This window comes from Rhizobium sp. 3T7, from assembly GCF_020166565.1.
Lineage (GTDB): Bacteria > Pseudomonadota > Alphaproteobacteria > Rhizobiales > Rhizobiaceae > Rhizobium.
On the sequence record NZ_JAIQXS010000028.1, the window covers coordinates 1 to 56746 of the forward strand.

Annotated in this window: 54 protein-coding genes and 2 pseudogenes (1 of these 56 cut by a window edge); 38 read left to right on the forward strand and 18 right to left on the reverse strand. The window is 60.6% G+C overall.

Going from position 1 to position 56746, the window contains the following annotated elements:
* Positions 1-35: 35 nt before the first annotated feature.
* Entirely contained in the window at positions 36-419 is a 384-nt protein-coding gene (locus K9B32_RS26015) for a GNAT family N-acetyltransferase (RefSeq protein ID WP_224567693.1), read from the reverse strand.
* 123 nt (positions 420-542) lie between these two features.
* Entirely contained in the window at positions 543-761 is a 219-nt protein-coding gene (locus K9B32_RS26020; RefSeq protein WP_224567695.1) for a hypothetical protein, read from the reverse strand.
* Positions 762-1156: 395 nt separating this feature from the next.
* On the opposite strand from K9B32_RS26020, the gene K9B32_RS26025 reads away from it, so the two are divergent.
* The 3 genes from K9B32_RS26025 (at position 1157) to K9B32_RS26035 (ending at position 2717) form a co-directional block, all read left to right on the forward strand.
* Complete coding sequence (locus K9B32_RS26025) at positions 1157-1627, forward strand: nucleoside deaminase (protein ID WP_224567697.1); 471 nt, start codon at positions 1157-1159, stop codon at positions 1625-1627.
* Between the two features lie 20 nt (positions 1628-1647).
* A complete protein-coding gene (locus K9B32_RS26030; RefSeq protein WP_224567699.1) occupies positions 1648-2190 on the forward strand; it encodes an AAA family ATPase in 543 nt (180 codons plus the stop codon).
* A gap of 179 nt (positions 2191-2369) precedes the next feature.
* A complete protein-coding gene (locus K9B32_RS26035; protein WP_263491143.1) occupies positions 2370-2717 on the forward strand; it encodes an HlyD family efflux transporter periplasmic adaptor subunit in 348 nt (115 codons plus the stop codon).
* A gap of 134 nt (positions 2718-2851) precedes the next feature.
* Here K9B32_RS26035 and K9B32_RS26040 read toward each other — a convergent pair whose 3' ends face one another.
* Complete coding sequence (locus tag K9B32_RS26040) at positions 2852-4009, reverse strand: molybdopterin-dependent oxidoreductase (protein WP_224567703.1); 1158 nt, start codon at positions 4007-4009, stop codon at positions 2852-2854.
* A gap of 805 nt (positions 4010-4814) precedes the next feature.
* Here K9B32_RS26040 and K9B32_RS26045 point away from each other — a divergent pair.
* The 6 genes from K9B32_RS26045 (at position 4815) to K9B32_RS26070 (ending at position 10910) form a co-directional block, all read left to right on the forward strand.
* On the forward strand, positions 4815-5537 hold the full coding sequence (locus K9B32_RS26045) for a FadR/GntR family transcriptional regulator (RefSeq protein WP_224567705.1): 723 nt from the start codon (positions 4815-4817) through the stop codon (positions 5535-5537).
* Positions 5534-6700: a PLP-dependent transferase gene (locus K9B32_RS26050; RefSeq protein WP_224567708.1), complete on the forward strand. Its 1167-nt coding sequence runs from the start codon at positions 5534-5536 to the stop codon at positions 6698-6700. Before K9B32_RS26045 ends, K9B32_RS26050 begins: the two co-directional genes overlap by 4 nt.
* A 37-nt stretch (positions 6701-6737) precedes the next feature.
* Positions 6738-7997, forward strand: coding sequence for an ABC transporter substrate-binding protein (locus K9B32_RS26055; protein WP_224567710.1), 1260 nt, complete (start codon positions 6738-6740; stop codon positions 7995-7997).
* An 81-nt stretch (positions 7998-8078) separates the two neighbouring features.
* Positions 8079-9014: a carbohydrate ABC transporter permease gene (locus tag K9B32_RS26060; RefSeq protein WP_224567712.1), complete on the forward strand. Its 936-nt coding sequence runs from the start codon at positions 8079-8081 to the stop codon at positions 9012-9014.
* A gap of 4 nt (positions 9015-9018) precedes the next feature.
* A complete protein-coding gene (locus tag K9B32_RS26065; RefSeq protein WP_007795427.1) occupies positions 9019-9849 on the forward strand; it encodes a carbohydrate ABC transporter permease in 831 nt (276 codons plus the stop codon).
* A 5-nt stretch (positions 9850-9854) separates the two neighbouring features.
* Complete coding sequence (locus tag K9B32_RS26070; protein ID WP_224567714.1) at positions 9855-10910, forward strand: ABC transporter ATP-binding protein; 1056 nt, start codon at positions 9855-9857, stop codon at positions 10908-10910.
* A gap of 10 nt (positions 10911-10920) precedes the next feature.
* Here the strand turns inward: K9B32_RS26070 and K9B32_RS26075 are convergent, their stop codons facing one another.
* The 5 genes from K9B32_RS26075 to K9B32_RS26095 form a co-directional block, all read right to left on the reverse strand.
* Positions 10921-11748 (reverse strand): cell wall hydrolase, encoded by an 828-nt coding sequence (locus K9B32_RS26075; RefSeq protein ID WP_224567716.1) that lies wholly within the window; start codon positions 11746-11748, stop codon positions 10921-10923.
* 267 nt (positions 11749-12015) lie between these two features.
* Positions 12016-13062, reverse strand: a complete 1047-nt coding sequence (locus K9B32_RS26080) for a sulfate/molybdate ABC transporter ATP-binding protein (RefSeq protein WP_224567718.1) — start codon at positions 13060-13062, stop codon at positions 12016-12018.
* A 10-nt stretch (positions 13063-13072) separates the two neighbouring features.
* Entirely contained in the window at positions 13073-13945 is an 873-nt protein-coding gene (gene cysW, locus K9B32_RS26085) for a sulfate ABC transporter permease subunit CysW (protein ID WP_224567730.1), read from the reverse strand.
* Positions 13935-14792, reverse strand: a complete 858-nt coding sequence (gene cysT / locus K9B32_RS26090; RefSeq protein WP_224567732.1) for a sulfate ABC transporter permease subunit CysT — start codon at positions 14790-14792, stop codon at positions 13935-13937. The genes cysW and cysT overlap by 11 nt, the downstream gene beginning before the upstream one ends.
* 8 nt (positions 14793-14800) lie before the next feature.
* Positions 14801-15826 (reverse strand): sulfate ABC transporter substrate-binding protein, encoded by a 1026-nt coding sequence (locus K9B32_RS26095; RefSeq protein ID WP_224567734.1) that lies wholly within the window; start codon positions 15824-15826, stop codon positions 14801-14803.
* 89 nt (positions 15827-15915) lie between these two features.
* Between K9B32_RS26095 and K9B32_RS26100 the strand changes: the two genes are divergently transcribed.
* Positions 15916-16272: a hypothetical protein gene (locus tag K9B32_RS26100; RefSeq protein ID WP_224567744.1), complete on the forward strand. Its 357-nt coding sequence runs from the start codon at positions 15916-15918 to the stop codon at positions 16270-16272.
* A 3-nt stretch (positions 16273-16275) separates the two neighbouring features.
* Here K9B32_RS26100 and K9B32_RS26105 read toward each other — a convergent pair whose 3' ends face one another.
* Complete coding sequence (locus tag K9B32_RS26105; RefSeq protein WP_224567746.1) at positions 16276-16731, reverse strand: PTS sugar transporter subunit IIA; 456 nt, start codon at positions 16729-16731, stop codon at positions 16276-16278.
* A gap of 369 nt (positions 16732-17100) precedes the next feature.
* Here K9B32_RS26105 and K9B32_RS26110 point away from each other — a divergent pair.
* Together K9B32_RS26110 and K9B32_RS26115 are read left to right on the forward strand one after the other, a co-directional pair.
* Positions 17101-17316 (forward strand): annotated as a pseudogene (locus K9B32_RS26110) (NADP oxidoreductase); the annotation flags it as partial.
* 160 nt (positions 17317-17476) lie between these two features.
* Positions 17477-18520 carry an NAD(P)-dependent alcohol dehydrogenase gene (locus K9B32_RS26115; protein WP_224567748.1) on the forward strand — a complete coding sequence of 348 codons (1044 nt, stop codon included), beginning with the start codon at positions 17477-17479 and terminating at the stop codon, positions 18518-18520.
* 81 nt (positions 18521-18601) lie between these two features.
* On the opposite strand, the gene K9B32_RS26120 is transcribed toward K9B32_RS26115, so the two are convergent.
* Both K9B32_RS26120 and K9B32_RS26125 read right to left on the reverse strand, forming a co-directional pair.
* Entirely contained in the window at positions 18602-19438 is an 837-nt protein-coding gene (locus K9B32_RS26120) for a nickel-binding protein (RefSeq protein ID WP_224567750.1), read from the reverse strand.
* A 58-nt stretch (positions 19439-19496) separates the two neighbouring features.
* On the reverse strand, positions 19497-20408 hold the full coding sequence (locus K9B32_RS26125) for a LysR family transcriptional regulator (RefSeq protein ID WP_224567752.1): 912 nt from the start codon (positions 20406-20408) through the stop codon (positions 19497-19499).
* A 209-nt stretch (positions 20409-20617) separates the two neighbouring features.
* Here K9B32_RS26125 and ampC point away from each other — a divergent pair, with 209 nt between their 5' ends.
* Complete coding sequence (gene ampC / locus K9B32_RS26130; RefSeq protein WP_224567754.1) at positions 20618-21802, forward strand: class C beta-lactamase; 1185 nt, start codon at positions 20618-20620, stop codon at positions 21800-21802.
* Between the two features lie 481 nt (positions 21803-22283).
* Here ampC and K9B32_RS26135 read toward each other — a convergent pair whose 3' ends face one another.
* From K9B32_RS26135 to K9B32_RS26150, 4 genes are all read right to left on the reverse strand, one after another.
* Positions 22284-23651: an FAD-containing oxidoreductase gene (locus K9B32_RS26135; RefSeq protein WP_224567755.1), complete on the reverse strand. Its 1368-nt coding sequence runs from the start codon at positions 23649-23651 to the stop codon at positions 22284-22286.
* A complete protein-coding gene (locus K9B32_RS26140) occupies positions 23651-24109 on the reverse strand; it encodes a DUF4126 domain-containing protein (protein WP_224567757.1) in 459 nt (152 codons plus the stop codon). Before K9B32_RS26140 ends, K9B32_RS26135 begins: the two co-directional genes overlap by 1 nt.
* A 94-nt stretch (positions 24110-24203) precedes the next feature.
* Complete coding sequence (locus tag K9B32_RS26145) at positions 24204-25391, reverse strand: acyl-CoA dehydrogenase (RefSeq protein ID WP_224567842.1); 1188 nt, start codon at positions 25389-25391, stop codon at positions 24204-24206.
* A 95-nt stretch (positions 25392-25486) separates the two neighbouring features.
* Positions 25487-26407: a LysR family transcriptional regulator gene (locus tag K9B32_RS26150; protein WP_224567759.1), complete on the reverse strand. Its 921-nt coding sequence runs from the start codon at positions 26405-26407 to the stop codon at positions 25487-25489.
* Between the two features lie 322 nt (positions 26408-26729).
* Here K9B32_RS26150 and K9B32_RS26155 point away from each other — a divergent pair, with 322 nt between their 5' ends.
* The 8 genes from K9B32_RS26155 (at position 26730) to K9B32_RS26190 (ending at position 34820) form a co-directional block, all read left to right on the forward strand.
* Complete coding sequence (locus K9B32_RS26155; RefSeq protein ID WP_224567761.1) at positions 26730-27935, forward strand: ABC transporter substrate-binding protein; 1206 nt, start codon at positions 26730-26732, stop codon at positions 27933-27935.
* Between the two features lie 4 nt (positions 27936-27939).
* Positions 27940-28722 carry an ABC transporter ATP-binding protein gene (locus K9B32_RS26160; protein WP_224567763.1) on the forward strand — a complete coding sequence of 261 codons (783 nt, stop codon included), beginning with the start codon at positions 27940-27942 and terminating at the stop codon, positions 28720-28722.
* Positions 28722-29423 carry an ABC transporter ATP-binding protein gene (locus tag K9B32_RS26165; RefSeq protein WP_224567765.1) on the forward strand — a complete coding sequence of 234 codons (702 nt, stop codon included), beginning with the start codon at positions 28722-28724 and terminating at the stop codon, positions 29421-29423. Before K9B32_RS26160 ends, K9B32_RS26165 begins: the two co-directional genes overlap by 1 nt.
* 4 nt (positions 29424-29427) lie before the next feature.
* The gene (locus K9B32_RS26170) at positions 29428-30315 is read left to right on the forward strand and encodes a branched-chain amino acid ABC transporter permease (RefSeq protein ID WP_007795501.1); all 888 of its coding nucleotides are present in this window, start codon (positions 29428-29430) and stop codon (positions 30313-30315) included.
* A gap of 2 nt (positions 30316-30317) precedes the next feature.
* Positions 30318-31307 carry a branched-chain amino acid ABC transporter permease gene (locus tag K9B32_RS26175; RefSeq protein ID WP_224567767.1) on the forward strand — a complete coding sequence of 330 codons (990 nt, stop codon included), beginning with the start codon at positions 30318-30320 and terminating at the stop codon, positions 31305-31307.
* A gap of 19 nt (positions 31308-31326) precedes the next feature.
* Positions 31327-32922, forward strand: coding sequence for a GMC family oxidoreductase (locus K9B32_RS26180; RefSeq protein WP_224567779.1), 1596 nt, complete (start codon positions 31327-31329; stop codon positions 32920-32922).
* A 9-nt stretch (positions 32923-32931) separates the two neighbouring features.
* Entirely contained in the window at positions 32932-33816 is an 885-nt protein-coding gene (gene mmsB / locus K9B32_RS26185; RefSeq protein WP_224567781.1) for a 3-hydroxyisobutyrate dehydrogenase, read from the forward strand.
* Between the two features lie 86 nt (positions 33817-33902).
* Positions 33903-34820, forward strand: coding sequence for a DMT family transporter (locus K9B32_RS26190; protein ID WP_224567783.1), 918 nt, complete (start codon positions 33903-33905; stop codon positions 34818-34820).
* A 20-nt stretch (positions 34821-34840) separates the two neighbouring features.
* Here K9B32_RS26190 and hppD read toward each other — a convergent pair whose 3' ends face one another.
* A complete protein-coding gene (gene hppD, locus K9B32_RS26195; protein ID WP_224567785.1) occupies positions 34841-35950 on the reverse strand; it encodes a 4-hydroxyphenylpyruvate dioxygenase in 1110 nt (369 codons plus the stop codon).
* A gap of 126 nt (positions 35951-36076) precedes the next feature.
* Between hppD and K9B32_RS26200 the strand changes: the two genes are divergently transcribed.
* The gene (locus K9B32_RS26200; RefSeq protein ID WP_224567787.1) at positions 36077-36550 is read left to right on the forward strand and encodes an Lrp/AsnC family transcriptional regulator; all 474 of its coding nucleotides are present in this window, start codon (positions 36077-36079) and stop codon (positions 36548-36550) included.
* Position 36551: 1 nt separating this feature from the next.
* Here the strand turns inward: K9B32_RS26200 and K9B32_RS26205 are convergent, their stop codons facing one another.
* On the reverse strand, positions 36552-37004 hold the full coding sequence (locus K9B32_RS26205; RefSeq protein WP_224567789.1) for a MarR family winged helix-turn-helix transcriptional regulator: 453 nt from the start codon (positions 37002-37004) through the stop codon (positions 36552-36554).
* Between the two features lie 68 nt (positions 37005-37072).
* On the opposite strand from K9B32_RS26205, the gene hmgA reads away from it, so the two are divergent.
* The 10 genes from hmgA (at position 37073) to K9B32_RS26255 (ending at position 48189) form a co-directional block, all read left to right on the forward strand.
* Positions 37073-38431: a homogentisate 1,2-dioxygenase gene (hmgA, locus tag K9B32_RS26210; RefSeq protein WP_224567791.1), complete on the forward strand. Its 1359-nt coding sequence runs from the start codon at positions 37073-37075 to the stop codon at positions 38429-38431.
* 20 nt (positions 38432-38451) lie between these two features.
* On the forward strand, positions 38452-39477 hold the full coding sequence (locus K9B32_RS26215; protein WP_224567792.1) for a fumarylacetoacetate hydrolase family protein: 1026 nt from the start codon (positions 38452-38454) through the stop codon (positions 39475-39477).
* Positions 39474-40112, forward strand: a complete 639-nt coding sequence (maiA, locus tag K9B32_RS26220) for a maleylacetoacetate isomerase (RefSeq protein WP_224567794.1) — start codon at positions 39474-39476, stop codon at positions 40110-40112. Before K9B32_RS26215 ends, maiA begins: the two co-directional genes overlap by 4 nt.
* Positions 40113-40323: 211 nt before the next feature.
* Entirely contained in the window at positions 40324-42021 is a 1698-nt protein-coding gene (locus K9B32_RS26225) for an ABC transporter substrate-binding protein (RefSeq protein ID WP_411969753.1), read from the forward strand.
* Positions 42022-42043: 22 nt separating this feature from the next.
* Entirely contained in the window at positions 42044-43027 is a 984-nt protein-coding gene (locus tag K9B32_RS26230; protein WP_224567798.1) for an ABC transporter permease, read from the forward strand.
* A complete protein-coding gene (locus tag K9B32_RS26235; RefSeq protein WP_224567800.1) occupies positions 43024-43926 on the forward strand; it encodes an ABC transporter permease in 903 nt (300 codons plus the stop codon). The genes K9B32_RS26230 and K9B32_RS26235 overlap by 4 nt, the downstream gene beginning before the upstream one ends.
* Entirely contained in the window at positions 43923-44735 is an 813-nt protein-coding gene (locus K9B32_RS26240) for an ABC transporter ATP-binding protein (RefSeq protein WP_224567803.1), read from the forward strand. Before K9B32_RS26235 ends, K9B32_RS26240 begins: the two co-directional genes overlap by 4 nt.
* Entirely contained in the window at positions 44732-45664 is a 933-nt protein-coding gene (locus K9B32_RS26245) for an ABC transporter ATP-binding protein (protein ID WP_224567805.1), read from the forward strand. The genes K9B32_RS26240 and K9B32_RS26245 overlap by 4 nt, the downstream gene beginning before the upstream one ends.
* Before the next feature lie 11 nt (positions 45665-45675).
* A complete protein-coding gene (locus tag K9B32_RS26250; RefSeq protein ID WP_224567807.1) occupies positions 45676-46146 on the forward strand; it encodes a GNAT family N-acetyltransferase in 471 nt (156 codons plus the stop codon).
* Positions 46147-46167: 21 nt separating this feature from the next.
* Positions 46168-48189 (forward strand): beta-N-acetylhexosaminidase, encoded by a 2022-nt coding sequence (locus K9B32_RS26255; protein WP_224567809.1) that lies wholly within the window; start codon positions 46168-46170, stop codon positions 48187-48189.
* Positions 48190-48194: 5 nt separating this feature from the next.
* Here the strand turns inward: K9B32_RS26255 and K9B32_RS26260 are convergent, their stop codons facing one another.
* Positions 48195-49391, reverse strand: coding sequence for an ROK family transcriptional regulator (locus tag K9B32_RS26260; RefSeq protein WP_224567811.1), 1197 nt, complete (start codon positions 49389-49391; stop codon positions 48195-48197).
* A gap of 256 nt (positions 49392-49647) precedes the next feature.
* Between K9B32_RS26260 and K9B32_RS26265 the strand changes: the two genes are divergently transcribed.
* The 6 genes and pseudogenes from K9B32_RS26265 to K9B32_RS26290 all read left to right on the forward strand — a co-directional run.
* Positions 49648-50823, forward strand: coding sequence for a Gfo/Idh/MocA family protein (locus tag K9B32_RS26265; RefSeq protein WP_224567813.1), 1176 nt, complete (start codon positions 49648-49650; stop codon positions 50821-50823).
* A 5-nt stretch (positions 50824-50828) separates the two neighbouring features.
* Positions 50829-52001 (forward strand): dihydrodipicolinate synthase family protein, encoded by a 1173-nt coding sequence (locus K9B32_RS26270; RefSeq protein WP_224567815.1) that lies wholly within the window; start codon positions 50829-50831, stop codon positions 51999-52001.
* A 48-nt stretch (positions 52002-52049) separates the two neighbouring features.
* The gene (locus tag K9B32_RS26275) at positions 52050-52874 is read left to right on the forward strand and encodes a sugar phosphate isomerase/epimerase family protein (RefSeq protein ID WP_224567817.1); all 825 of its coding nucleotides are present in this window, start codon (positions 52050-52052) and stop codon (positions 52872-52874) included.
* 1545 nt (positions 52875-54419) lie between these two features.
* Complete coding sequence (locus K9B32_RS26280) at positions 54420-55085, forward strand: GntR family transcriptional regulator (RefSeq protein ID WP_007800526.1); 666 nt, start codon at positions 54420-54422, stop codon at positions 55083-55085.
* A 419-nt stretch (positions 55086-55504) separates the two neighbouring features.
* Positions 55505-56434, forward strand: a pseudogene (bioB, locus tag K9B32_RS26285) (biotin synthase BioB); the annotation flags it as partial.
* A protein-coding gene (locus K9B32_RS26290; protein ID WP_224567821.1) for an 8-amino-7-oxononanoate synthase crosses the window boundary here: on the forward strand, positions 56431-56746 show its beginning. The gene runs 830 nt beyond the window's last position; the window shows 316 of its 1146 coding nt (coding positions 1-316); it begins with the start codon at positions 56431-56433; its stop codon lies beyond the right edge, outside the window. The pseudogene bioB and the gene K9B32_RS26290, both read left to right, overlap by 4 nt.

Genomic DNA, 56746 nt, shown 5'->3' on the forward strand with positions numbered 1-56746 from the left:
CCTTTGCAGTTTAAACCTGACCGATAATCTTAGCTCTATTTAAGCTTGATCAGGCCCGCCGTTGTCGGCCTGAAGCCGCAGCCTCGATAGAATTCCTCAAGGTGTGGTTCGAAATCGACGTGCAGCCAGTGAGCGCCGCGCTGCCGCGCCAGGCTCTCGGCCTCCCGTATGAGCCGGGTGGCTATCCCTTGTCGATGGAAATCCGGATGAACGCAGGTGTCCAGGATAAAGGCGTGAACGCCTCCGTCCCACGCCACATTAACGAACCCAACAATTCTTCGCCCTTCATAAGCTCCCACATGGCCAAGGCTGCGAGATAGCACGTCTGCGAAGCGACGCGGCAGTTCATTTCCCCAGGCTGCTACCCAGAGGGGACTTAGATCGAGAATGGACGGGAACGGGTCGACCTTTATCTCCAATTACGACTCCTCATGGGCCATAGGCAGACAAGCAAGGCGTCGCGACGGCCCAGCACTTTACCCACCGTTCCTTCGAGCGATGACCTCACCAATTCTCCCAGAGGGATATTCCTGCTCAGTCTACTACGTCCGATGTTCCTGCATGGACGATGCTGAGGCAAGCATGGTCACGGCAGTGGCGGTGACGAATAGGGACGAATGCGAATTGATGATCCGTCCCGACTCGAGCTTCAGGAGAGGTCCGTCGATGTCGATCACTTTCTCGGTGAAGGTCAGCTCGCCCCAGCCCTCGGATGTTCCCTCGATCATTACAAAACGATAATCGGTTCCGATATCAAACATTCAGAGGTCCCCCGGCCTCCTGATAACCTGTCATCTGGAACTGCAGTGTCAAGTATCATCGTATGCGACAGGCTTGAAAGGAGGTATGGGTGCAAGACTATCAGGCTCGACCCGGCGGGTTGTGACGCTGACGTCGGAAGATTTTGCTTGAGCTGCGGCCTCTCCGCCTTTCGGCTGCGGAAGGCAAATGGCTTGAAACTACCAGAAGCGGCTCACCAGGATTAACAACCTTCCAGCAATGTGTTACGTGGAATGCACCCGACGAGGAGGGTGGCTATGTCGACTTTCCGCCGGCCTCCTACCCCAGCCAGCATCTTCAATCTGATTTGCAGCCCCTTGGAAATCCGTTCGATTCAAAACAAAATCTTCCCGCTCTAGTTTTTGGGGAGACTCTGATGGAAAACCACGAGCCGTTTTTACGCGAGGCGATTGCGCTCTCGAAATCCGCGATGGAACACGGCGACGAACCGTTTGGCTCGGTGCTGGTGAAGGACGGCGAAGTAATCCTGCGCGCAGAAAACAGCGTCTTCACTGGCCACGATATGACGAACCACGCCGAGATGAACCTGGTTAAACTGGCGGCGCAGCACTACGACACTGCTTTTCTCGCTGACTGCACGCTCTACACCAGCACGGAGCCGTGCGCGATGTGCTCCGGGGCGATTTACTGGTCGGGCATCGGGCGTATGGTGTTTGCGTGCTCCGAGGCGCGGCTTGGCGAGATCGCTGGGATCGGGTTGAACGTGCCGAGCCGGGCGGTGTTACAAACCGGTGCGCGCATCGTCACTGTGGTTGGCCCGAACCTCGAAGACGAAGCCGCCGAAGTACATCAGGAATTCTGGCCGAAGCATCTGGGCAAGGCTTAGAGCCTCGGGCTCAAGACTCAATGAGCAAATTTGTAATTCTTTCTGGCTGTTCAGGCGACGGCAAATCAACCCTCCTTGCAGAACTTGCTAAACGGGGTTTTGCCGTTGCGGAGGATCCTGGGCGTCGCATCGTCAAGCAGCAACTTGAAAGTGCTGGCGAAGCTTTGCCATGGGTCAACATGGCTGCTTTCGCTCACAGTGCAATCAGAATGGCTCTTCAAGACTTGGTCGATGCTCAAAAGCGCTCTCGCTTGACCTTCTTTGATCGCGGACTCGTCGATGCTGTCGCAGCCTTGCACCACGCGACAGGAGAGGCAATTTCGAGCGATCTGATCGCCGCGAACCGCTATCACGAGGAGGTGTTTATGGCTCCTCCTTGGCATGAAATATACCACGCCGACCCAGAGCGACGTCACGGTTTAGAGAGTGCAATTGCCGAATATGAGCGCCTCATGAACATATATCCAGCACTCGGCTACAAAGTTCGAGTGTTACCAAAATTGGCTGTCGGTCAACGTGCCGATTACATCTTGAGGCACCTGCCTCAGGAGCTTTTACGATGAACCCCGCTATTCTCGATGACCGCAATGGGCTGCCCGCAGGGGGAAGGGGCACATCGGGCCATGACGCCACCGCATCAACGTCTCCACATTGTGGCCACCATGGTGATGGTGTCGCTGCAGCATAGAAAAGGGCAATCGATGTCGGGTACCGTCGGCTGCGTCGTGGGGCCGGCGAAGTCCTGATGAAGATCGGCCCGGAGCACGTTCCGCTGAAGGTGGAGGTGCGCATCAGCCCTCAGGACATCGATTCGATCCATCCGACGGACAAGGCCCTCGTTCGCGTCGTCGGGCTGAACCGTTCGACGACGCCCGACCTGCATGCAGAAGTCACGATGGTCGGGGCAGACCTCGCACAGGATCCGACGACGCACGTCACCTACTATCCGGTGGAGCTGAAGCTAGAGCCGGGAGAAGTCGACATGCTCGAGGACGGCGTCCGGCTCATCACGACCTCGAGCAGGACGTTTGCGCAGTACCTCTGGCAGCCGATCCGGCACCGCTTCTCGCGGGCGATCCGCGAGAAATAAACGACGATCCCGACCAAGGTAAATGGCACCCACGTGACGCGGTCTCTTAAGGCTAATTCTACCAGCAAGATCAGTTAATTAGGCTGGTTTCGCTTTGGGAACGTCCGATGCTTCACTGCGCTCACCAAGGTTTCTCAAACGATGCGAACGCGGCGCGTCACCTGGCCGTTGCTTTCCCAGTATGTGTGCTTTTTGGCGATCAAGGGATCGTTCATCGCCGGTTGAACCTGCCCCTTCGTGCCGATCGCCCGCGAGGTCACCGTGTGCTCTCCGGGGGAGGGATCTCTCCAATCCAGGGACCAGATCTTCCAAGCATGGTCGGCCTCCTCGCTGTGATCAATGATCGCAGACGTCCATGGCCCTCTGTCAATCTTCACGTCGACCTGTTTGATCGGCACCCCCCAGGCCGCCCCGATGATCCGGTAATCCGAGCCCTTCCGGGTGACCTTTGCGGGAGCGGACTTTATCCGGGATCGGCCAACCGAGGTCTCTGTCCACACGGTCTCGCCGTTGCGCTCCTCCTCCCGGATCGTGACATAGTCGCGGGCCATCAGCAGGTTCATGAAGCGCGAGTCGCGCACCTCGATGGTCTTCAGCCATTTGACGTTGGCGATCCCGTACCAGCCCGGCGCAATCAGCCGCAGCGGGAAACCATTGGCCGGTGGCAGTGGCGCGCCGTTCATCTCGTAGCAGAGCAGATTGTCGGGGTTCATCGCGTCGACGAGCGACATGCTCCGAGCGAAGTTCTGCTGCATCTTGATGTCGCGGTTTATGACCTCCCCTTTGTCGGCGCCGAAGAAGACAACCTCGACGCCGTCATCGAGGACGCCGGCTCGCTGCAGAAGGGGAGCGAGCGGCGTGCCCGCCCAGCGGGCATTGCCGATGCCGCCCGTGAAAAAGGGGAAGCCGTGGTTGCCCGAGCATTCGACCGTGAAAACGACCTCCTTGCGAGGCTGTTCCTTGATGTATGCAAGCGACAAATGCTCCAATGGCTTCGTGACCCGGCCCCCGATATCGAGCGACCACGTCCTCTCGTCGATCGTTGGTCGATTGAAATGAGAGATACTGAAGAACTTGTCGTTGGGAGTGATCCAGGAGTCCAAATCCTCCCAGACAAGCTGGGTCTGAATCCCTACCGGATTGCGATTTTCCGCAGGCTGATCAAGCCATGCAACGACTTCCTCGCCGGGTTGCGTCGGAAAAGCATGGGCCATAGACGCATAGAGGCCCGCGAATCCGGCAAGAGCCGCACTTCCTTGAACGATGAATTCCCTGCGCTGAAGATCAGGCATGTCTTTTCCTCCAGATCAAATCCGGAACGGGCTGCGACGCGCCTCCGGCCGCAGCCTGAGCACGGACATTCGCACAATGTCCACCTCGCGTGATGGGTGAAGCTCCCGGCTTCAGTTTCCTCAGTGGCGAAGGTCCAGCACAACTCGTTGCCTGACCTCGGGACAACCCAAAGAGGTCGTCTTATGAACCCGCTTCGATCTTGATTTCCTCGGTTTATCCGGGTGTCTTAATCTTTCGGGAACGGCACCCAGCGCCCCACCACGAGAACCTGTCCTGGCCGTTCCCTATACGCCCCGGAGGAAACGGCCCAATACTACCACGCAACATCGGTTGCAGATAGTTTCAATCGCAATCTACGAGTCGTATCGCGACAAAGCGTAGGCCAGCCGACAACGGGAATCCCTTGGCGGCGCGCTGCTGCCGTTCGTCCGTGCGCTTAAAATGCCGGAATAAACGGTCCGCCTTGACCCATTTGGGTCATGCGGAAACTGGACCTCCGCGATGTTCTTACGCTTTCCACGGGCGATCGCCGGACCACGCCGGGGCGCGTCCACGATGCCCGGTTCTCGAAGGGGGATGGCCGGAATGGTTATCAATATCGATCAAGCGATCAACCCGCAATTCGGGCACCCTTGGGGCGTCCCGCTCGATTACAACGGTCAATACGGATCCGGCCGGGTCGGATTCATCGGCGGGCTTCGCCTCACAAAGCAAAGACTCGCACTTGACGCTTTCCAAACTTTGCGAAATGCTAAGATGTCAGACCAATTTTAAGGTCGGCTGCCTATAGAAATTTGGGGAACCATGAAGGCATCAAGCAACGACAGGCCGGTTATCCGGCCGCTCCCGGCGATCGATCGGGCACGTCAGGTGACAGACGCCTTGGCCGATTATGTTCAGAGCGCACAGCTGAAGGCCGGCGATCGGCTTCCGGCAGAGCGTGAACTGATGTCAGCGCTGATGGTGGGCCGTTCGACGATCCGCGAAGCGATCCGTCACTTTCAGGCGCTGGGCGTCATCGAAACCCGTAAGGGCAGCGGCACTTACCTGCTGAAACCGGTTTCGAAGGCGACGATCCACATGCCGCTGTCGCTTGAAACCGGCCATCTGCGCGATGCGTTGCTGCAAACGCTCGAGGTACGCCGCGGGATTGAATGCGAGGCCTGCATGGTCGCCGCGCGAAAGCGGACCGACAAGGATCTCATCCTGATCGAGCAGAACCTCAACGAGATGGAACGCGTCCACATCCAGAAAGGCACATCGGGGCCGGAAGACCTCGCCTTCCATCTGGCAATCTACGATGCCACCCACAATCCGCTTTTCCGCCAGCTTCTCGAGCAGATGCGAGAGACTTTCTGGCAGTTCTGGGAGCACCCCTTCGAGCGCGAGGATTTTGCCCGCCGCTCCTTCCCCTTTCACCGTACGCTCTTCAACGCGATCGCTGCCCGGGACGCCGAGGCCGCGCGGGAAGAGACACTGAAAATCCTCGAAGTTGTCGAGGAAGATATCAAGGAAATGTCCAAATGAATAAGGGCGCAGACGCGTTCGAGCTTGCCTCGCTCATCACCGCACACGACGAAGGAAACTTCGCCGAAGCCGTCGTGCCGCCGATCTTCCAGACATCGCTTTTCACCTTTTCCGACTATGACGACATGATCTCCTCCTATCGGGGCGAGAAGGTCCGGCCGATCTATACGCGCGGCCTCAATCCGACTGTTCGCATGTTCGAGGAAATGCTGGCAAAGCTCGAAGGTGCCGAAGATGCGCTCGGCTTTGCAAGCGGTATGGCGGCGATCTCGTCGGCGGTGCTGTCCTTCGTCGAGCCGGGCGACCGGATTGTTGCCGTCAAGCATGTCTATCCCGATGCCTTCCGCCTGTTCGGTACGCTCCTGAAGCGCATGAAGGTCGAGGTGACCTATGTCGATGGTCGCGATGAGGAAGCCGTGGCGAAAGCGCTGCCCGGCGCCAAGGTCTTCTACATGGAAAGCCCGACGAGCTGGGTGATGGAAGCCCACGATGTCGGCGCGCTCGCGGCACTCGCCAAGAAGCATGGCATCGTCACCATGATCGACAACAGCTGGGCAAGCCCCTACTTCCAGCAGCCGATCTCACTCGGCGTCGATATCGTCATCCATTCGGCCTCGAAATATCTCGGCGGCCACAGCGACGTCGTCGCCGGCATCGTCGCCGGCTCGAAGGAGATGATTGCCCGCATCAAGGCGGAGGCCTATCCCTATCTCGGTGGCAAGCTCTCGCCGTTTGATGCCTGGCTTCTGATCCGCGGCCTGCGCACCCTGCCGATCCGTATGCGGGCGCATGAGGCGGCCGCGATGACGATCGCCAAACGCCTGCAGGAGCTCGACGTGGTGGAGACTGTCTGCCATCCGGGCCTTGCCAACCGCCTACCTGCCGGCCTCAACGGCACGTCGGGCCTGTTCTCCTTCATATTCCGCGAGGGCGTCGATATCCGCGCCTTCGCCGATCACCTCAAGCTCTTCAAACTGGGAGTGAGCTGGGGTGGGCATGAAAGCCTGATCGTACCAGGCGAGGTCGTCCTTCAGCAGAAGGCGCAACCGAATTCCGCGCATACCTTCGGGATCCATGCGCGGTCCGTACGTCTTCACATTGGCCTCGAAGGAACCGAGGCCTTGTGGAAGGACATTGAGGCGGCATTGGCGGTCGCCTCTTAAGTTCACAACCTCAAAAACCTGAAAAGGGGGAGCAAGCATGAAAAGACTGATCACCGCCACTCTACTCGCCACGATGATGGCCGGTACGGCACTCGCCGATACCACGCTCAAGCTGGTCGAGGTCATCACCAGTCCCGAACGCACCGAGACGCTGAAGTCGATCGTCGGCAAATTCGAGGCTGCAAACCCCGGCACCAAGGTCGATATCATCTCGCTGCCCTGGAACGAAGCCTTCCAGAAGTTCGCGACAATGGTTTCGGCCGGCGATACGCCTGACGTCATGGAAATGCCCGACACCTGGCTTTCGCTCTATGCCAACAACGGCATGCTCGAAAGCCTCGAGCCTTATCTTGCCAAGTGGGAGCACACCAAGGGCCTGACGCCGCGCGCGCTCGAACTCGGCCGCGACGTCAAGAACACCGCCTACATGTTGCCCTATGGCTTCTACCTGCGTGCGCTGTTCTACAACAAGAAGCTCTTCCAGGAAGCTGGTGTTGCCGAACCACCGAAGACGCTCGACGATTTCGTCGCCGCCTCCGAGAAGGTCTCCAAGCTCCCCGGCAAGTCCGGCTACTGCCTGCGCGGTGGTCCGGGCGGTCTCAATGGCTGGGTGATGTTCGGCGCGACGATGGCGGGCTCCAACAAGTTCTTTAACGAGGACGGCACCTCGACTATGAACAGCGAAGGCTGGGCAAAGGGTCTCGAATGGGTCGTCGATCTCTACAAGAAGGGGCTGACGCCGAAGGACAGTGTCAACTGGGGCTTCAATGAAACCGTCGCCGGCTTCTACTCCGGCACCTGCGCCATGCTCGACCAGGACCCAGACGCTCTGATCGCCATCGCCCAGCGCATGAAGCCGGATGATTTCGGCGTCACCAAGATGCCGGCTGGTCCGGGCGGCAAGGCGTTCACGACGATCGGCTTCGCTGGCTGGTCGATGTTCACGACGAGCCAGAACAAGGATCTTTCCTGGAAGCTCATCGAAACGCTTGAGGGGCCGGAAGGCAACATCGAGTGGAACAAGCGCACCGGCGCCCTGCCGGTCCACACCTCGGCCGAGAAGGATCCCTTCTATGCCGGCGAGCAGTTCAAGGGCTGGTTCGAGGAACTGGCTGATCCGAACGTCGTTCCGACGGTGATGCCGACCTATCTCGAGGAATTCGCCTTCTTCAAGGACTCGCTCGCCATCAAGACGACGCAGCAGGCGCTTCTCGGCGACATCACGCCGAAGGAACTGGCTGACCAGTGGGCAGACTATCTGACCAAGGCACAGCAGAAGTTCCTCGCCAAGAAGTAACGGACCACCGGCGGCGGATTCGTCCGCCGCCCCTTCAGTTTCTTGCGACGGCGCAAAGCGCCGCGAAACGGACTTTGCCTGATGACCATCACTGCCGATACGCTAGACAGGCGCCAGGATAGGCGCCCCTGGCTGAAGCGCATCGCCGATGCCTCCGAACCCTATCTTTATAGTGCGCCGTCGCTCATCCTGATCATCGCGGTGATGCTGGTGCCACTGGCGATCGGGATTTCCTACGCATTTCGCGACATCCAGCTGCTGAATCCGTTTTCGGGCGGCTTCATCGGGCTTGATCACTTCCATGCACTCTCGAAAGACGCGGCCTTCTACGGTGCGCTGAAGAATACGCTCTTGTGGACAGGCGCCTCCGTCTTCCTGCAATTCGTCTTCGGGCTCACTCTCGCGCTGCTGCTCGACAAGCCTTTCTGGGGCAGGGGCGCCGTGCAGGCTCTCGTCTTCCTGCCCTGGGCGGTTCCTTCCTTCCTCGCCGGTCTGAACTGGGCCTGGCTGTTCAATCCCGTGATCGGGCCAATCCCGCACTGGCTGTTTGCGCTCGGTCTGATGAGCGAGCCAGGAAATATCCTCTCCGATCCACAACATGCCATGTGGGGACCGATCATCGCCAACGTCTGGTGGGGCATTCCCTTCTTCGCGATCACGCTGCTCGCGGCCCTGCAGGCAATCCCGCGTGACCTCTATGAAGCGGCCTCCATCGATGGCGCCGGCTGGTTCCAGCGTTTTCGCTCGATTACCTTGCCCTTCCTCGCGCCGACCATTGCCATCACCGTGCTGCTGCGCACCGTCTGGGTCTCCAATTTTGCCGACCTGATCGTCGTCATGACGGGCGGCGGACCGGCCGACCGGACGCAAATCGTCGCCAGCTACATCTTCACGCAGGCCTTCAGGCGCCTCGACTTCGGCTACGCCTCGGCGATCGCGCTGGTGCTCTTGGTGCTGCTGCTTGCCTATTCGATGCTGATCATCCTGCTGCGGCAGACCCTGCTGAACAAGGATTGATGTTATGAAGCGGTCCATTCTCCCCACCCTCGCGCATCGCCTGGCCATTCTCTGCTACATCGTGTTTGCGCTGTTTCCGCTGTTCTGGCTGCTCAAGGTGTCGGTGACGCCGAACGACCTGCTCTACACAGAGGGGGTCAGGATGTGGCCATCGAGGACGACATGGGAACACTATTCCTTCGTCATTCAGCACAGCGCTTTTCCGACCTTCTTCAAGAACAGCCTGATCGTGTCGGCCTCGACCGCCGTCGTCGTCACGATCTGCGCCTCGCTTTCCGGCTACGCCCTGTCGCGCTTTAATTTTCGGGCCAAGTACTGGATCGTCGCGCTGATGCTGCTGACCCAGATGTTCCCGCTTGTCATGCTGGTTGCGCCGATCTTCAAGATCCTGACGCCGTTGCATCTGACAAACAGCCTCACCGGTCTCGTCGTTGTCTACACCGCCTTCAACGTGCCCTTCGCCACCTTCCTGATGCAGTCGTTCTTCGACGGTATCCCGAAGGATCTCGAGGAGGCGGCCATGATCGACGGCGCAACGCAGTTCACTGCCTTCCGGCAGATCATCCTGCCGCTGACGCTGCCTGGCATCGCGGCAACGCTCGGCTTCGTCTTCACCGCTGCATGGAGCGAGCTGCTCTTCGCCCTGATGCTGATCAACGGCAACGACGCGGCAACTTTCCCGGTCGGGCTTCTGACCTTCGTTTCCAAATTCTCCGTGGATTTCGGGCAGATGATGGCGGCGGGCGTGCTCGCGCTCATCCCGGCCGGTCTCTTCTTCCTGCTCATCCAGCGTTATCTCGTCCAGGGCCTGACGGCCGGCGCGGTCAAGGGTTAATCAAAATGGCATCGATCGATATCCAGAACGTCAAGAAGGCCTACGGTCCCGTCAAGGTGCTGCACGACGTCGATCTGAGGATCAAGGACGGCGAGTTCGTCGTACTCGTCGGCCCGTCGGGCTGCGGCAAGTCCACCCTGCTGCGCATGATCGCAGGTCTGGAGGAGGTTACCGGCGGCGAGATCCGCATCGCCGGCAATCGCGTCAACGAACTGCATCCGAAGGACCGCGACATCGCCATGGTGTTCCAATCCTACGCGCTCTATCCGCACATGAATGTCGCCGGCAACATGAGCTACAGCCTGAAGCTTCGGAAAACCGCCAAGGAAAAGATCGCCAGCGCAGTCGGTGCAGCCGCCTCCAAGCTTGGCCTCGACCCACTGCTGGAACGCCGGCCGAAGGCGCTTTCGGGTGGCCAGCGCCAGCGCGTCGCCATGGGTCGCGCCATCGTGCGCCAGCCGAAGGCCTTCCTCTTCGACGAGCCGCTGTCGAACCTCGACGCCCGACTGCGCGAACAGATGCGCGCGGAGATCAAGAAACTGCACGGCGACCTGAAGGCGACCTCGATCTACGTCACCCATGACCAGATCGAGGCGATGACGCTGGCGGACAGGATCGTTGCCATGCATGGCGGCGTCGTGCAGCAGGTCGGCAGCCCGCTGGAACTCTACGATCGCCCTGCCAACCTCTTCGTCGCCGGCTTCATCGGCTCGCCGGGCATGAATTTCCTCGACGCGACCTATGCTGACGGTGGTGTCCGTCTGAAGGATGGAACGATCGTTCCTTTGGCTGCGCCGCTGTCACTCGCAAACGGCGCCAAGGCCACGTTGGGGATCCGGCCGGAGCATGTCGTCATTGCCGATCAGGGCGGTCTGAACGCGGACGTCGAATTGGTCGAACCGACGGGATTCGGCATCATCCTGCATCTGTCGCTGCACGGTCTGCCGTTCAAGATCTTCACGCTCGACCGTGCTGCGCTGACAGCCGGTCCAACGATCAGCGTGTCGTTCCCCGCGCAGCATCTGCACGTCTTCGACACGGATGGAAACAGAGCAATATAGGAAACGAGCCTCAGCCGTGGGCAAGGCTGCCGCGCAGCACGGCATCATTGAAGGCTGGTCTCGGCGTCGGAATGGCGACCGGCATCACCGCTTCAGTGGTGATGGGCACCGCCGTTTCCGTCGGGGTCGGCACGGCCGGTTCTGTTCCCAATGTGGCCCCTGACCCCGGCATTGGGATCGGCACCGGGACGGTGGTTGGAACGAGCGCCGCAAACTGTGCTGGCATCAGGCTCTGTCCGGGCAGATAGTTCATGGCAACTTCATATGAGGGCAGGGGCGCTGGCGTTTGCAGCTCGCCGTCCCGGCCGCGCTTCTCGTAAAACGCATTGCCGCCGGCAATCGCCACGTAATGCATGTTCCGGTACGGGAACTTCAGACCGTCTGTGTGAAAGAACATCGCGTCCTTGACACCCGGATGCCGTTCGCCACGCAAGATTGCGTCGGCAGCGTCAGTCAGTTCGATCTCGGCCATAGGCTCGACTTCGCGCGTCATTACACCAGGGGCGAACTGCCTCTCCTGGGCAACCACGCCGCAGATCGAATCGGGATAGGCACCCGACGTCAGCCGGTTCATGACCACGGTTCCGACCGCCATATAGCCGTCGCGATCCGAATGCTCGGATTCAAAGTACATTGCCCGCTTTAGGCAATCGCGATCCTTGGCAGTATAATTGAAGGTGACTTTTGTCTGCTGCGCCGTCTGCGCCGCGTTCCTTGGCTTGGCGGCCTGGCTAGCCACCTTTGGAGCCGGTTGCTGGGCGGTCGTGCAGCTCGCAGCCGCCATGCCCGCAAACAAAATCCCGGCGAGAGATTTTCCCAACGCTAGATGCGCCCTCAATGGCAGGTGCCCCCTATCTGGAGTAGTAAGCCCTTCTCGATTAAGTGGTCGCTTTTCTACCTGCGTTTCGGGTAAATTTCAAACCCAATTAGTATCACAATTTGATTTGGCCGCCTTTTGCCTGCTGAGCCGGCTGATTCGCGATCGCATAACGCACTGAAAGCGATGATGGTCGCCATCGCAGGTGACGTTCGCAGTCGTCGAAATCAGCCTGCCGTCACACGCTGATTCGGGGCGCACCAAACCGCATGAGCCCCGTTCCTATCCTTATCGCGCTGCGCGGAACAATTTCCACCGCTTCGGTCGGAAGGCGATCCGGCTGCGATCGAGGCTTCCGGCCTGCGACGGCGACAGTTCCAGTTCGATCGGTGGATGCCTCTTGCCGATGTCGACCTCGATGTGGCGCGTGCCGGCGACGCGCCGGCTGGTCGTCAGCAAGCCGGCGATGCAGCCACCGCAACCATCTCGCAATTCGATGTCATGTGGCCGGAAGTAGAGCTGGGCATCCCCATCCGCTTCGTTTTCGACCTTGAGCCCAAGCGGCCGGTCCTCGAACCAGATTTCTCCACCATTGACCTGCACGTCGAGACAGTTGGACTGTCCGACAAAGCCGAAGACAAAGGGAGAGTTCGGGTTGTCATATACCTCATCGGGTGTTCCGACCTGCTCGATCGCGCCCTGGCTCATGACGACAACGCGGTCGGCGAGCTCCATCGCCTCGTCCTGGTCATGCGTGACGAAAACGGTCGTGTGACCCGTGCGATCATGGATCTCGCGCAGCCATTTGCGCAGGTCCTTGCGCACCTGGGCGTCGAGCGCACCGAAGGGCTCGTCGAGCAGGAGCACGTTTGGTTCGACCGCCATGGCGCGCGCGAGCGCGACGCGCTGGCGCTGGCCGCCGGAAAGCTGGGCCGGATAGCGCTTCTCAAGACCGGACAGTTGGACAAGGTCGAGAAGCTCCAGCGCCCGCCTGCGGATTTCCGCCTTGGGTGGCCGTCGCGCGCCATCACGCACGTTCAGGCCGAAGGAGACATTGTCGAGCACGGTCATATGCCGGAACAGGGCATAGTGCTGGAACACAAAGCCAATATTGCGCTGCTGCACGGTCTTCTTCGACGCGTCCTCGTCGCCAAAGTAGATCAGCCCTTCCGTCGGGCTCTCGAGACCGGCGATGAGGCGCAACAAGGTCGTCTTGCCGGAGCCGGACGGCCCCAGCAGTGCGATCAGTTCGCCGGAGCGGATGTCGAGCGACACGTCGTGCAGCGCCGGAAACCGGTCGAATTCCTTGCGCAGGTTTTGAACGCGAACTTCCATTCTAATTCCTTCAGTGCCGCCGGCTGGCGGCTATTTCTTCGCTGTATCGCATCTCGAGCAGCGTCTTCAAAACCAGGGTCACGAGTGCAAGCAACGCAAGCAGGGTGGCAACGGCGAACGCGCCGGTGAAATTGTACTCGTTATAGAGAATTTCCACCTGCAGCGGCATAGTGTTCGTCTGTCCCCGAATATGGCCGGAGACCACCGATACGGCGCCAAACTCGCCCATCGCGCGAGCATTGCAGAGCAGCACGCCGTAGAGCAGACCCCATTTGATGTTGGGCAACGTCACATGCCAGAACGTCTGCCAGCCGCTGGCACCGAGCGAAAGCGCCGCCTCTTCGTCGCCCGTTCCCTGTTCCTGCATCAGCGGGATCAGTTCGCGCGCCACGAAGGGGAAGGTGACGAACATGGTGGCGAGGATCAGCCCGGGAACGGCAAACAGGATCTTGATGTCGTGGGCGCTCAACCAGTGGCCAAGATGAGTGTTGGCACCAAGCAAAAGGACGAACACCAGGCCTGAAATGACAGGCGAGACTGAAAAGGGCAAGTCGATCAACGTCGTCAGGAAGGCCTTACCCTTGAACTCGAACTTGGCAATCGCCCAGGCAGCCGCCAGGCCAAAGATCAGGTTGAGAGGCACGCTGACGCCCGCGACGATGAGGGTCAGACGGATGGCCGAAAAGGTCTCCTCGTCCTGCAATGCCTCGAGGAACGCCCCGGCACCCTTACGGAACGCTTCGACGAAGACTGCCGCCAAGGGTAGAAGCAGGATGAGCATCAGGAAGATGAGCGAGGCAAGGATCAGCGTCCAACGTGCAAACCGGTGCTCGGTAACGGCGGAACGCACCTTTGTCGGCTGAAGGCTTGTATCAAGCGCCATAGCCATACCTCCGTCTGCTCCAACTCTGGATAAGGTTGATAACCAACAACATGATGAACGAGATCACCAGCATCACGGCGGCGATGGCTGTCGCGGCTGCATAATTGTATTCTTCAAGCTTGATGACAATCAGCAACGGTGCGATTTCCGACCGGAACGGAAGGTTGCCGGCAATGAAGATCACCGAGCCATATTCGCCGACCCCACGGGCAAAAGCGAGCGCGAAGCCGGTCAGAACAGGTGGCGCCAATCCGGGTAGAAGCACATGAAAGATGGTCTGAAGACGAGTGGCGCCGAGCGTAGCGGCGGCCTCCTCGACCTCCTTGTCGATCTCCTCCATGACAGGCTGTACGGTGCGCACCACGAAAGGCAAGCCAACGAAGACGAGAGCAATGACGATACCGAGTGGCGTGAAGGCGATCTTGATGCCGAGCGGCGTCAGGAACTGCCCGATCCAGCCGTTCGGTGCGTAAAGGGTCGCAAGCGCGATACCGGCCACGGCGGTCGGCAGCGCAAAAGGCAGGTCTACCATGGCATCGATGACGCGCTTGCCGGGAAAGCGGTAGCGCACCAGCACCCAGGCCAGCACGACGCCGAAGGCAGCATTGATGCAGGCTGCCGCAAAGGCGGCGCCGAAGCTGATGCGCAAGGCGCTCAGGGTGCGAGGATCGAAGGCAATGGCCAGGAACTTTGCCAAGCCGAGCTCGCTTGACCGCCAGGCAAGGCCCGAAAGTGGTATCAGGATCAGAAGGGTGAGCCAGGTCAAGGTAAGGCCGAGCGCCATTCCAAAGCCTGGAATGACGCTCGGCCGTCTGAACCGCCACCGCGTGGGGCTATGTGCTTTCATGCGACGTATTATTGTGCCGGCTTGTAGATTTGGTCAAATACGCCGCCATCGCCGAAGAATTTCGGCTGCGCTTCCTTCCAGCCGCCGAAATCATCGATCGTCGCCAGCTTCAGGTTCGGGAAGCGCGCAATGTCTGCCTTATCGGCCGCTTCGGGCTTGGTCGGCCGGTAGAAGTGCTTGGCTGCAATCTTCTGGCCCTCGTCCGAATAGAGATAGTTCAGGTAGGCCTCCGCGACCTTGCGGGTCCCCTTCTTGTCGACGTTGCCGTCAACAACGGCGACCGGCGGGTCAGCGCGGATCGAGAAAGTCGGCGTCACGATCTCGAACTGATCGGGACCGAGTTCTTCCAGGGAAAGATAGGCTTCGTTTTCCCAGGCAAGAAGAACGTCGCCAAGGCCACGCTGGACGAAGGTAGTCGTTGCGCCACGCGCGCCGGTATCGAGAACCGGAACATGCTGCAGGAGCTTTGTCACGTATTCCTGCGCCTTGGCGTCATCGCCGCCATTTGCCTGCTTGGCCCAAGCCCAGGCCGCGAGGAAGTTCCAGCGGGCACCGCCTGAGGTCTTCGGGTTAGGCGTGATGACCTGGACGTCGTCCTTCACCAGATCGCCCCAATCCTTGATGCCCTTAGGATTGCCCTTGCGGACAAGGAAGACGATCGTGGACGTGTAGGGCGTCGAATTGTTCGGGAATTTCGTTTTCCAATCAGCGGGAATCTTGCCGGTCTTTTTGGCAATCGCGTCGATATCGCCCTCGAGGGCAAGGGTTACCACGTCGGCATCAAGCCCGTCGATCACCGAGCGCGCCTGCGCGCCGGACCCGCCATGCGACGCCTTGATCGTCACCGCCTCACCGGTGTCCTTCTGCCACTTCGCAGCGAAGGCGACGTTGAAATCCTTGTACAGCTCTCTCGTCGGATCGTAAGATGCGTTGAGAAGCGTCTGGTCCGCGAATGCGGGAGCGACAGCCCCGATTGCGACGCTGCCTGCCAGCGCCACAGCCGCGAGAAGCCGTGTAATCCTTATCGACTGCATGGAAAACCTCCTTCGTTTGTGGCTGAAACTCTACCAAGTTGGTCGTATAATGAAACGAAGAATGTTTCTGTTCCAAGCCTGAGTCTGGAATGGCATCCCATTTGAGGCGCGCTTTGGAAATGGACGTGCTCTCCTCGGCCACGGCAAAATCCGAACGACAGGCACGCGACGGAGACCGTCTGCCAGCACTTACCCTTCGTGTTTGCAAGATCTTCATTTCCAACAGCGAGACCGATGTGGTCGCCAGCAACGAGACGAACCATGTTTCGATCCGCGATCAGTACGAAGGCGACGTCATCACCGCCGGTATCGCTCTGGACGAACTGGACGACCCCTACGACCCCAAGCCCGGCGAGGGCCGAACACGCTGGGCGTTGCCGGACCGCCTTTGGAAGGCTTCCTCCGGTCCCAGCGCGACGCCTGACCGATCCCCCGCATCCATCTGATCGTCAAACGCGCGAGTCGGCCAGGAAATCGGAATAGAGCTCATCGGCGGTTCTTGCCTGGCGCATGGCAGCCAGAACCCCCGGCGTCTGCAACTGACGCGCGATTGCCGCCAGCACGTTCAGATACTCGCCGCGGTTCGCCTCGCCAAACAGGAGCGCGAAGGCAATATCGGTTGGCACGTCGTCAACGGCCTCGAAATCAAGAGGCCGCGCGAAGCGTACGAGCAAGCCACGCGGATGCGTCATCCCTTCGACGACGGCATGCGGAACGGCTACGCCATTGCCGATGCCGGTCGAGCCAAGGCTCTCCCGGCTTTCCAGGGCTTGCAATATCTTCCTTTCTTCGATGCCGAAGGCGGCGGCGGCCTTCTCCGCGATAGACTGCAGCCCTCTCCACTTCGTCGCCACCGACACGCCGATGAAGCTGTGCTCGGGACGGATGATCATCGAAAGGTCCATGAAGTCTCTCTTGTCATTTGTGCAAGGACGGCCGGCGAGCGCCGAGCTCGCACCCGAGCATCGTTGCCATTGTCGCAAACTGATTTCCCGAGCCGCATTGCTCCCGCGTTCATATGCCCGGACGAGATAAAGGTTCGAGCGTGGTAGGCGACCACAAATATAAACACCACATAAAGATCATCCAAATTTTCAATGAATGCTTGAAGATGATTCAGATGATCACCCGCTTATTGAGAATGAATCGGCGACCGATATTCACGCCGTCGAACAACGAAGCCCTGGAGTGACCGAAATGACCAGAATCGAAAACCTTAGCGGCAAAACCGCGCTCGTCACCGGCGGCTCGCGCTCCATCGGCGCTGCTATCAGCTGCAGCTACATCTTCTCTCTGGCAGCCCTGCAGCCGAAGGCGGCAAACGCGTCCTGTTCTATTCCGGCGACGACGCAAGCGCCAAGGTGGTCGGCTCCCTGATCGAAAAACTAGGCTTCTTCGGCATCGATCTTGGCCCGCTCGCCCTCGGCGGCAGCCTGGTGCAGTTTCCGGGCGGGCCGTTGCCCGCTTTGAACCTCATCAAGTTCGGCTGATTCCTCGCGGGATATCCCCTTCTGAGATGAGCAATTCACCATTTCATGAGCAAAAGCCTTTGCAATACGATTGAATTGCTGCGGCGTCGGGTCTTATAGTCCTTCCAAAGCCGCGCCGGCTGAGAGACGGCGCGGGGAGGCAATCGGGAAGGAAAAGACAATGGCCAAAGTCCGCGCGCTGGTGCTCGAGCGCCAGCATGAACTCGCGCTTCGCGACATCGATCTGCCGATGGACACCGGTCCGGGACAGGTGAAGATCAAGATCCACACGGTCGGCGTGTGCGGTTCCGATGTCCATTATTACACCCACGGCAAGATCGGCCCCTTCGTGGTCAACGAGCCGATGGTGCTCGGCCATGAAGCCGCCGGCACGGTCGTCGAGGTCGGTGCCGGCGTCACGCATCTGAAGGTCGGCGACCGCGTCTGCATGGAGCCAGGCATTCCCGATCCCAATTCCAAGGCGAGCCGGCTCGGCATGTACAACGTCGATCCGGCCGTGATCTTCTGGGCGACGCCGCCGATCCATGGTGTCCTGACGCCCGAGGTCGTCCATCCTGCCAACTATACCTACAAGCTTCCCGACAATGTCAGCTTTGCCGAAGGCGCCATGGTCGAACCGTTCGCGGTCGGCATGCAAGCCGCGACGAAGGCGAAGATCGTCCCCGGCGACACGGCCATCGTGCTTGGTGCCGGCCCGATCGGCACGATGGTGGCCGTCGCTGCTCTTGCCGGCGGCTGTGCCCGCGCGATCGTCGCCGACCTTGCCCAACCGAAACTTGACATTGCCGCCCAATACCAGGGCGTCATCCCGATCAACATCCGCGAGAAGAACCTCGCCGAGGAGGTGACGCTGCTGACCGATGGCTGGGGTGCCGATGTGATCTTCGAATGCTCGGGTTCGCCCAAGGCCTGGGAAACCATTATGGAACTGCCTAGACCGGGCGGCGTCATCGTTGCCGTCGGCCTGCCGGTCAATCCGATCGGCTTCGACGTTTCCACGGCCTCGACAAAGGAAATCCGCATCGAGACCGTGTTCCGCTACGCCCATCAGTACGAGCGCTCGATTGCGCTGCTCGGCTCTGGCCGTGTCGATCTGAAGCCGCTGATTTCAGAGACGTTCACCTTCGAGGACTCCATCACGGCCTTTGATCGCGCCGTCGAGGCACGTCCGAGCGACGTGAAGCTGCAGATCGTGATGGAGTAGCGCGATGCCGACGCACAAGGCCGGCGCCGTTTTGAGGACGGCGGCCAGCCTTGCTATCATCTGGAATGGTAGGATCGGGGCTTACGTCGGTCGAGCCCTTTCCGCATCGGCCCAATCGCACTCGAACGCCAGTACCGGCTTCGAAAACCCCTTGAGGCGCTTGCGCGTCGCATTGGCGAAAAGATCGGCCGCACCGTGCTCTCTAAAGATGCTCTCCGATACGAGGATCTGATCACCGCCGGCTGCCGCACAGAGCCGTGCAGCCAGTTGCACGGTCGAGCCGAAGAGATCGTGGCTGTCCTCGATCGGCTCGCCACAATCAAGCCCGATCCTGACATGGATGGGTTCCGGCGTGCCGCCGTTGTAGGTCCTGAATTCGCGCTGGATGCTCATCGCACAGCCGACGGCGGCGTGCGTGGAGACGAAGGAGGCCATGATGCCGTCACCGGTGTGCTTGACCTCTCTGCCTTCGCATTGCGCCAGACAGCGGCGTACGATTGCGTCATGCGCCCGTACCAGCTCGGCAGCCATGCGGTCACCGAGCCGCGAAGTCATCTCCGTCGAACCGACGATGTCGGTAAACAGGATCGCCCTATGCCCTGCATCCCTTTCGACGCCGGTCTGGCCCGCTTTCTGTTCGGGTTCGTGAATGCGCCCGAGGAACGCCTCGACCGCCGACAGCGCCACCTCGACCACTTCGCCCGCGATAAAACCATGTGCCTCGCGATGAACGCATTGCGCGGTTTCGGCATCCGGTGCATCGATCAGACAGAACGCCGTCCCGCGCCGCTGATCGTACCAGTAGGTGAGGAACTTCACCCCATACCGATCCTCAACCGCCAGATCCCTGCGGTGCGCTTCGGCGATGTCTTCAGCGGATGTCCCCGCAAGTTCATGCCGGTCCATGAAGATAGCCACGTGCGTGCGTCCTTCGGAGAGCCCCTCACATCGGCCGCATCCTACGCCGTTGCCACCGCTAGGTCCACAGGACGGCATAGCAGGCCTCAGACCGCGGACGCCCCGATGCCTCGCAGAGCCAAAGGCGGAAGGCCGACATCGCCGGCGTCTCCGGGCGAGACTGCAGACGGGTCAGCCAATAGCTGCCCATCGTGACCGTGATGTCGAAGGGCTGGCGGATGGCCTCGGCAAGCAGATGCCGAGAAAACATCAGTGGTGGTGCCAGGGCAACGCCGGCGCCCTGCAGCGCGGCCTCCATCATCGCAAGCGATGAATCGAAGACGATGTTTTTCAGCGGCGGCAGGTTCGCCTCCATCCCGGCAGCAGCAAACCATTGCGACCACTCATCGGCGCGATACGACCGCAGCAAGGTCTGCTTCAAAAGGTCGGCCGGCGAGCTAAGCTGCGTCGCGATCTCGGGAACGCAGAGCGCCGATAGCGGCGCCTCCAGCAGACGCAACGCCTCGATCCCATGCCAAGCGCCCGAACCGAAGCGGACGGCATAATCCAGGCCCTCGGCGGCAATATCGACACGGTTGTTGTTGGTCGAGAGGCGCAGATCAATAAAGGGATGCTGAGCCTGAAACGCTCGCAGCCTCGGAAGCAGCCAGCCAACGGCAAAGGTGCCGACAGCACCGACCCGAAGCACTTCGCGATAGTGTCCGCCCTCGAACTGCTCGAGCGTTCCGGCAATCCGGTCGAAGGCGTCGCGGAGCGCCGGCAACAGCGTCTCACCCTCACTGGTCAGCATCAGCCCGCGCGGCAGCCGCTCGAACAGCGTGACGTTCAGCCTCGTTTCCAGACTCTTGACCTGATGGCTGACGGCGGCCTGCGTCACGCACAGCTCGATCGCAGCCTTGGTGAAGCTGAGGTGTCGAGCGGACGCTTCAAAGGCACGCAGCGCATTCAGCGGCAAACGCGGACGAACCATCGGATATCCAAATTTTTCTAATGCCTCACGCTAGATATCGTCGTTTGAGACGGCCGTACAGGCCTCTTATACAAATCCCGCCTGACCCAACCCGCTCCGGCGCCGAAAGTGCCGGACTACCTCATATCTCAAGGCTTTTTGCATTGAATGCCCCAGCCGCGGCGAAGAGACCGCGACGATTCCACCAACCCCGAGGCACGGTATCTGTTATGAGAAATATTCCGCAATTCACACTTGGTATACTCACCGCCGCTTCAGTCTTTCTCGGCGCCGGTGCGCATGCGGCCGAACGCCAGAATGAGCTTGCCCGCGTCGTCGATGCCGTAGCCGTCCCTCTGATGGCGAAGAATGATATTCCTGGCATGTCGATCGCCATCACGGTCGGGGGAAAGCGATACGTCTACAATTACGGCGTCGCGTCCAAGGCGAGCGGACGGAAGGTCACCGACGCGACGCTGTTTGAAATCGGCTCGGTCAGCAAGACGTTCACAGCAACCCTGGCAGGCTACGCTCAGGCCAGCAGCGACCTTTCGCTCACCGACAGCCCGAGCAAATATTTTCCGGAATTGGCCGGCAGCCACCTTGCCGGAGCCACCTTGCTCGACCTTGGAACCTATACGGCGGGTGGCCTGCCGCTGCAGTTTCCCGACGACGTGACCGACCACAAGGCGATGGTCGGCTATTACAAGAACTGGAAGCCGGCCTATGCTCCGGGAACCCATCGCGTCTATTCCAATCCGAGCATCGGCTTGTTCGGCTATGCCGCAGCAAAGGCCATGGGTTGGCCCTTCGATGATCTGATGCAGCAGAAGCTGTTTCCGGCACTTGGCCTCAGCCACACCTTCATTGCAGTTCCGAAAGCCGACGACGCGAACTATGCCTATGGATATTCAAGAACCGGCAAGGCCGCTCGCGTTTCGCCTGGCGTCCTGGATTCGGAGGCCTACGGCGTGAAGATGTCGGCAAGCGACATGCTCCGCTTCATCGAAGCCAATATCGATGGTTCCGATCTCGACAAGACCGTGCAATCGGCGATCGCCACGACCCATACGGGCTACTACAAGGTTGGCGACATGACGCAGGGCCTCGGCTGGGAAATGTACGCCTATCCAACAACCCTCGACCGCCTTTTGGCGGGTAACTCGGCCGACATGGCCCTGAAAGCCAACGAGATCGAGAAGCTGTCGCCGCCACGGCCGCCGGTAAAGGATGTGCTTTTCAACAAGACCGGGTCGACCAACGGCTTCGGCGCCTATGTTGCCTTCGTCCCATCCAAGGGCATCGGTATCGCCCTCTTCGCAAACAAGAATTATCCGAACAGCGAGCGAGTAAAGGCGGCCTATAGCATATTGGCGGCGTTCGACGACGACCTCCCGGTCGCAAACGCCGACTGAAGGCCCGCAGGTGGAGGATAAGCCCGCATGGCGCCTCCAACGTCATCAACCGTTAGAACTGCTTTTGTCCACGCCGCGCAGATCGCTGCCATACTGAGATCGTCCCGTCGCGCACCGCAAGGCGTTGCGGCGAGACGGGATCGGCGCCGAATGCGGAAGAAGGACGTAAGCTTCCGCATTCGGGCTCGCAGAAAATGGTCTCCCTCCGGGACGGCGGCATTGTGCGAATGTTCCGTCGAGTGTCGCCCAGGACGTGCCTGTGCGGCACACAAGGCTGCCGGAAACGCGAAAGCGTCCGGAGGATGCAGTAAGGCCGCAGTTGCGGCACAAACCGCCGAACGGGCGCTGGCAAGCGCCATATTGTTTTACTCCAGCGAGGCAACTTGCAGCACCCCGTCCGAGTGACATGCAGCCTCAAGCCACGGGCCACAAGGATCGCGTGAAGGCGAAGGCGTGTCCGCGAGACAGCGGCGATTGCCGGCTAAACCGCCTTCAAATCTCCAAGCAGTGTCGGGATCAGCTCAGACACCGTGGGATGGATCGGCACCGCCCATTTCAGCACCGGGTAGGGTGCCTTGGCATTCATCGCATCAATGAAACCGTGGATCGCCTCGTCACCCTCGATCCCAAGGATCGCAGCGCCCAGGATCTGCTGTGTCTCAGCGTCGGCGATCACCTTCATGAAGCCCTTGGTCTCGGCACGCTCATTGGCGCGGCCGACCCGGCTCATCGGCCGGGTCGAGATCATGATCTTGTGGCCGGAGGCGCGCGCTTCCTTCTCGGTCTTGCCGACACGGCCGAGCGGCGGGTCGATGTAGAGCGCGTAGGCGAGGATGCGGTCACTGAGCTTGCGGTCCTCGCCGTCGAGCAGGTTGGCGGCGACGATTTCGAAATCGTTGTAGGATGTATGGGTAAAGGCCCCGCGGCCGTTGCAATCGCCGAGCGCCCAGATACCCTCGACGTTGGTGGCAAGCTTGTCGTCAACGGTGATGTAGCCACGGCTGTCGGTAACGACGCCAGCCTTGTCGAGACCAAGGTCATCGGTATTCGGCGTGCGCCCGGTGGCAACAAGCACGTGGCTCGCCTCGATGGCCGGTTGACCATTGCCGATGCTGACCTCGATCCCATCGACCGTCTTTGAGAATCCGATCCCGTCGGCATCCGTGTGCACGCCAATGCCTTCCGAGCGCAGGATATCGGCGATCGCGTCGGAGACATCGGCATCCTCGCGCGAGGCAAGTTTCGGGCCGCGCTCGATCACCGTCACCTCGGCCCCGAAACGGCGATACATCTGCGCGAACTCAAGCCCGATATAGCTGCCGCCGATAATCGTCAGATGCGTGGGAAGCGTATCGAGATGGATGATCGAGGTGCTCGTCAGGTAATCGATATCGCCGATACCGGGCATATCGGGAATGGTCGGCCGCGCGCCGACATTCAGGAAGATCTTCGGGGCCGTCAGCGTCTCGCCGTTGACGGTCACGCTATGGGCGTCCTTGAAACGGGCATGCCCATAGATGACGGTCATGCCGTCCAAGCCGGCAAACCAGTTGATCAGGCCGTTGCGGGCGTTCATCGTCACGGTTTCAGCACGCTTGCGCACCACCGACATGTCGATGCCCACGCCACCCGGGATCACCACGCCAAAGTCCGCACCGCGTCGCGCCACATGGGCGGCGCGGGCACTTGCCACCAGCGTCTTGGTCGGCATGCAGCCTGCATTGACACAGGTGCCGCCGAGGAACTTGCGCTCGATCAACGCCACCTTCATGCCCGTCGCGACCATGCGGGCGGCGAGGAAGGGACCGGACTGGCCGGCCCCGATGACGATGGCGTCAAAACTAGGCATCACACAGCTCCCACGATGATGAGCGCGCCGATGATCGCAACCGCATCCTCGATCAGCGCTGCCGGTGTATCTTTGCCGAAGGCGGCGGCGAGCTTACCACGAGCCGCCGCTCCGCCGAACGTGCCAACCGCGGCGCCGACGACACCAGCAATGAGCCCGCCGACCAACGAGCCGCCGGAGGCGCCGATCGTGGCACCCGTCAGCGCGCCCATTATCAAGCGGGCCGCAAACTGCATGGGAACCTTGCGGGACGGGGTTGATGGCAGCTGGTCGGTAATCAACTCGACGACAGCAAGCAGTGTGAACACCCACGGCGTCCAGCGATATCCCATAAAGGCAACGGGTGTCTGCGAAACGTCAAACCCGCCGAGAGCAGCCGCCCAGGCAACAGCAGCCGGCGCCGTCATCGCTCTGAGCCCCGCAATCATTCCAATCAGAAATGCAAGAAACAAAAGCATGTGCAATCCCCCATGCCGCGCACAATTTAATCGCGGTCATGGGAGGCTGGCACATTGTCGCGCAGGTTTCAATTTGCGCGATGGTCGATACGGTTCAATTCGCAAAGGCGGCAATGCCGGTGACGGCGCGGCCGAGGATAAGGGCGTGGACGTCGTGGGTGCCCTCATAGGTGTTGACGACCTCGAGATTGACGAGATGGCGGGCAATGCCGAACTCATCGGATATGCCGTTACCGCCCAGCATGTCGCGGGCAAGCCTCGCGATGTCGAGCGCCTTGCCGCACGAATTGCGCTTGACGATCGAGGTCAGCTCCACCGGCGGGTGCCCGTCTTCCTTCATACGGCCGAGCCTGATGCAGCCCTGCAGACCGAGCGAGATTTCCGTTATCATGTCGGCAAGCTTCTTCTGGATCAGCTGGTTGGCGGCGAGCGGCCGGCCGAACTGCTTGCGGTCCAGAACATATTGGCGCGCCTTGGCATAGCAGTCCTCGGCAGCGCCAAGCGCCCCCCATGCAATACCGAAGCGGGCAGAGTTCAGGCAGCTGAAAGGGCCCTTGAGGCCGGACACGTTCGGCAGCAGGTTTGCTTCCGGCACGAAGACATCATCCATCACTACCTCGCCGGTAATGGAGGCGCGCAGACCGACCTTGCCGTGGATGGCCGGCGCCGACAGGCCCCTCCAGCCCTTCTCCAGGATAAAGCCGCGGATGACACCGTCCTCGGTCTTGGCCCAGACGACGAAGACGTCAGCGATCGGGGCATTGGAGATCCAGGTCTTGGCACCCGACAGGCTATAGCCGCCATCGACCTTCCTTGCCCGCGTCACCATCGAGCCCGGATCCGAGCCGTGGTCGGGTTCGGTCAAGCCAAAGCAGCCGATCCATTCGCCGGTCGCAAGCTTTGGCAGATATTTCTGTTTCTGCGCCTCCGAACCGAAGGCATCGATCGGCACCATGACAAGAGACGACTGCACACTCATCATCGAGCGGTAGCCGCTGTCGACGCGCTCGACCTCGCGGGCGATCAGGCCATAGGCAACGTAGCCGAGGCCCGCCCCGCCATACTGCGGGGCAATCGTCGGTCCAAGCAGCCCAAGCTCACCCATCTCACGGAAGATCTTCGGATCCGTCTTCTCCTGGCGGAAGGCTTCGAGCACGCGCGGCACCAGCTTGTCCTGCGCATAAGCGTGCGCCGTCTCCTGCACCATGCGCTCCTCGTCCGTAAGCTGCTCCACCAGCCGGAACGGATCGGCCCAGTCGAAGATCTCGCGGGTGTGCTGCATGGTCATTCCTCCTCATTCCTCTGCCGGTGCGACATCCTTCGGGCATAGACCCGCAGGTTGGAAGGGTCAACTCGCCACGAGATTTCGACGTCAATCTACCGTTTCACCCATGGCGGGATGAACCTGACATCCTCGCCGACGACCGCTTCACGCAGGAAATCGATGACCGCCCGCACCCGTGGCGACTGGCGAAGGTCACGATGACAGGTGATCCAGTAGTGCCGCCTGAGATCGATGTCGTCGGGAAGGACCCGTTCGAGCTCGGGGTAGCGACTGGCGAAGAAATAGGGAAGCACACAAAGCCCGAGGCCGTTTCGGGTTGCCGTCAGCTGCGCAAAGATGCTCGAGCTTTGAAACTGCGGTTTGATGCGCGGATGCACGTCGCCGAGATAGTCGAGGCCGGGCGCGAAGATCATTTCTTCGATGTAGCTGATGAACGGATGATCCAACAGGTCGTCGCGGCAGGCAATGGGCGCGCTCCGGCGCAGGTATTCCTTCGAGCCATAGACCTGGAGATGATAGTCGGTGAGCTTGTCCGAGAAGTATGGTCCGCCCTTCGGCTCATCGAGAACGACAGTGATATCGGCCTCCTTGCGCGACAGCGACATGATCTGCTGGATCGTCACCAACTCAAGCGACAAATTGGGATGGCTTGCCACAAACTGCGGCAGCACGCGCGCAAAAAAGAAGTTGGAGAAGCCCTCAGGCGCGCTGAGCCGCACAACCCCACGCTGCATCGTTGCGCCGTCGGTGAGATCGGCACGCAGCCGCTCTGTTTCCTGCTCCATCTTCTCGGCAGTCTCGACGAAGCGCGCGCCCATCGCCGTCATCACGTATCCGCGCGGGTTGCGCTCGAAGAGCTTGACCTTGAGAGCAAACTCCAGCCGGTCGATGCGACGCGAGACCGTCGCATGGCTGGTGCGCAGTTGCCGCGCGGCGGTCGACAGCTGCCCGGTGCGAGCAACCGCCAGAAAGAACTGCAGGTCGTCCCACGTGAATTGCGGCTGATTGTTCATTCGAGCCCCCTGTCGGCCCTGGCATCGCTCGGCCACGCCATATTGGTCTTTCGTCTAATACGGCACAGGCTGCACCTCGCCGCGGTCCGCCCTAGGTTCCAACGAAAGCACCCTAACGATTTGCATTCATTGGGCCGGAGTCGCGACAGAGCAACGCTTCTGTTCAAAAACGAACAGATACTGTTTGGAATTAGTTGTAAAGCGGCCTTGCCTGATCGGTGCAATTCCATGATCGTAAGGCATGGGCTGGCGGCTTTGAGGAGGGTGGCTGGCCAAATTTGAACAGATCCGCATTCTGGCCAATCTCTGGGAGGAGAGGAATATGCGAAAGAATCTCATTGCGTCGCTGGCATTTCTGCTTGCAAGCAGTACCGCCGTACTCGCCGATGGTGCATCGGGCGGCAAGGTGAAGATCGGCATCCTGAACGATCAGTCCGGTGTCTATGCCGATTTCGGCGGCAAATCCTCCGTCGAAGCAGCCAAGATGGCTGTCGAGGATTTCGGCGGAAAGGTGCTCGGCGTACCGGTGGAGATCGTCGATGCCGACCACCAGAACAAGGCCGACATCGCCTCCAACATCGCTCGTCAATGGTATGACACCGAACAGGTCGACGCGATCATGGAACTGACCACCTCATCGGTAGCGCTCGCGGTTCAGGCCATTGCGAAGGAAAAGAAGAAGATCGACATCGTCACCGGCGCGGCGACCACGGATCTGACCGGCAAGGCTTGCTCGCCCTATGGCTTCCACTGGGCCTATGACACGCATGCGCTCGCCGTCGGCACGGGCGGCGCACTCGTCAAGCAGGGTGGCGACAGCTGGTTCTTCCTTACGGCCGACTACGCATTCGGTTATTCGCTGGAACAACAGACGAGCGATTTCGTCAAGTCCGCCGGCGGCAAGGTCGTTGGTTCCGTGCGCCATCCCCTGTCGAACCAGGATTTCTCATCCTTCCTGCTGCAGGCCCAGTCCTCCGGTGCCAAGGTGATCGGCCTTGCCAATGCCGGCCTCGATACCTCCAACGCCATCAAGCAGGCAGCCGAGTTCGGCATCACCCAGGGCGGCCAGCATCTGGCGGCACTGCTCTTCACGCTGGCCGAAGTCCATGGCCTGGGCCTCGATGCCGCGCAGGGGCTGACGCTGACCGAGGGCTACTACTGGAACCTCGATGACAAGAGCCGCGAGTTCGGCAAGAAGTTCTTCGCGCGTACAGGCAGGATGCCGAACATGGTCCACACGGGCACCTACTCGGCCGTGCTTCAATACCTGAAGGCGATCCAGAAGGCCGGTACCGACGACACCGATGCCGTTGCCAGGCAACTGCATGAAATGCCGGTCGATGACGTCTTCGGGCGCGGCGGAACGGTCGGCCCGAACGGCCGCATGATCCATGACATGTACCTGCTTCAAGTCAAGAAGCCGGCCGACAGCAAGGAGCCGTGGGACTACTTCAACGTGCTGGCGACCATCCCCGGCAAGGAAGCCTATATCGATCCCGCCAAGAGCGGCTGCGCCCTGGTGAACTGAACCGATGGCGGTTTCCGCGACACAATCGAACGCGATGCCGCGGGTGGTGCTCTCCGCCCGTGGCCTACGCCGCGATTTCGGGGGCTTCACCGCCGTCAAGAATGTCGATCTGGATGTTCACGATGCGAGTGTGCACGCCTTGATCGGCCCCAACGGCGCCGGCAAGACCACGGTCTTCAACCTGCTGACGAAGTTCCTGCAGCCCACTGCCGGTACGATCACGCTGATGGGCACGGACATCACCAAAACGGCGCCTGACAAGGTCGCGCGTATGGGGCTGGTGCGGTCGTTCCAGATTTCGGCAGTATTTCCGCACCTGAGCGTTCTCGACAATGTCCGCGTGGCACTGCAGCGGCCAAACAACCTGTCGACGCAGTTCTGGCGCCCGCTTTCGGCCCTTGACGAGTTGAACGATCGCGCCGAACAGCTGCTGGCGAAAGTCGGTCTTTCCAAGGAGCGTGACGCGATCGCGGCTGATCTTTCCTATGGCCGCAAGCGCGTGCTCGAGATCGCAACGACGCTTGCCCTTGATCCACGGGTGCTTCTGCTTGATGAACCGATGGCTGGCATGGGGCACGAGGATGTGGGCGTTGTTTCGGCGCTGATCCGTGAAGTGGCGCGCGACCGCGCCGTTTTGATGGTCGAACACAATCTGTCTGTCGTCGCAAACATCTGCCAGCATGTGACCGTGCTGCAGCGTGGAGAAATCCTTGCCGAGGGCGATTACGCGACGGTCAGCGCCGATGCGCGGGTGCGCCAGGCCTACATGGGCTCGGAGGAGGGTTGATGACGACACTTCTGGAAGTCCAGGGGCTCAACGCCTGGTATGGCGAAAGCCACGTCCTGCATGGCGTCAACATGCGTGTCGCCGAAGGCGAGACGATTACCATCCTTGGCCGCAACGGCGTCGGAAAGACGACGACGCTGCGCACCATCACCGGCATCGTGCGCGCCCGCAAGGGCAAGCTGACTTTTGCCGGCGAGGACATGATGCATGTGCCGTTGCACAAGACGGCACACCGGGGCATCGGCTTCGTACCGGAGGAGCGGGGCATATTCGCGACGCTGACGGTGTCCGAGAATCTGATGCTGCCGCCGGTCGTTGCCTCCGGCGGCATGACCGTCGACGAAATCTACGAGCTGTTCCCAAATCTCTACGAGCGCCGCAACAGTCCGGGCACGAAGCTGTCGGGCGGTGAACAGCAGATGCTGGCGATTGCCCGCATTTTGCGCACCGGCGTTCGCATGCTGTTGCTCGATGAACCCACCGAGGGACTGGCGCCGGTTATCGTCCAGCGCATCGGCGAGGTGCTGAAGCAATTGAAGGAGCGCGGCATGACAATCCTGCTCGTCGAGCAGAATTTCCGCTTCGCTAGCCGGATCGCCGATCGCTTCTATCTTATGGACCACGGACAGATGGTGTCGGAGTTCCCGGTGGGCGAATTACCCGATCGGATGGATACGTTGCACAAGGTTCTGGGAGTGTGATCTGATGACGATGATCTTCGGCATTCCCCTGCAGGCGTTCATGGGCCAATTGTTGATCGGCCTGATCAACGGTTCGTTCTACGCTCTCCTCAGTCTCGGGCTCGCCATTATCTTCGGTCTGTTGCGGGTCATCAATTTCGCGCACGGCGCGCAGTATATGCTCGGTGCCTTCGCCGCCTACCTCCTGCTTGCTTACGCCGGCATCGGCTATTGGCCGTCGCTGATCCTGGCGCCCGTCATTGTCGGCTTTGCCGGCGCGGTGATCGAGCGACTGTTCCTTCGCCGGCTCTATGACCTCGATCCGCTTTACGGCCTGCTCTTCACCTTCGGGCTCGCACTCGCCGTGGAGGGCACCTTCCGCTACCTCTATGGCTCTTCCGGGCAGCCTTATGCGCAACCCGCCGCTCTTGCCGGTGCGGTCAATCTCGGCTTCATGTTCCTGCCGATCTATCGCGGCTGGGTCGTGGTCGTGTCGCTTGTCGTCTGCCTTGGCACCTGGCTGCTGATCGAGAAGACGAAGCTCGGTGCCTATCTGAGGGCCGCCACCGAGAATGCGACCCTTGTCCAGGCATTCGGCGTCAACGTGCCGGTCCTCTTGACATTGACCTATGCGCTTGGAGCCGGTCTCGCGGCCTTTGCGGGCGTGCTGGCCGCACCGATCTATCAGGTGTCGCCGCTGATGGGCTCCAGCATGATCATCGTCGTCTTCGCCGTCGTCGTGGTCGGCGGCATGGGCTCGATCATGGGGGCGATCATCACCGGCTACGTGCTCGGTATTGCCGAAGGTCTCACCAAGGTCTTCTATCCCGAAGCTTCCAACATCGTGATCTTCGTCATCATGGCGATTGTTCTCCTCATCAGGCCCGCGGGCCTCTTCGGCCGGGATGCATGACGATGACAGAGATCACTGAAACGATGAGACCGGAAAAGAGCCGCACCGCCCTTTCGGTGCAGGCCGCCTTCCTCATCATCGGCCTGCTGCTCCTGCTGCTGGCGCCGTTCTTCTTCTATCCGATTTTCCTGATGAAGCTTCTGTGCTTTGCGCTGTTTGCCTGCGCCTTCAATCTGTTGCTCGGCTATACTGGCCTTTTGTCGTTCGGCCATGCGACCTTCTTCGGCGGAGCGGCTTATTTCACGGCCCATGCCGTCAAGGAATGGGGATTTTCGCCGGAGCTCGGCATCCTGGTCGGTGTCGCGGGTGCCGCCGTCCTCGGTCTCGTTATGGGTTTTTTCGCGATCCGCCGCCAAGGCATCTACTTTGCCATGATCACGCTGGCCTTGTCGCAGATGTTCTTCTTCTTCTGCCTGCAATCGGAGTTCACGCATGGCGAGGACGGAATCCAATCCGTGCCGCGCGGCCATTTGTTCGGCCTCCTCGATCTCAATAATTCGACCAACATGTATTATTTCGTGCTGGCCGTCTTTATCGTCGGCATTCTGATCATCTGGCGCTTCATCAATTCGCCATTCGGAATGATCCTCAAATCGATCCGCGAGAACGAGCAGCGGGCGATATCGCTCGGTTATTCCGTCGCCCGCTACAAGCTTGGTGCCTTCGTGATGTCGGCCGCTCTTGCGGGCCTGGCCGGGGCGGTGAAATCGCTGGTCTTCCAGTTCGCCACCTTGACCGATGTTGCCTGGCAGATGTCGGGCGAGGTGATCCTGATGACCCTGCTTGGCGGCATCGGGACGCTGATCGGTCCGCTGTTCGGCGCTGGCCTCGTCGTAACGCTCGAAAACTATCTGGCGACATCGGAATTTCCGGTGACGATCATCACCGGCATCGTATTCATGATTTGCGTGCTGATATTCCGCCGTGGCATCATCGGTGAGTTCTACGCATCGCGCCTCGGTCGGAAACTCGGCTTCGTCTACCGCCGCTAACCCGCGGGGTGGCATTCGCATGGATCGCTTCGACTACATCATCATCGGCGCCGGCAGCGCCGGCTGCGTCCTCGCCAACCGGCTGTCCGAGGACCGGAACACACGTGTGCTTTTGCTGGAGGCTGGCGGCAGCGACAATTACCACTGGATCCATATCCCCGTCGGCTATCTCTATTGCATCAACAACCCGCGCACCGACTGGTGCTTCACGACCGCGCCACAGGATGGATTGAACGGGCGCGCGCTCAACTATCCGCGCGGCAAGGTGCTCGGCGGGTGCTCCTCGATCAACGGCATGATCTACATGCGTGGCCAGGCGCGCGACTATGATCTCTGGCGACAGATGGGATGCACCGGCTGGAGCTGGGACGAGGTGCTTCCGTTTTTCCGCAAATCGGAGGACTTCTATCGCGGCGAAAACGAACTGCATGGCGCAGGCGGTGAGTGGCGCGTGGAAAAGGCCCGCGTGCGCTGGGCGGTACTCGATGCATTCCAGGCTGCCGCCAAGGAGGCCGGCATTCCCGAAAGCCCGGATTTCAACACCGGCAACAACGAGGGATCAGGCTACTTCGACGTCAATCAACGGTCCGGCATTCGCTGGAACACCGCCAAGGCATTCCTGCGTCCGGCCATGCGGCGAGGCAATCTGACAGTTTTGACAAAGGCTCAGGTCTCCCGGCTGGTGATCGAGGAGGGCACTGTCACCGGTGTCGATTACAAGCATGGCGGCACCACGAAGCGCGCTTACGCGGCACGGGAAACGATCCTGGCAGCCGGCGCGATCGGTTCACCGCATATTCTGGAATTGTCGGGCCTTGGCCGCGGTGAGGTGCTCAAGAATGCGGGCGTCGAGGTGGCCATCGAGGTGAAGGCCATCGGCGAGAACCTGCAGGATCACCTGCAGCTTCGGATGGCCTACAAAGTCACCGGCGTTCCGACGTTGAACGAGAAGGCAACAAGGCTCATCGGTAAGGCGGCGATTGGCCTGGAATATCTCGTCAGGCGTTCAGGACCGATGGCAATGGCACCCAGCCAGCTCGGCGTCTTTACCCGCTCCGGTCCCGACAAGGAGACACCCGATCTTCAATATCACGTGCAGCCAGTGTCGCTCGACAAGTTCGGCGATCCAGTCCACCCGTTCCCGGCCATCACAGCGAGCGTCTGCAATCTGAGGCCGGAGAGCCGTGGTTCGGTGCATGCGGCGAGCCCGGACTTTGCCGCCCAGCCGACGATCAGCCCGAACTATCTCTCGACCGAACGCGATCGCGACATAGCTATCCGTTCGATACGCCTGACGCGGAAAATCGTAGCACAGCCGTCGTTCGCGCGGTTTAATCCGGAGGAGTTCAAGCCCGGCCCGAGCTACCGCACGGATGCTGACCTGACGCAGGCCGCCGGCGAGATTGGCACCACGATCTTCCATCCCGTCGGAACATGTCGGATGGGCTCGGATCGCGAAAGTGTCGTCGATCCTCGCTTAAAGTTCAGGGCGCTGGCGAAGCTTCGGATCGCAGACGCCTCCGTGATGCCGACGATCACGTCGGGCAACACCAATTCGCCGACGATCATGATCGCCGAAAAAGCGGCGGCGATGATCCTGGAAGACAACAGATAGGAGAATGTCATGGCAAGGATCGCTTTCATCGGGCTCGGCAATATGGGCGGGCCGATGGCCGCCAACCTCGTCAAGGCGGGTCATCAGGTCACGGGTTTCGATCTGGCAGCCCCTGTCCTTCAGGCCGCCGAAGCACATGGGGTGACGGCCGCGAGCCATATCAGCCAGGCTGTCTCGGGCGCGGAGATCGTCGTCACGATGTTGCCGCAGGGCAAGCACGTGCTCAGCGCCTGGACTGATATCCTTCGCTCCATTCCCGCCGGAACGCTTGTGATCGACAGCTCCACGATCGACGTCGATAGCGCCCGCAAGGCGCACGAAATGGCAAGCAATACCGGCTGCCTTTCCCTCGATGCCCCGGTTTCGGGCGGCACCGGCGGGGCGGCGGCTGGTACGTTGACCTTCATGGCCGGAGGCTCCGACGACGCCTTTGCGAAGGCCAGACCGATCCTGGAAGCCATGGGCAAGAAAATCGTCCACTGTGGCGAGGCGGGCGCCGGACAGGCGGCCAAGATCTGCAACAACATGATCCTCGGCATATCGATGATCGGTGTCTGCGAGGCCTTCGCACTCGGCGAGAAGCTCGGCCTTTCGCATCAGGCACTGTTCGACGTCGCCTCGACCTCGTCGGGACAATGCTGGTCTATCAGCACCTATTGCCCAGTCCCGGGGCCGGTGCCGACGTCGCCCGCGAACAACGACTACAAGCCGGGCTTTGCGGCCGCACTGATGCTGAAGGATCTGCGACTATCACAAGAGGCTGCGCTATCGACTGGCGCATCAACGCCGCTCGGAGCCGAAGCCTCGCAGCTTTACGCCCTTTTCGAGAAACAGGGGAACGGCGGCCGCGATTTCTCGGCGATCATCGAAATGTTCCGCGGCAAGTCGCAATAGCCGCCGCAACGACTTGACACCCCGGACCATATGCGCGACGCCCCGCCTGCCGCAACGAGGCGGCGGCCGACCATAGGAATTCCGACATGCTACCGCAGCCTACCGCGACTGCCTTCAAGAACGTCGTACTGATGGGCGTTGTTCTGATGCTGCTCGGGGACTTTCTCTTCGCCCTCAACGATGCGATGGGTAAGTGGCTGGTGACAAACTTCTCTGTCGGGCAAGTGCTGCTCATCCGCTCATTCGGAAGTTTCATCATTCTGGGGCCGCTCATCGCTCGGCAAGGTCCTGCCCAGCTTGTCAAGGTGGAGCTGAAGGGGCTGCAGGTCCTTCGCGTGCTCTTGGCGACACTCGATGTCGGCCTGTTCTACGCCGCCGTCGCCTACCTGCCGCTCGCTGACGTGATGACCTTCTACATGGCCGGACCGATCTATGTCGCCGCGCTCTCGCATTTCTTCCTCAACGAGCGGATCGGCTGGCGCCGTTGGCTCGCAGTCTTCGTCGGCTTCTGCGGCGTGGTGATCGCGCTGCGTCCATCCTCGGCGATGTTGTCGCTGCCCTCGCTTTTCGGCGTTGTCGGCAGCCTGTCCTTTGCGGTGGCACTGGTTCTGAACCGATATCTGCGCAACACCAGCGACACGACGCTCGTTACATGGCAAATGATCGCCGCCCTCCTCGTCGGTGCGGTGCTATCAATCGGCACCTGGCAACCAACCACGCCGGTCGAACTCGGTGGGATGCTTGCGCTTGGCGTCGTTGCCTCCTGCGCCCACCTTTTGATCACACGCTCACTCAAGCTCGCCCCAGCGTCACTGCTGGCGCCGCTGCAATACAGCCTGCTGATCTGGGCAATTGCGCTGGGATACCTGTTCTTCGGCGACGTTCCGGATCTCTACGTGATCACCGGCGCAACGATCATCGTCGTCGCTGGCCTGTTTATCTTTCATCGGAAGAACCTGCTCGAAACGGTGCCGCCGGAGGCTGTTGCCCCCGACGGCCATTGATTTTGCAGTTACGCCAACCGCTAGGCGGCAGCCGGCTTGATCACGCCGCGGCGTATCTGGTCGGCTTCGATGGATTCAAAGAGCGCCCGGAAGTTGCCCTCGCCAAAGCCTTCGTCGCCCTTGCGTTGGATGAACTCGAAGAAAATCGGGCCGATCACGGTCTTCGAGAAGATCTGCAGCAATATCTTGGTCGTGCCGCCATCGAGCACGCCTTCGCCGTCGATGAGAATGCCATGTCTGCGCATCCGGTCGATCGGTTCGTCATGTCCGTGCACGCGTTCGCATGACATGTCGTAGTAGGTTTCGGGCGGGCCGGGCATGAAGCGAAGGCCATTCTTGGCGAGGCTGTCCGTCGCCTCGTAGATGGCGTCGGTGCCGACAGCAATGTGCTGGATGCCTTCACCCCTGTACTTCTTCAGATACTCCTCGATCTGGCTGGTCTCGTCCTTCGATTCATTGAGCGGAATACGGATCTTGCCGCAGGGCGAGGTGATTGCGCGGCTCATCAGGCCAGTGATGCGGCCGTCGATGTTGAAGAAGTGTATCTGCTTGAAATTGAAGAGTTCCCGATAGAAATCCCACCACTTGTCCATGTTGCCGCGATAGACGTTATGGGTCAGGTGATCGAGGTAGAAGAAGCCAACGCCCTTTGGCCGCGGATCACGCTCGCCCAGCCAGTCGAACTCCAGGTCGTAAGCCGAGCCTTTCGCACCGTAGCGCTCCACGAAGTAGAGAAGCGATCCGCCAATACCGACGATTGCCGGCACATCAAGGGTCCTGTCATCCCCTTCGTAAGGGGTCGCGCCCTTGGCAACGGCGTGCTCGAATGCATGCTTGGCATCGACAACACGCCATGCCATCGACGGAGCGCAAGGACCATGATCGTCGACGAAGCGCATGGCATGGCTGCCCGATTCGGCATTGACGATGTAGTTGATGTCGCCTTGACGCCAGACAGTAATGTTCTTGGTCTTGTGCTTTGCGACAGCCTGATATCCCATGCGCGTGAACAGTTCCGCGAGCCTCTCCGGCTCGGGATGCGCGAACTCGACGAATTCGAACCCATCCGTTCCTGCGGGGTTGTCCGGGGTAATCTGAGACGGCGGTGCGTCGTGTGGATACGGGCCCATTTGCTGCTCCTGTGACTGTAGCCATTTGGTGCAATTATGGCCCTGCTTCGATGCAATGTGCTTGCATTGAAAGCGCTTCAGTCAAATTATACGCACGCAACACGCATATAATGGACATATCATACAATGCCTGAGCAACTGGATGGATTTGATCTCAAGATCCTCGCCGAGCTTCAAAGTGACGGACGTTTGACCAATATCGAACTGTCCGAACGCATCGCCCTTTCAGCCTCGCAATGTTCGCGACGACGAACGCGGCTGGAAGCCGAGGGCTTCATTCGCGGCTATCAGGCAAATCTCGATCCGGAGAGGTTGGGGCTCAACCTGCTGGTCGTCATCTCGGTTACATTGGCGACGCACAATCGCGACAACGCTCGCCGCTTTGCGCAATTGGTCAATGGTCTTCCGGAGGTCCTGGAGGCCTATGCGCTAACGGGCGAAATGGACTATCATCTCAAGGTCGCAACCCGTGGTCTCGCCGGCCTTTCACGCTTCGTCAACGATGTGCTTCTACCGCACGAATCCGTCCAGCACGTGAAGACCTCGATTGTCCTCAATACCTTGAAGAACTTCAAGGGCTATCCGTTGACTGGCTCATAGTTCATTTCGATTTACGTCGCAGTCCTGCAGAGGCCTCGATCGCCGCGAGCGCAAGATCGAGATGCCGGATCGCCTCTTCGCCGAGCATGAGGCGCACCGTCTCTTGGTATCTGTCCGCTAGGAGTGTGATCTTCCGATAGTATCGGTGGCCAAGCTCCGTGAGTTCGATCTGCTCGAAGCGTCGGTCGATGTCGCTTGGAACTCTCTTCAACCAGTGGCGCTGTTCCAATGCACGAACGGCCCGGCTCACCTTCGTCTTGTGCATGTGCGAATGGGCACCGATGTCCTTTGCCGTCATCACGCCGACGCTGCCAAGCGCTGCCAATGTCCGCCATTCCGGCCGGGTCAGGTCGAACTCTTCCTTGTACTGCCGGGCGAATGACAGGCTGATCAGTTCCGATGCCCGGTTAAGCCGGTAGGGAATGAAGCCGTCCAGCTCGAATCGATCCGCCATGACTGTTCCTTGATAGTTACAAAATAGACGGTTACGTTTGTAACTATATGAGTGGAGGAGATGCAAGCATGGACACGAACGAAGCACCACGTTCCCGTGCATGGGCCGGAGCCAGTGCGCTCGCTTACATGCCGGGGTTCGGTAACGACTTCGAGACGGAGGCGCTTCCCGGCGCACTGCCGCAGGGCCAGAATAGTCCGCAGAAATGCAATTACGGTCTCTACGCCGAACAGCTTTCGGGCTCACCGTTTACCGCTCCGCGCGGGACGAACGAGCGTTCTTGGCTCTACCGCATCAGGCCAAGCGTGCGTCACACCCGCAGATTTGCCAATGCGCGCTATCCATTCTGGAAATCAGCGCCATGTCTCGACGACCACTCCTTGCCACTTGGTCAGCTGCGGTGGGATTCCGTCCCTGCACCGACAGTGCGCACGGACTTTCTTGCCGGAATCCGAACGATGACGGCGGCCGGCGATGTCATGACCCAGGTCGGCATGGCTGCGCATGCCTATGCCTTCAACGATGACATGGTCGATGACTATTTCTTCAATGCCGATGGCGAACTGCTCATTGTTCCGCAACTCGGCGCCATCAGCGTCTTCACCGAGATGGGCGTGATGGAAGTCGAGCCTGCGCAGATCTGCCTCGTACCCCGCGGCATGATGTTCAAGGTCGCGCGTCTCGGCGAGGGACCCCAATGGCGCGGCTACATCTGCGAAAACTACGGCGCGAAGTTCACCATGCCGGATCGCGGGCCGATCGGCGCCAACTGTTTGGCAAACGCGCGCGACTTCAAGACCCCGGTTGCAGCCTTCGAGGACAAGGAGACACCGTGCCGGGTGCATGTGAAATGGTGCGGCAAGTTCTATGTGACGGAGATCGGGCATTCGCCGCTCGACGTCGTAGCGTGGCATGGAAACTATACGCCATTCAAATACGACTTGCGCACCTTCTCCCCGGTCGGCGCCATTCTCTTCGATCACCCGGATCCATCGATCTTCACGGTGCTGACGGCACCGAGCGGCGAAGAGGGCACGGCGAACGTCGACTTCGTGATCTTTCCGCCGCGCTGGCTGGTTGCCGAACACACCTTCCGACCGCCCTGGTACCATCGCAACATCATGAGCGAGTTCATGGGCCTGATCCATGGACAATATGACGCCAAGGAAAAAGGCTTTGTTCCGGGCGGCATGAGCCTGCACAACATGATGCTGCCGCATGGGCCGGATGCATCAGGCTTCGAAAAGGCGTCCGACACGGAACTGAAACCGGTCAAGCTGGATCACACGATGGCGTTCATGTTCGAGACCCGTTTCCCGCAGCAGCTGACGAAATATGCGGCTGAACTGGAGACGCTGCAGGACGATTACATCGATTGCTGGGATGGCCTGGAAAGGCGCTTCGATGGAACGCCGGGCATTAAGTGAGCCGAACTCGGACAGATTCCATGAAACTCGCCACACTCAAAGATTCCACCAGGGACGGCCAGCTGATCGTCGTCTCCCGCGACCTGACGCGCTTTGCCCATGCCGGCGAGGTCGCCCGCACCCTGCAGGCGGCGCTGGACGACTGGCCTGCAGCCGCGCCAAAACTTGCCCGCATCGCTGAGCGACTGGAAGCCGGCTCGGAGCCATCTGAGCCCTTCGACCAACGTCATGTGCGTTCGCCGCTGCCCCGCGCCTACCAGTGGGCCGATGGATCGGCCTACGTCAACCATGTCGAACTGGTGCGACGAGCTCGAAACGCCGATATGCCCCGCACGTTCTGGACCGATCCGCTGATGTACCAGGGTGGATCCGACAGCTTTCTTTCACCTCGCGACCCGATCCTTGCTACCGACGAGACGTATGGCATCGACATGGAAGGCGAGGTCGCCGTTATTGTCGACGACGTCCTGATGGGAGCGACACCCGAGCAGGCACGCAACGCAATCCGGCTGGTGATGCTGGTAAATGACGTGTCGTTACGGGGCCTTATTCCCGATGAACTCGCCAAGGGATTTGGTTTCTTCCAATCGAAGCCATCATCGACCTTCTCACCCGTCGCCGCAACGACAGACGAGCTTGGCGAGGCGTGGAAGGATGGCAAGATCCATCTTCCCCTGCTGGTGAGCCTGAATGGCATCCCGTTTGGCCGTGCCAATGCCGGCGTGGACATGACATTCGACTTCGGGCAACTTGTTTCGCATGCAGCAAAAACGCGCGCGCTGGCGGCAGGCTCGATCATCGGTTCCGGGACTGTCTCCAACAAGCGTGATGGCGGCCCCGGTAAGCCCATCGCCGAAGGCGGCGATGGATATTCCTGTATCGCCGAGATCCGGATGATCGAAACGATCGAGCTCGGCGGACCGAGGACACCTTACCTGCACTTCGGCGATACCGTACGCATCGAGATGAACGACAGGCATGGTGCATCGATTTTCGGCGCGATCGAGCAGATGGTGCAGCGCTACAGTGGGGATGAGCGCCAATGACAGAGATCGTGCTCTACGACTACTGGCGTTCCTCGGCGAGTTACCGGGTCCGCATTGCCCTTCGAACGCTGGGGCTTGCCTATGATACCGTACCGATCGACCTGCTTTCCTCGGCCCACAAGGATCCTGATTATCTGAGCATCAATCCCCAGGGCTTGGTTCCGAGCCTGCGCATCGATGGGCATACGCTGACGCAATCGCTGGCCATCATCGAATACCTTGCCGAGACAAGACCAGAAGGCCGGTTCCTGCCCGATACCGTCGTGGGGCGGCAACGGGTGAGGGCGCTGTCCTATGCCGTTGCGATGGACGTCCATCCGATCTGCAACCTCAACGTCGTCTCCCACGTCGCCCGCCTTACCGGCGATGAGGGCGCGCGAACGGAATGGATGATCAAGTTCATCGGCAGCGGACTACGCGCACTCGAGCAGATGCTTGACAATCCGACGACGGGCCGCTTCTGCTTTGGCAACACGCCGACAATGGCCGATTTCTGCATCGTGCCGCAGGTCTACAACGCCCGTCGCTCAGGGATCGAAATGTCGGCGTTTCCGCGCGTCGCGCGCATTGCCGATGCGTGCAATGCACTGCCGGCCTTCAAGGCAGCCCATCCGGACGCCGTCAGGCCGGCGTAAACTCCACCGGTCGTGAAGCATCGTTCACGCTTGCCTGTGGCAACCCTCCACACGCCTTCTTCCTCCATGCTTCGGCGTATTCCACCGCCACTTTGTGGTTCCCGCGAATAATTTTCCGCGCCTCGGATTGACCGATACGAAAAATCGTAGTTTGATTAAATCAAATTGATTGACTAAATCAAATCAAGCTCAAAAGAGGGAACTTAAGACCATGAAAACAAGGCATTATTGCGCGTTTTCGCGCCGCGCTATCCTTTTGTCTGCGACGGGCCTCGCAGTCTCTCTCATGACCAACGGAGGCGTCCTCGCAACGCCGGTCAACGCTGAGGCAACGCTGTCGATGCATATCGAGGAGCAGACGAGCTGGGTCAGGAATTTCAACCCCTTCGACCTCGCGGGCCGACGCCAGAGCACGATGGATTTCATCTACGAGCCGCTGGTAATCTTCAATGCCGATGACGGCGGCAAACCCATTTTCCGGCTCGCTACAAGCTACAGGTTTTCCGACGACCTCAAGTCGATCACCTATGTCTTGCGCGATGGCGTCAAATGGTCGGACGGCCAGCCGCTAACGTCCGCGGACGTCAAGTACACGCTGGAACTGATGCTCAAGAACCCGGCGACCGATACCGTCGGCGTCGGTGAGACAGTCGCGTCGGTCGAGGCGCCGTCGCCAAGCGAAGTCAAGATCAACCTCAAGGACGTCAATACCGAGTTCCCCGAATCGCTTGCCGATTTCCCTGTCGTGCCGGAACACATCTGGAAGGACGTCGCCGATCCGGTTGCCTTCAAGAACGAGAACCCGGTCGGCTCCGGCCCGATGACCGAGATCCGCCGTTTCACGCCACAGGTCTACGAACAGTGCCGCAATGCGAACTATTGGGATGCAGCCTCGCTGCATGTCGATTGCCTGAAACTCCCGCAGATATCGGGCAATGATCAGATGCTGGCACTATTGCCGGAAGGCACGATGGACTGGATCGGTTCGTTCCTGCCACAGATCGACAAGACATTCGTGGCGCTGGATCCCAAGAACAACGGCTATTGGCAGCCGCCAGCCGAAACCGTTGCGTTCCAGATGAACCTGAAGACCGGCAATGCCGCAAACGCTCAGGCTTTCAATGATCTCAATTTCCGCCGCGCCTTCAGCCTCGCCATGGATCGCACTTCGATGGTCGATGTCGCGGGCTTCGGCTATCCGGTCGCCAGCCAGCATGCAAGCGGCCTGCCACCGCGCTTCGAAGCCTGGCGCAACAAGGCAGCCGAAGGTGCCGCCGACGAGTGGATGGCCTATGATGTCGACAAGGCAAATAAGGTACTCGACGACGCCGGCTACAAGAAGGGCGCCGACAGCTTCCGGTCGACGCCGGGCGGGCAACCGATCGCCTTCACGATCATCATCCCCAACGGCTGGACCGATTGGATCGACGATGCCCAGATTGCCGCGGAGGGGCTGCGTGCGGCCGGCCTCAACGTATCGGTAGCAACGCCGGAGTACGAGCAGTGGCAGAAACAATTGCTCGACGGCAGCTTCGATGTCGCCTTGAATTCCCGCGCCGACGGCTCGACACCCTTCCGCGGCTACTACCAGTCGATGTCGACCGCCTTTGCCGGTCGTATCACGAGCGCGGCGACGCGCTACTCCAATCCGAAGCTGGACGAGGCGTTCAACGCCTACCGCAAGGCGACGAGCGACGACGAACGCCGGAGGCTCTTCGATGAGATCCAGGTGATCGTCGCGGACGACATGCCGATGGTGCCAGTGTTCAACGGCCCCACATGGTATCAGTATTCGACCAAGCGCTTCACCGGCTGGGTGACGGACAAGGAACCCGTCATGAACCCGGAAAACCATGACAACAACCGTATGCGTCTCGTGCACCTGCTGCGTCTGAAGCCCGTGCAATAAGCTCGGCTAGGGAAGCAACGGCATGCGTATTTCCTCTCGACGCCTCGGCGTCTACGCGATCGCGCTGGTGTTTGCGATTGTCATGAACTTCACGGTTCCCCGGCTGATGCCGGGGACCCCCGTCGACGCGATGATCGCCCAGCTCGGCTCTCGCGCCACACCCGCCGCGATCGAAGCGATAAAGGCGCGCTTCGGCGCAGTCGATGCGCCGATCACCGCCCAATTCGTTGACTATCTGAAAGGGTTGGCAACACTCGATCTCGGGGTTTCGGTGAAATACTATCCGCAGACCGTCGTCGAGGTGCTCGCTCGCTCGACCCTGTGGACGGCCTTCCTTGTCATCACGGCGATCCTGTTTTCCTTGCTCGTCGGCGTGACGCTTGGCGCGGTGGCCGCGTGGCGGCGCGGCGGCCGTTTCGACACGATCGTTTCGCCCCTGTCGGTCGTCATGATCGCCGTTCCGCCGGTGATCGTGGCACTGACGACGCTCTTCGTGTTCGGCGTGTCGCTCCGCTGGTTTCCCGTCGGCTATGCCTACGATCCGGGCCTGGACCCCGGATTGAATTTCGCTTTCGTCGGAAGCGTCTTCTTTCACGCGATCATGCCGGTGCTGACACTGTCGCCGTACCTCATCGGCGAATTCCAGACGACGATGCGATCGTCGATGATTTCCGTGCTTGGCGAAGATTACGTCACCATGGGTCGGGCCAAGGGATTGACCTCGATGACCGTGATGTTCGGCTACGGTGCAAGAAACGCCATGCTCCCGGTGTTGACGAACCTTGCGCTGATGCTTGGCGCCGTCTTCGGCGGATCGATCGTTACCGAGATCGTCTTCAACTATCCGGGTCTCGGCCTGACCTTGTTTACCGCAAGCGTCGCCCGCGACTATCCCGTCATCCAGGGGCAGCTGCTGTTGATGACGCTGGCAACGCTTGGAGCCAACCTCCTCGTCGACATCATTTATGGTCTCGTTGACCCCAGATTGCGGGAGGCCGCCGAATGAATGCCGCCCTGAAACTGATCCGCCAGCAGCGCAAGGCGATCGTCGGTCTCGTTATCATCTTGGCACTTTGCCTGATGGCGATCCTGGCGCCGGTCATCGCGCCAGCGAACCCGAGCGCACGTGTTGGCCGGTCGCATCAGCCGCCAACGTTCGAGCATGTCATGGGCACGACGAAGATGGGCCGTGATGTCTACACCCAGTTCGTCTGGGGTGCGCGCACATCGATCGCAGTCGGTTTTGCGACAGGCATCGCCATCACGCTTCTTGGCACGGTGATCGGTCTGATAGCCGGCTATGTCGGCGGCCGCACGGATGCCGCGCTCGACCTGGCAACGAATGCCGTCCTTGTCATACCGAACATACCGCTTCTCATCCTGCTTGCATCGTTTGCCGGCACCGTCGGGCCGCTCGCGATCATGGCAATCATCGCTTTGACTTCCTGGCCCTGGGGAGCGCGCATGACCCGATCGCAAACGCTTGCGCTGCGGACCCACGATTTCGTCACGGCTGCGCGAATGATTGGCGAACCGGGCTGGCGCATCGTCTTCGTGGAGCTCCTGCCGAACCTGCTGCCGCTCATTGGCATCAACCTCGTCGGCAGCATCATCTACGCCATCGTCGCGCAGACGACCCTGGAATATCTCGGCTTCGGCGACCCCTTGCAGGTCAGTTGGGGAACCATGCTCTATAACGCGCAGAACTCGTCGGCGATCATCCTTGGCGCATGGTGGGATATCGGAGCGCCGGCCGCCGGCATCGCGCTGATCGGCCTCGGCCTGGCGCTTGTCAACTTCACGTTTGACGAGATCGCCAATCCGCAGCTTCGCTCCGGCCCTGCACTCAGCCGCTGGCTCAGGCTCAATCGTGCACGCAATCGCAATCTGGAGGCTGCCCAATGAGCAATGATCTCCTTGAGATCCGCAACCTCAACGTCGACTATCTGCTCGACAAGGGCGAGTTCCGAGCGGTGAAGGATGTGACCTTCAGCATCGGTCGAGGCGAGTTGTTCGGCCTTGCCGGCGAGTCCGGCTGCGGCAAGAGCACGATCGCCTATGCCATCACTCGCCTGTCGAAACCGCCAGCCTGGGTCGCCAGCGGCGAAATCCTTCTGGACGGGCAGAACCTTTTGCAGTTGCCCCACGGGGAGATGCAGAAGATCCGCTGGAAACGCGTCGGCATGGTCTTCCAGAGCGCCATGAACTCGCTGAACCCGCTGATGCGCATCGATGCGCAGTTTCATGACGTGCTGCATCGGCACGCGGGTTGCTCGAAAAGCCAGTCGCGGCAACAGGCCGAAGCGATGTTCAGGCTGGTTGGTATTCCGGCCAGCCGTATTTCGGACTATCCGCACCAGTTTAGCGGCGGCATGCGACAGCGCATCGTTATCGCCATCTGCCTGGCGCTGAGGCCGGAATTGATCATCATGGACGAGCCGACGACCGCGCTCGACGTCGTCGTGCAGCGGGAGATCCTCGAGCAGGTCATCGACCTGCAGCGAACTTACGGCTTCTCGGTGCTTTTTATCACCCACGACCTGCACCTGATGGCACAGCTTTGCCACCGCATCGGGGTCATGCTGAAAGGCGAACTCGTCGAGGTCGGTGACGTCAGGCAGGTTAGCCAGGCGCCGGTGCACGACTATACCCGCAAACTATGGAACGCCATACCGCAGCTCCCGAGCCGGCACCTGGCGGGAGCGATCGCATGAGCACGAGCCCTCAACTGTCTACGGCTCCGTCCGAGCCGGTGATCCGTCTGACCGACATCGAACGCCGCTTCGGCCCTGTTCACGCTTTGCGCGGGATCTCGCTATCGCTCCATGCCGGCAGGGCTCTTGCGCTTGTCGGGGAATCTGGCTGCGGCAAGACCACCTGCGCCCGCATCATCGCGCGCATGGATCAGCCGACATCGGGCAAGCTTTGGTTCAGGGGACGCGATTTCACCGCCGTCGGTCCGGCTCTGGACGAGCGCGCTTACCGGCGGGAGGTCCAGATGGTGTTTCAGGATCCATTCTCGTCGCTCAATCCCGTTTTTTCGATCGAGCACCACTTGTCGCGACCGCTGATTCTGCACAAGCATGCCGAGGGCAAGGCGGTCCTGGCGGATGCTGTCTCGACGCTCCTTGCCGATGTCGGACTTGATCCTGCGCTCACCAAACGAAAGTTTCCGCACGAGCTCTCGGGCGGCCAGCGGCAACGCGTCAATATTGCGCGTGCGCTCGCGGTACAGCCGGGCGTGCTTGTGGCCGACGAGCCGACCTCGATGCTCGACGTGTCGATCCGCATGGGAATTCTCGAGCTTCTTGCGCGCATCAAGCGTGAAAAGAACCTCGCGCTTCTCTACATCACACACGACATAGCGACGGCCGCGCATGTCGCTGAGGAAATTGTCGTGATGTTTGCCGGTCAGATGGTCGAGTGGGGGGATACGAACGCGGTTATCGGTAGTCCACGGCACCGATACACGCAACTGCTGCTGTCGGCCGTACCCGATGGCGGCAAGCCGTTCGTCACCGGAGGAAGTGCTCGCTTTCTCGAGCAGGCCGAAAAGGTCCGTGCGCTCAGCCGGCCGCCGTCGGCGGCCGTCGAACAGGTCGGGCCAAACCATTTCGTCCGCCCGCTTGCGGCATCGAACTAAGGGAGGCAACCTTGGACTACCTCGTCAATTTATCGGCCCTCGAGCCGAATGCCGATCTCACCAAAAGGATGAAGGATCTTGGCGTGACGATCCGGCGCCCACTCGCTCCGGAAGCCAAACTCGTGGCCAAATGGGTCGCTGGAGAATTTGGCGACGGCTGGGCGAGCGAGACGGCTGTCGCACTGACCCGCCAGCCACCAACCTGCTTTATCGCAACCCGTGACCAGCGGCTGGTCGGCTTTGCGTGCCATGAATCCATCGCGCGCAGCTTTTTCGGACCGACCGGCGTCGAGCAAGGATCGCGCGGGCTGGGGATCGGACACGCCCTGCTGCTTGCCAGCCTCTTCGATCTCAGAACCATGGGCTACGGATACGCCATCATAGGCGATGTCGGGCCTGCCGCCTTCTACGAGAAGGCCGTGGGCGCCATGCCGATCCCCAATTCCGCTCCCGGCGTCTATGCCGGAATGCTCAAAACCTAATCCCCGCAACGCTATCAAGAGATGATCATGTCGATACAGCGCCAACCCGCCCTGCGGCTCGAAAGCTCATGGCTCCCCGCTTTGGAAGAACGAGCCCAGGCCTATACACTCACTCTCAAGAACCTTTCGTCGAAGTCGATTGCCGATTTCACCCTCTGCATCAGCGGACCGGGACGGGTCGATCCAGCGGTTCAGATCGAGGGTGGCACGATCGGTCGCCGGCTATCGAACTTCACCGAATTTCTGCCGCCCGAAAATTTCGAGCTTGAGGCGGGCAAGACCTGGACGTTGACCATCTCCTCCCTCAGCTGGCCATTTCAACATTGGACGGATGGGGCAACCGGCGCCTATGTGGCTTTCGCCAACGGCAGCACGCTTGCGCTATCGGTGGAGCCGACCCGATCGCTCGCCAACAATGCGCCATTGAAGCGCGGCGCAGAAATCTACCCCGTGCCGGCCAATCCGCCGGTGCCTGTCGCGATCGTGCCGTGGCCGAACGAGGTGTCGGTATCGGGCAAGCGTTCGGTCCCTCCGGGGTTCGCGCTCAACGCCAGCAATCCCCAGGCAATTGCCGCGGCGACTGCCTTTACCGGTCTCGTCGAACAGCTCTTTGCCGTCGAGGGGATTGTTCGTCCTGCCTCCGAAGGCGGAATGCCTGTCATGCTTGATGTGATCGACGGCTTCGCGTCGGAGGCCTATGGCATTTCCTTCGCCGGCGATATCGTTCGCATTTCCGCCAGCACGCATACGGGCTTGCTCTACGGCCTGATCACGCTTGCGCAGATTTGGCGTGGCGCGCACCTCTATCCGCACGCATTCCGCTTCCCCGTTGAAGGCGAGATCCGCGACGAGCCATCCATGGGATGGCGGGGCTTGCATCTCGATGTGGCCCGACAGTTCTATGGCAAGGCCGAAATCAAGAAGTTGCTCAGTATCCTCGCCTGGAACAAGGTCAATCGCTTTCATTGGCACCTTTCGGACGACGAGGCCTGGCGCGTCGAAATCGACGCCTATCCAGCCCTGACCAACGTCGGCGCCTGGCGCGGACATGGCCTTGCCATACCGCCGCTGCTCGGTTCCGGCGCAGCCCGCACCGGCGGTTATTACACCAAGGCTGCGGTTCGCGAGATCGTGGCGCACGCCAGGGAGCTTGGCATCGAGGTCGTGCCGGAGATCGACGTCCCTGGACATTGCTATGCCATGCAGCAGGCGATCCCGGAACTTCGCGACCCGCAGGAAGCCGGAAGCTACTATTCGGTCCAGGGCTTCCCTGATAACTGCGTGAACCCGGCCCGCGAGAAGACCTATGAGGTTTTGGAAACCATCTTCCGCGAACTGATCGAGCTCTTCCCCTTCAAGACGATCCATATCGGCGCCGACGAGGTGCCCCTTGGCGCCTGGTCGGGCTCGCCGGAAGCGTTGGCGCGGCTGCGCGAGATCGGCGGAGACGCCATGGCCGAGGCACATGCCAAGCGTCTCAACGTCATCACCAATACGCACGGCGCCGATGACATCGACGGATCGGGGGCCGCCGTTTTGCAATCCGTGTTTCTTGCAAGGATCCAGAAGTTCCTCGCCGAACAAGGTTGCGTCACCGGTGGATGGGAAGAAGCGGCGCACGGCGACGTCATCGACAAGACGAAGAGCTATCTCTGCGGCTGGCGTAGCGTCGAAGTTTCGGCAGCACTTGCCGGTCAAGGCTACGAGATGGTCGTCTGCCCAGGGCAGGTCTACTACCTCGATATGGCCAACAGCCCCGATTGGGATGAGCCGGGCGCCAGCTGGGCCGGGTGGTCGGAGCCGGAGAAGCTCTACAATTTCGATCCGGTGGAAGGCTGGAGCGACGAGCAGAAGGAGAAGTTGCGCGGCATCCAGGCCTGCATCTGGTCAGAGCCGATGACCGATCGCGCGGTCTTCGACCGCCTGGTGTTTCCGCGGATCTCGGCGCTTGCAGAGAGCGCCTGGACGAAGCCGGCCGACAAGTCCTGGGAGCGTTTCAAGGCGGTCTCGGGACTGATGCCGGTCCTCTACGCCTATCCGTGAGGCTATCAGCCTAGAGGCTTTTGAAGGACATCGAACTGCGGGTTCGTTTCCGAAAAGATCGGCAGTGCCGCAGCGCCCAAGATCGCCGTGTCTCTGCCGGTCGCTCCGATCATGATGCGGGGAAGGTTTCGCTCCTCCCCCGGATTCACGGGCGTATGCAAGGGCTCCAGCTGACGAGCGAGGCGCTGCAGCAGCGATGGAGGCATCGAACCGCCAAGCACGATCGTCTGCGGGTCGAAGGCCAGCTCCAGAAAATCGATTGTCTGACGCAAGGGTTCGGCAGCAGCCTCTGCCCAGGCGTCAATCCGAGTGTTCCCTTGCTCGATCAGGGCGGCAAGGGTTTCGGGATCGTGCTGTTCAAGATCACGAATGTCGAGATACTCATAGGCCGAGCCGAGCGAGACATAGCGGTCAAGACAACCACGCTTGCCGCATACGCAGGCAAGACCATTCGGGACCACGATCATATGGCCGATCTCGCCGGCGTTGCTGCGGCTTCCCTTGTAGAGATGGCCGTCGAGAAACATGCCAGCACCAATGCCACCGCCGAGAAACAGATAGACAAAGCTGTTTAAGCCGCGAGCGACGCCGTAGAGCCGCTCGCCGATCGCAGCAGCCGTGGCGTCGTTCTCGACGAGAACGGGCACGCCAACAAGCGCTGCAAGTTCCCTGGCCACGGGAAAATCCTGCCAGCCAGGCAGTGTCACCGGGCTGAGCGATGTCACGCCTTCGGCGGCATAACGCCCCGGCATCGCAATGCCGGCACCAAGCAGGCGGGCGCGATCGAAGCGGAAGCTCCGTTGCAATTCGTCGGCGATACCGGCAAGGATCGGCATCGCTTCGCCGGGCGTCGGTCGGTCGACGGCCTTCTCGATCCGGGCCCGGACACGTCCCGAAAGGTCGGTCAGCACGCCAACCGCATGATCCCGCTCCAGCTCCAGACCAATGGAATAGGCACCGTTCGGATTGATCGAGTAGGGCGTGATCGGCTGTCCGCGAGCCGCCTTCTGCGGGACTTCCGCCTTCAGCAACTCAGCCCCTTCCAACTCCTCGACGATGTTCGATACCGTCTGCGTGCTGAGTGCCGTCAACCGAGCCAGTGCCGCCCGCGACAAAGGCCCGTTCGTTCGGATCGCTTCGATCACGACACGCCGGTTGTGCGATTTCGCCTGCTCTAGGTTGGTGCCAGAAATTGCCTTCATAGACTCGACTTGCCGGAATTCAAACCAATCACTTGGCTTACCGCATAAGGGGTTCTGCCACGGATATCCAGCGGTTTGCATCCGGCGTTCAGGGCAAAGCGGGAGGATTGCGCTACGGGATCGCCGCAACGAATGCAGGCGACGCTGCGGGAGTTCGGGGCCACAACAAGTGCGTGTTTCCTGGGCCGGGTTGACAGCATGGGGAGCGCATGTCACTTATGTAACTAAATAGTTATTTATTGGGAGGAAGACGCAGATGGCGACGATTTCGCTTGGCATTATCATGCATGGGATCACTGGCCGCATGGGCTATAACCAGCATTTGGTGCGGTCCATTCTGGCAATCCGCGAGCAGGGCGGCCTTCAGCTTTCCAACGGCGACCGCCTGATGCCCGATCCGGTCCTCGTCGGACGCAACGCCGACAAGATCGAAGCGATTGCCCGCAAGCACGGCCTGACGCGCACGACCACCGATCTCGATAGCGCCCTTGCTGATCCGCACAACAAGATCTTCTTCGATGCGGGCTCGACGCAAATGCGCGTTGCGCTGCTGAAAAAGGCAATCGAGGCGGGCAAGCATGTCTATTGCGAAAAGCCAATCTCGGAGACGCTCGAGGAGGCGCTTTCTGTTGCGGTGCTTGCCGAGCAGCGCGGCGTCAAGAATGGCGTCGTGCAGGATAAGCTCTACCTGCCAGGGCTGCGCAAGATCGCGTTGCTGAGGGACAGCGGCTTCTTCGGCAAGATACTCTCGGTGCGCGGAGAATTTGGCTACTGGGTCTTCGAAGGCGATTGGGGTGTGAAGGCGCAACGCCCCTCCTGGAACTATCGCGCGGCCGATGGTGGCGGCATGATCCTCGATATGCTGCCGCACTGGCGCTACGTGCTCGACAACCTATTCGGCGAGGTCAAGGCCGTCAGCTGCTATGGATCCACACATATCCCAAGTCGCGTTGACGAGAATGGAAAGACCTACCGGGCCGATGCCGACGATGCGGCCTATTCGACCTTCGAGCTCGAAGGCGGGATCGTCGCCCACATCAACTCCTCCTGGGCGGTTCGCGTGCGTCGTGACGACCTCGTGACCTTCCAGGTCGACGGCACCCATGGCTCGGCCGTGTGCGGCTTGACGAAGTGCTGGACCCAGCATCGCGTCAACACGCCGAAGCCGGTATGGAATCCTGACCAGCCGCAGACAATCGACTTCTACAAGACCTGGGACGAGGTGCCGGAAACCCAGTTGTTCGACAACGGCTTCAAGGCGCAGTGGGAAGACTACCTGCGCTACGTCGTCGAGGACGCACCGTGGAAGTTCACCCTGCGCGAAGGCGCCAAGGGCGTTCAACTTGCCGAACTGGCACACCAAAGCTGGAAGGAACGCCGCTGGGTCGATGTTCCCTCGCTCGCCGACTCCTCCGTCCGCAAGGTTGCCTGACGACCATGACAGCGACACTTCGTCTTCCCGTTTCCGGCGGTACCCTGCAGGATTACACGGTCGCCAACTCACCGCTTGCCGCACCGGAACGCCCGGCCGGCGGGCACGCCTTCAACCGCGTCGCCTTTGCCGCCGCGCACGTGGTGGTCGATCCGTTGGCCGACAACGATCCCTGGCTCGATCGCAACATCGATTGGGAGCGCACCGTCGCGTTCCGCGAATACCTGTGGGATCTCGGCCTCGGTGTGGCCGAGGCTATGGACACGGCCCAACGCGGCATGGGGCTTGACTGGACGGGCGCCAAGGAACTGATCGCCAATGTCCAATCGGCAGCGCGCAAACGCCCTGATGCGCTTATCGCCTACGGGGCCGGCACCGACCATCTGCCCCCCGGTCCGGATGTGAGCATTGACGATGTGACCCACGCATATGAAGAGCAGGTCGCCTACGTCGAAGAGCAGGGCGGCAGGATCATCCTCATGGCAAGCCGTGCTCTCGCCGCGGCCGCCAAGAGCCCTGAGGATTACGTGCGTGTCTATGACCGCATCCTGCGACAGGTTCGCCAGCCAGTAATCATCCATTGGCTCGGCGACATGTTCGATCCTGCGCTCGCCGGCTATTGGGGCTCGCGCAATGATACGCAGGCCATGGAGACGGCGGTCGCCATCATCAATGATCATGCAAGCAAGGTCGACGGCGTAAAGATTTCTCTGCTTTCAGCGGAGAAGGAGATCGTCATGCGCCGGAAGCTTGATCCGGCGGTCAAGATGTACACCGGAGACGACTTCAACTACGCCGAGCTTATCGCCGGGGACGAACAGGGGTACTCACACGCGTTGCTCGGTATTTTCGATGCCGTCGCGCCTGCGGCGAGCGCTGCTTTGCAAAAGCTTGCGGAAGACGATCTTACCGGCTTCCACGATATCCTGGCGCCGACCGTGCCGCTTTCGCGGCATATCTTCAAGGCGCCGACCCGGTTCTATAAGACCGGTGTCGTCTTCCTGGCCTACCTCAACGACTTCCAGAATCACTTCCAGATGCTCGGCGGCCAGCAGAGCGCGCGCTCGATCGTGCATCTTGCGGAACTCTTCCGCCTTGCCGACCAGGCTCGGGTTCTGCGTGACCCGGATCTTGCCACCGAACGAATGAAAACAGTCCTCGCCACAGCGGGGATTTGAAACACCACGGCATCCACTTCGCACCGGCGAGGTGAGGGAGGAACACGCATGGCAGTCGACGGCCTTTCGATCAATCTCGCGACCGTTCGCGAGCAGTACAATATGCGGCAGGCCGTCGAAGCCTGCCTGAAACAGGACATCCTCGCAATCGCCCCGTGGCGCGATCAGGTCCACGCCATCGGTCTCTCGGAAGCCGCTCGCATCGTCGCCGACAACAAGTTGCAGGTGACGGGCCTTTGCCGCGGCGGCATGTTCCCCGCGGCCGACGCAGCGGCACGCGCCGCAGCAATCGACGACAACAAAAAGGCGATCGATGAGGCTGCCGCTCTCAAAGCGGACTGCCTCGTCCTGGTCGTTGGCGGCCTGCCTGTAGGATCCCGAGATATCGCCCACGCGCGCGAAATGGTGGCCGATGGTATCGCCGCAATCCTCCCGCATGCGCACGCCGCCGGCATTCCGCTCGCAATCGAACCGCTGCATCCGATGTATGCTGCCGATCGTGCCTGCGTGAATACGCTCGAGCAGGCGCTCGATATCTGTGACCTACTTGGCGACGGCGTCGGCGTTGCCATCGACGTCTACCATGTTTGGTGGGATCCGAAACTGGAGCAGCAGATCGCGCGCGCCGGCGCGTCTCGCCGCATCCTGGCACACCACATCTGCGACTGGCTGGTTCCGACAACGGATCTTTTACTCGACCGCGGGATGATGGGAGACGGTGTCATAGACCTCAAGGGAATCCGCCGCACCATCGAAACGGCCGGCTATCGCGGCCCGCAGGAGGTGGAGATCTTTTCGGCGGGGAACTGGTGGAAACGACCGGGAGAAAAAGTGCTTTCGACGTGCGTCGATCGCTTCCGAAGCGTCTGCTGACGAGGCCAGCGTTACGTCGACTAAATCATTGGTTAACCACGCATATTTTCGCTTACGGCAATTAATTCCGCATTCGCTTCCGCTAGACCCTATTGCCTTGACCGGCGCCACAGACTGGAAAATGCCGCCAAAGGGGCTTTGCGGGGGGGGGCATCGGGTCCAAAATCAACCGCTTTCGCCTCCTGTGAACGGCCCTGCATCGTGAGCGTATTCACAGAATCCGGGATGAGACAGTGATTTGTCAACCGTATTCCGCCGGCTATCTGCGAAATCTTCAGCCAGCAAGGACCCTAGCGTGACGGGCTACCGGGCGAACCGACGCCCTTTTCAACGGCAGCACCGGACCGATGTCTCCCCAAATGTTCCCCGCGGGGAACTCTGTCTAACTGCGCAATGACAGCCGCCCGTCTCGCCACCAACGAGACTACCAAACCCATCCGACACCCTCCCTCTGCCGCAGCCTCACCCTACCTAGAGGCCTCTCCAAGGCCCTCCTACGAACCGGTGCTTCCCACTGTCAACCTCACTGGCGGCAGGCAAATGAAATGCCCTAGGCACTCCCGGTGATCGTTGCCGTGGCCTGTGTGCCGAACATCTTGCGCTAGTCCTGCCTGAGCGCCAGAGACCCCTGCCAGGAAAAGCGCGCCATCAAACGTCCCAGGGCATAGGAGGCCCACGGCTGCACGGCGTTCGCGCGCGACGCCGGCTCCACGCAACGACATCGATGTAAGCTGAGATCATCAGCAAACAGCTTATGCCGAGCCCACTATCCAGCTTCAAGCAGATGGCGCGATCACAAACCGCGCAACCAACCCAAGGCGTCGAGATGCTCTCACTGCCTCGCGCAGGCCGACCCAACGATTGCATGGTATATCGCCAAGGCGGACGCTTATGCCGACGACCACTGAACGCGCTTGAATCCGCAAGTGTCTTCACTCGTGCCGACCAGAGATCACTGTCGGCAACTGCTCGGGCTGCAGTCCGTCTCCTGTCCGCCTCGGCACCTCGCCCCGGCATACCAGTGTGGCGGTTCCGGGCAAAACCACCCCTCCATCGGGTCAAATTCGTGGATCCGCAAGGCGGGCGCGTTTGGTCGACGAGCGCAGAACATCTCTTGTGAATCCACAGGAGCCTTCAACGCCCGCTTGGATCAGCCACTCGTGGCGGCCGGAGACCGCCGACCACCTCGTCGCTCGTGTGCCGGCAGCGAGCCACGCCCTCTCGTTCGGACGCTTTCGGAGCAACGTAGCGACCAGAAACGAAATGACGCTTGAGGGCCCGGTTCCATGTCTGAAAAGCTGCTTCAGAGACACCATCGCCACCGCGATGCCGAGCAGTCAATCGGCCGCGCAGGATGCATGCAATCCCCTTAGCGAGACTCCTGAAGCCGCTTCGCGACGCCGCCAACATCAGGCAAGGATGCTGCCGGCCAGATTGTCATGATCCATCGTCTTCCCAAACCGTCGGATAGATGCCGCAGACAAATCCACAGCCACGCGTGGCACGCACCTCGACAGCGTCGAGCGCAGGAACTATCTCTAAAATATGACTATTCATAATGACGACACGATAGCCGGCCGTATAAGTCGCGCGCTCGCAGAGCGCATCGTGACCGGCGCCCTGCCGCCCGGCTCCAAGCTCAAGCAGGACCATATCGCCGAGGAGTTCGGATCGTCGCACGTCCCCGTGCGCGAGGCTTTGCGTCGCCTGGAAGCGCAAGGCCTCGCCGTCAGCGAACCGCGCCGCGGCGTTCGTGTTGCCTCCTTCGATCTCAAGGAGGTGCAGGAGGTTGCGAAGATGCGCGCCGCCCTCGAAGGTCTTGCACTGCGCCACTCGGCCGAACACCTCACGCCGTCACGTCTCGATCAAGCCGAACAGGCGACGATCGACGGCGACAATGCGCGCGATGTCCGCACCTGGGAAGAGGCCAATCGCAGATTCCACCGGCTCATCCTTGAGCCTTGCGGTATGCCACGCTTGCTCTCCGCCATTGACGACCTTCATGCCGCGAGCGCCCGATTTCTGTTCGCCACCTGGCTGACAGACTGGGAGCCACGGGTCGACAACGATCATCGCACCATTCTCACATTTCTTCGTGCCGGCAAGGTCGAAAATGCCGTGACCGCGTTGGAGCGGCACGTGCAATGGATCGGGGGACCGCCGCGGCGACTGCAGCATGCCTCCCGCGAGCGGTTTGCGATCGTCGGCTAGTGTCGACGACCGGAAAGCCCGACGTGGTTTACACCCGGTCCAATAGTGTCACACTGCTCCGTCTGCACACCCGAAATGGACGAGCTAGTCCACCGCCCTTGCGGCGCCCTTACCGCAAGTTAAGGCATACTCGCTCCTGGCAGGCACGCCTGATCCCGGCTGTTGCAGTAGCCTGGGCCAGACGTCCTGAGGACGCAGGCCCGACCGAGCGCCTGCTTGGCGGCCCACTCCGTCATCAGGGATGACCAGAAAAACACGCTTGCCTAATACCATTTCAGACAATTATAGATAAAAATATCTTCTATCTACGAATCGAAGCTTCATGACGAGAGGATTTTGGACCAATGCAGTCCCCTTCAGCGAATTCGACGCAAGAAATCAAAGGCAGCAGCGCTCCCTTAGGCTTCGCAACCCACTCAGAAGCTCAGATTATCTATAATTTGCCCTTCAACGACCTTCTCTATCGTGCTCACGGCGTCCACCGTGCCAACTTCGACCCGAACGCGGTGCAGATGAGCCGCCTCCTCTCGGTCAAGACCGGCGGATGCGCCGAGGATTGTGGCTATTGCAGCCAGTCCGCCCACTATCCGACCGGGCTCAAGGCTTCAAAACTGATGGAAGTCGAGCGCGTTCTCGCCGAAGCGCGAAAGGCCAAGGACGGGGGCGCCACGCGATACTGCATGGGCGCCGCCTGGCGCAGCCCCAAGGACCGCGACATGGATGCGATTGTCGCGATGGTCGAGGGCGTCCGCGCACTGGGGATGGAGACCTGTATGACGCTTGGGATGCTGACACCGCAGCAATCCGCCAGGCTCGCCGGCGCCGGCCTCGACTACTACAATCACAACATCGATACCTCCGAGCGTTTCTACAGCGAAATCATCACGACCCGCAGCTTTGCCGATCGGCTGGAGACCCTTGGCAATGTCCGTGAAGCGGGCATCAAGGTTTGCGCCGGCGGTATTCTCGGCATGGGCGAGACGGCGGAAGATCGCATCTCGATGCTTGTCACGCTTGCAAACCTGCCGACACCCCCCGAGAGCGTGCCGATCAACATGCTGATTCCGATCGCCGGCTCGAGGCTCGCCAATGCTCAGCCGATCGATCCGATCGATTTCGTTCGCACCGTCGCACTGGCACGCATTCTGATGCCCACCTCCTATGTCCGTCTGTCCGCAGGTCGGACGGACATGTCGGACGAGACCCAGGCGCTCTGTTTCTTTGCGGGCGCCAACTCGATCTTCGTGGGCGAGACCCTGCTGACAGCGGACAATCCCGGCGAGGATCAAGATGCGGCACTCTTTCGTCGCCTGGGGCTGAAGGCCGAGCAACTGGAGCGAGCGGAATGACCGCCGCCAACCTTGCGGTCTATGAGCGCAAGCTCGCCGGCCTTGATCGCAAGGGGAGGAGCCGGAGCCTCGTCGCGCTATCCGGCACCGATTTCACCTCGAACGACTATCTCGGCCTGGCCGATTCAATGCGGCTCAAGGACGCCCTTCGCGACGCAATGGATCGCGGCGTGCCGGTCGGGGCAGGGGGCTCGCGGCTGCTTCGCGGCAATCATCCCGAGCATGAGGCGCTGGAGCAGGAGGCAGCCGCTTATTTCGGAGCGGCGCGGGCTCTTTACTTCGGCAGCGGCTATGCCGCCAATGTGGCGCTGT

Excerpts from the sequence above, each read along its gene's own strand:
- K9B32_RS26205 (WP_224567789.1), bottom strand. The coding sequence starts at position 37,004 with ATGGCGGATCGATTCGAGCTGGACGGCTTCATTCCCTACCGGCTTAAC.
- K9B32_RS26070 (WP_224567714.1), top strand. The coding sequence starts at position 9,855 with ATGGCATCGATCGATATCCAGAACGTCAAGAAGGCCTACGGTCCCGTC.
- K9B32_RS26135 (WP_224567755.1), bottom strand. The coding sequence starts at position 23,651 with ATGCCTAGTTTTGACGCCATCGTCATCGGGGCCGGCCAGTCCGGTCCC.
- K9B32_RS26165 (WP_224567765.1), top strand. The coding sequence starts at position 28,722 with ATGACGACACTTCTGGAAGTCCAGGGGCTCAACGCCTGGTATGGCGAA.
- K9B32_RS26155 (WP_224567761.1), top strand. The coding sequence starts at position 26,730 with ATGCGAAAGAATCTCATTGCGTCGCTGGCATTTCTGCTTGCAAGCAGT.
- K9B32_RS26200 (WP_224567787.1), top strand. The coding sequence starts at position 36,077 with ATGCCTGAGCAACTGGATGGATTTGATCTCAAGATCCTCGCCGAGCTT.
- K9B32_RS26280 (WP_007800526.1), top strand. The coding sequence starts at position 54,420 with ATGACTATTCATAATGACGACACGATAGCCGGCCGTATAAGTCGCGCG.
- K9B32_RS26235 (WP_224567800.1), top strand. The coding sequence starts at position 43,024 with ATGAATGCCGCCCTGAAACTGATCCGCCAGCAGCGCAAGGCGATCGTC.
- K9B32_RS26230 (WP_224567798.1), top strand. The coding sequence starts at position 42,044 with ATGCGTATTTCCTCTCGACGCCTCGGCGTCTACGCGATCGCGCTGGTG.
- K9B32_RS26180 (WP_224567779.1), top strand. The coding sequence starts at position 31,327 with ATGGATCGCTTCGACTACATCATCATCGGCGCCGGCAGCGCCGGCTGC.
- K9B32_RS26275 (WP_224567817.1), top strand. The coding sequence starts at position 52,050 with ATGGCAGTCGACGGCCTTTCGATCAATCTCGCGACCGTTCGCGAGCAG.
- K9B32_RS26140 (WP_224567757.1), bottom strand. The coding sequence starts at position 24,109 with ATGCTTTTGTTTCTTGCATTTCTGATTGGAATGATTGCGGGGCTCAGA.
- K9B32_RS26105 (WP_224567746.1), bottom strand. The coding sequence starts at position 16,731 with ATGGACCTTTCGATGATCATCCGTCCCGAGCACAGCTTCATCGGCGTG.
- hmgA (WP_224567791.1), top strand. The coding sequence starts at position 37,073 with ATGGACACGAACGAAGCACCACGTTCCCGTGCATGGGCCGGAGCCAGT.
- K9B32_RS26245 (WP_224567805.1), top strand. The coding sequence starts at position 44,732 with ATGAGCACGAGCCCTCAACTGTCTACGGCTCCGTCCGAGCCGGTGATC.
- cysT (WP_224567732.1), bottom strand. The coding sequence starts at position 14,792 with ATGAAAGCACATAGCCCCACGCGGTGGCGGTTCAGACGGCCGAGCGTC.
- hppD (WP_224567785.1), bottom strand. The coding sequence starts at position 35,950 with ATGGGCCCGTATCCACACGACGCACCGCCGTCTCAGATTACCCCGGAC.
- K9B32_RS26265 (WP_224567813.1), top strand. The coding sequence starts at position 49,648 with ATGGCGACGATTTCGCTTGGCATTATCATGCATGGGATCACTGGCCGC.
- K9B32_RS26255 (WP_224567809.1), top strand. The coding sequence starts at position 46,168 with ATGATCATGTCGATACAGCGCCAACCCGCCCTGCGGCTCGAAAGCTCA.
- K9B32_RS26030 (WP_224567699.1), top strand. The coding sequence starts at position 1,648 with ATGAGCAAATTTGTAATTCTTTCTGGCTGTTCAGGCGACGGCAAATCA.
- K9B32_RS26055 (WP_224567710.1), top strand. The coding sequence starts at position 6,738 with ATGAAAAGACTGATCACCGCCACTCTACTCGCCACGATGATGGCCGGT.
- K9B32_RS26025 (WP_224567697.1), top strand. The coding sequence starts at position 1,157 with ATGGAAAACCACGAGCCGTTTTTACGCGAGGCGATTGCGCTCTCGAAA.
- K9B32_RS26145 (WP_224567842.1), bottom strand. The coding sequence starts at position 25,391 with ATGCAGCACACCCGCGAGATCTTCGACTGGGCCGATCCGTTCCGGCTG.
- K9B32_RS26115 (WP_224567748.1), top strand. The coding sequence starts at position 17,477 with ATGGCCAAAGTCCGCGCGCTGGTGCTCGAGCGCCAGCATGAACTCGCG.
- mmsB (WP_224567781.1), top strand. The coding sequence starts at position 32,932 with ATGGCAAGGATCGCTTTCATCGGGCTCGGCAATATGGGCGGGCCGATG.
- K9B32_RS26240 (WP_224567803.1), top strand. The coding sequence starts at position 43,923 with ATGAGCAATGATCTCCTTGAGATCCGCAACCTCAACGTCGACTATCTG.
- K9B32_RS26260 (WP_224567811.1), bottom strand. The coding sequence starts at position 49,391 with ATGAAGGCAATTTCTGGCACCAACCTAGAGCAGGCGAAATCGCACAAC.
- K9B32_RS26190 (WP_224567783.1), top strand. The coding sequence starts at position 33,903 with ATGCTACCGCAGCCTACCGCGACTGCCTTCAAGAACGTCGTACTGATG.
- K9B32_RS26175 (WP_224567767.1), top strand. The coding sequence starts at position 30,318 with ATGACAGAGATCACTGAAACGATGAGACCGGAAAAGAGCCGCACCGCC.
- K9B32_RS26095 (WP_224567734.1), bottom strand. The coding sequence starts at position 15,826 with ATGCAGTCGATAAGGATTACACGGCTTCTCGCGGCTGTGGCGCTGGCA.
- K9B32_RS26100 (WP_224567744.1), top strand. The coding sequence starts at position 15,916 with ATGGCATCCCATTTGAGGCGCGCTTTGGAAATGGACGTGCTCTCCTCG.
- K9B32_RS26040 (WP_224567703.1), bottom strand. The coding sequence starts at position 4,009 with ATGCCTGATCTTCAGCGCAGGGAATTCATCGTTCAAGGAAGTGCGGCT.
- K9B32_RS26150 (WP_224567759.1), bottom strand. The coding sequence starts at position 26,407 with ATGAACAATCAGCCGCAATTCACGTGGGACGACCTGCAGTTCTTTCTG.
- K9B32_RS26020 (WP_224567695.1), bottom strand. The coding sequence starts at position 761 with ATGTTTGATATCGGAACCGATTATCGTTTTGTAATGATCGAGGGAACA.
- K9B32_RS26045 (WP_224567705.1), top strand. The coding sequence starts at position 4,815 with ATGAAGGCATCAAGCAACGACAGGCCGGTTATCCGGCCGCTCCCGGCG.
- K9B32_RS26050 (WP_224567708.1), top strand. The coding sequence starts at position 5,534 with ATGAATAAGGGCGCAGACGCGTTCGAGCTTGCCTCGCTCATCACCGCA.
- K9B32_RS26215 (WP_224567792.1), top strand. The coding sequence starts at position 38,452 with ATGAAACTCGCCACACTCAAAGATTCCACCAGGGACGGCCAGCTGATC.
- ampC (WP_224567754.1), top strand. The coding sequence starts at position 20,618 with ATGAGAAATATTCCGCAATTCACACTTGGTATACTCACCGCCGCTTCA.
- K9B32_RS26065 (WP_007795427.1), top strand. The coding sequence starts at position 9,019 with ATGAAGCGGTCCATTCTCCCCACCCTCGCGCATCGCCTGGCCATTCTC.
- K9B32_RS26080 (WP_224567718.1), bottom strand. The coding sequence starts at position 13,062 with ATGGAAGTTCGCGTTCAAAACCTGCGCAAGGAATTCGACCGGTTTCCG.
- K9B32_RS26270 (WP_224567815.1), top strand. The coding sequence starts at position 50,829 with ATGACAGCGACACTTCGTCTTCCCGTTTCCGGCGGTACCCTGCAGGAT.
- maiA (WP_224567794.1), top strand. The coding sequence starts at position 39,474 with ATGACAGAGATCGTGCTCTACGACTACTGGCGTTCCTCGGCGAGTTAC.
- K9B32_RS26170 (WP_007795501.1), top strand. The coding sequence starts at position 29,428 with ATGACGATGATCTTCGGCATTCCCCTGCAGGCGTTCATGGGCCAATTG.
- K9B32_RS26225 (WP_411969753.1), top strand. The coding sequence starts at position 40,324 with ATGAAAACAAGGCATTATTGCGCGTTTTCGCGCCGCGCTATCCTTTTG.
- K9B32_RS26060 (WP_224567712.1), top strand. The coding sequence starts at position 8,079 with ATGACCATCACTGCCGATACGCTAGACAGGCGCCAGGATAGGCGCCCC.
- K9B32_RS26125 (WP_224567752.1), bottom strand. The coding sequence starts at position 20,408 with ATGGTTCGTCCGCGTTTGCCGCTGAATGCGCTGCGTGCCTTTGAAGCG.
- K9B32_RS26160 (WP_224567763.1), top strand. The coding sequence starts at position 27,940 with ATGGCGGTTTCCGCGACACAATCGAACGCGATGCCGCGGGTGGTGCTC.
- cysW (WP_224567730.1), bottom strand. The coding sequence starts at position 13,945 with ATGGCGCTTGATACAAGCCTTCAGCCGACAAAGGTGCGTTCCGCCGTT.